Raw genomic sequence first — 54,440 nt, 5'->3', positions numbered from 1 at the left:
GACAGCCTGTGGTCGGTATGTTCGGCGTGGGCCGAAGGGCGCGGCGGCCCGGACCGCGCCCCCTCGGTGAGGAGGCGCAGCCGGGCCGCCGCGTAGCCGCCGGGTCCCGAGTCCTCTGCTTCTTTCGTCACGTCCGTACTCGTCACCCGGCGACTCCTGTTCTGGTTTCCCGCCTCAGAGGGCGTCCGGACCGCGTTCGCCGGTCCGCACCCGTACGGCCGTGTCGACCGGGACGGACCACACCTTGCCGTCACCGATCTTGCCGGTGCGGGCCGCCTTGACCACGACCTCGATCAGCTGATCGGCGTCGTCGTCCTCGACCAGCACCTCGATGCGGATCTTGGGCACCAGGTCGACCGTGTACTCGGCGCCCCGGTAGACCTCGGTGTGGCCGCGCTGGCGGCCGTAGCCGCTGGCCTCGGTGACGGTCAGGCCGTGGACCCCGAAGGCCTGGAGGGCCTCCTTGATCTCGTCGAGCCGGTGCGGCTTGACGACGGCGGTGATGAGCTTCATGCGTCCACCTTCTTGCTCGCGGTCTGCGTGGCCGTCGGGGCGGCCGTGGCGGCGGTCGTCCGGGCGGCACCGCCGCCGGCACCGCTGAAGTCGTATGCGGTCTCGGCGTGCTCGGCCTGGTCGATGCCGGTCACCTCGTCGTCCTCCGGTACCCGCATGCCGATGGTCTTGTGCAGGATCAGGGCGAGGATGGCAGAGACGACCAGGGAGTAGGCGAGCACCCCGAAGACACCGGCGCACTGCTTCCAGAACTGGTCCAGGCCGCCGCCGTAGAAGAGGCCCTCGACGTCGGACTGGCCCTTGCCGGAGGCGAAGAAGCCGACGAGGAGGGAGCCGAGGATGCCGCCGACGAGGTGGACGCCGACCACGTCGAGCGAGTCGTCGTAGCCGAACCGGTACTTCAGGCCGACCGCCATGGCGCAGAGCACACCGGCGATGACGCCGATGGCGATCGCGCCGAGCGGGGAGACCGCGCCGCCCGCCGGGGTGATGGCGACCAGACCGGAGACGGCGCCGGAGGCCGCGCCCAGGGTGGTGAAGGCGCCGTGCCGGATCTTCTCGTAGGCGAGCCAGCCGAGGACGGCGGCACCGGTGGCGACCTGCGTGTTGACGAACATCAGCGCGCCCACGCCGTCGTCGTTGCCGAGCCAGGAGCCGGCGTTGAAGCCGAACCAGCCGAACCACAGCAGGCCGGCGCCGAGCATGACCAGCGGCAGGCTGTGCGGGCGCATCGGGTCCTTCTTGAACCCGACCCGCTTGCCGATCACCAGGATCACGCCGAGGGCCGCGGCGCCGGCGTTGATGTGCACGGCCGTACCGCCGGCGAAGTCGATCACGCCCAGCTCGAAGGCCCAGCCGCCGGCGCCCCAGACCCAGTGCGCGACCGGGAAGTAGACAACCGTGGCCCACAGGGCGATGAACAGCGCCCAGGCGGTGAACTTCACCCGGTCCGCGAGGGCGCCGCTGATCAGGGCGGGTGTGAGCACCGCGAACATCAGCTGGAAGACCAGGAAGACGAAGACGGGGATGGTGTAGCCGTCCCACAGCTCGGTCAGGCCGATGCTGCTGAGGCCGACCCAGTCGGAGTTCCAGCCGACGATGCCACCGGTGTCGGTGCCGAACGCCATGGAGAAGCCGTACAGCACCCACAGGACGGTGACGATGCCTAGGCTGATGAAGCTCATCATCAGCATGTTCAGGGTGCTCTTGACGCGGACCATGCCTCCGTAGAAGAAGGCCAGGGCCGGCGTCATGAGCATCACCAGGGCGGAGCAGATGAGCATGAAGCCTGTGTTGGCGGCAGAGAGCTCCGTCTCTGCGGCAAGCGTGATGGCTGGAGCCATCGGCGTCTCCTCGTCGTTGGTACGGCCCCGTGCGGGCGAAGCCTGGGCGGGACTGAGGGGGCGGGCCGGTTATGCGCCACGACATTGGCGCAGCGCCGTTTCGGTCGGTGCCCCCCGTTGTTTCGCCGCCGTGACGAAGGCGCCGGGTGTGTTACGCGTGAGTGAACTGCCGGATGCGGGTCCAAGCGATCGTTATGGTGGCGCAACGTCCCGCACCGGGGCATGAGCCGGCCGCGGCGGCCTCCGAATGACCTGGCATGGGGGAGCCGAGTCGGGCAGTTCGGGAGGGCCGGCCGCGGCCGGGGTCGGTGGGTGTCAGACCGCTTCGGCGGTCTCCGGAAGCTCGACGGCGAGCCGCTCGGTGAGGTCGACGATCTCGCCGAGGTCGCCGAAATCGCGTACGGCCGTGTCGACGGTTTTGCGGATGCGGGTGTTGACTCGTTCGGAGCGGACCTTCTTGGCGATGCGCATGGCCTCGACGGCCACGACGGTGCTCTCCTCGGGTTCGCGGCGCAGCAGGTGCACGGTGGCCATGCCGATCAGGTTCAGCGCGTAGGAGCGCTGGTGCTCGTCGTCCTCGGCGAACAGCTCCACGGCCCGGCGCATCAGGGGATCGGCCAGGGAGGCGTAGGCGGGGCTGCGGCCGGCCACGTAGGCGAGGTCGCGGAAGGAGTGGCTGTTCTCGCCGTAGAGCTCGGCCTCGGAGAAGAAGCGGATCCAGTCGGGGTCGGGCTCGTCCCACTCGGCGGCCTCGGCGAAGGTGTCCTCGGCCATGCGCACCGCGCGCTTGCAGCGGCCGGGCTGTCCCATGTTGGCGTAGGCGCGGGCCTCCATCGCGTACAGCATCGACTGGGTACGGGGGCTGGCGCAGTCCCGGCTGCCGTACTGGGCGAGGTGGACCAGCTCCAGGGCGTCGTCGGGCCGGCCGAGGTGGATCATCTGGCGGCTCATGCTGGAGAGGATGTACGAGCCGAGCGGCCGGTCCCCCGCCTCCTTGGCGGCGTGCAGGGCGAGCACGAAGTACTTCTGCGCGGTGGGCTGGAGCCCGACGTCGTACGACATCCAGCCGGCCAGCTCGGCCAGCTCGGCGGCGACCTTGAACAGCTTGGCGCGGGTGGTCTCGGTCTGGGGTTCCTGGAGCAGGTCGGTCACCTCGTGCAGCTGGCCGACCACCGCCTTGCGGCGCAGGCCGCCGCCGCACTGGGCGTCCCAGCGGCGGAACATGACGGCGGTGGACTCCAGCAGCTCCAGCTCCGGGCGGGAGAGCCTCCCGCGCGCGCGGGAGGCCGGAGCGGGCTCGCGCCCGGCGGACGGGGCGGCCGGGGGCGAGGGGACGAGCCAGCGCTGCATGGGCTCGATGAGGGACGGGCCCGCGGAGAGGGCCAGCGAGCTGCCGAGGAAGCCGCGCCGCGCCAGCATGAGGTCGCTGCGCGAGAACTCGCTGAGCAGGGCCACGGTCTGCGGGCCCGTCCAGGGCAGGTCGACCCCGGTCGCGGAGGGCGTGGGGCGGGTGGAGCGCAGGCCCAGGTCCTCGACGGAGACGACGACACCGAAGCGCTCGGAGAACAGCTCGGACAGGATCCGCGGGATCGGCTCGCGCGGATTCTCGCCGTCCAGCCAGCGGCGCACCCGGGAGGTGTCGGTGGAGATGTGGCCGGCGCCCAGCTGACGGGCCCGGCGGTTGACCTGGCGGGCCAGTTCGCCCTTGGACCAGCCGCTGCGGGCGAACCACGAAGTGAGCAGCTCGTTCGGGCGCTTGTCAGCGTGCGACGCGCTTCCCGCGCTCGTACCGCTTCCGCCGTTGCCGCTCACTGGAACGCCCCCATCCCTGAGACCACCTGTCGCCGAGTGCGCCAAGCCCTATCAGAATGCCGGTGGTTGGGGCCCTCCGTCCGGCGGTTGCCACCCTTCGAACGGAAAGCCGAGTTGCCTCCGGCATACCCACAAGTGCATGTGCCCCACGGCTCCATGCACACAAAGTAGTCCTACGATCACTCGTCCAGCCATGGCGATTGCGGAATCGCCACCATTCGCCACCCCTTCGAATGAACTCCCCCCGGCCGGGACGCGATTCACTTGACATAGGCCAACCGGGAGTAGGTGCAAGGGTGCACACCGGGGCGTGCGTCGTCGGGCACACCACCCCGGAGTGCTTCCGGACGCTGTCTGAACCGCGTCGCACTGGGGAGTTGGAAGCAGAGAGTCACGTTTCACGTCCGCTGCGTAACCGCCGCTGTGTCGGACCCGTTGGAGGGGGCATGGGCTTCACGATCGGCATCGGCAGCAGTCGGGGCATGCGCGAGATCCGGTCCGGCGCGCGCCGCCGCGGCCGCGCCGCCGAGTGCACCGTCGTGGCCGAGTTCACCGGGCTCTGGGGCTGGGACGTGGTGCCGGGCGCCCGGACCGCGGCGGGTGCCTGCTCGTGCGGGCGGTCCGACTGCCCGGCGCCGGGCGCGCATCCGCTGGACTTCGCCCCCCGGGTGCCGGCCGGGGCGACCCTGGACGGAGCGAGCGAGGCCTGGGCCCAGTTCCCGGGTGCCGCGGTGATGCTGCCGGTCGGGCGGACCTTCGACGTGATCGAGGTCGCCGAGGCCGCCGGGCTGCGGGCGCTGACCCGGCTGGAGCGCATGGGCCTCCCGCTCGGTCCGGTCGCGGCGACCCCCGACGGCCGCGCCCACTTCCTCGTCGCCCCGGGCGCCGCCGCCGAACTGCCCCGGCTGCTCTACCGGCTGGGCTGGGACGACCCATCCGCCCTCGACCTGCGCGGCCTCGGTTCCGGTACGTACATCACGGCCCCGCCCTCCGACCGCGGCGGCCGGGGCCCGGTGCGCTGGCTGCGCCACCCGGACCTCGACTCGGCCACCAAGCCGCCCGCGGCCCGTCTGCTGCTGGGCACGCTGGCGTACGTCGCCCACCGCTCGCGGGCGTAGGAGGCCGGCCAGGCCGGCCGCTCCGGCGCGGAGGCCGTACGGCGATCCTGCGCGAAGGCCCGTACAGCGACACTGCACGGAGGCCCGTACAGCGACACTGCACTAGGGCCCTTACGGCGACATGACCGGCCCGCCCGCCACGGCGTGCCCCGCCCGCCTACGACGGCGCGAGCGCGCCCCCTACGGCGACGAGCCCACGCCCCCTACGACGAAGCGCCCGCTCCCCGGCGTGATTCCGGGGGGCGGGCGCTCATGTATGCGTCGGAGTCCGCTCTGGTTCGTCGCGTCTCGGCGGGTCACTCTCCGATGAGGGCGTCCACGAAGGCCGCGGGCTCGAACGGCGCCAGGTCGTCCGCGCCCTCGCCGAGCCCGATCAGCTTGACCGGCACGCCCAGCTCGCGCTGTACGGCGACCACGATGCCGCCCTTGGCGGTGCCGTCCAGCTTGGTGAGCACGATGCCGGTGATGTCGACGACCTCGGCGAAGACCCGGGCCTGGATCAGGCCGTTCTGACCGGTGGTGGCGTCGAGCACGAGCAGCACCTCGTCCAGGGGGGCGTGCTTCTCCACGACGCGCTTGACCTTGCCCAGCTCGTCCATGAGGCCGGTCTTGGTGTGCAGGCGGCCGGCGGTGTCGATGAGCACGACGTCCGAGCCCATCTCCTTGCCCTCCTTGACCGCGTCGAAGGCGACGGAGGCCGGGTCGCCGGCCTCCGGGCCGCGCACGGTGTGCGCGCCGACCCGCTCGCCCCAGGTCTGGAGCTGGTCCGCGGCGGCGGCACGGAAGGTGTCGGCGGCGCCGAGGACGACGGTGCGGCCGTCGGCGACCAGGACGCGGGCGAGCTTGCCGGTGGTGGTGGTCTTGCCGGTGCCGTTGACGCCGACGACCATCACGATGCCGGGCTTGCTGTTCGGCGGCTCGGTCTTGACCTCGCGGTCCATGTCGGGGCCGACGAGGTTGATCAGCTCCTCGCGCAGCAGGGCGCGCAGCTCGTCGGGGGTGCGGGTGCCGAGCACCTTCACCCGCTCGCGCAGCCGCTCGACCAGCTCCTGGGTGGGCTGCACGCCCACGTCGGCGGTGAGCAGGGTGTCCTCGATCTCCTCCCAGGTGTCGTCGTCGAGGTGCTCCCGCGAGAGCAGGGTGAGCAGGCCCTTGCCGAGGGCGTTCTGCGAGCGGGAGAGGCGGGCACGGAGCCGGACCAGTCGGCCGGCGGTGGGCTCGGGAACCTCGATCTGCGGGATCTCGAGCTCTTCGACGACGGGCGGCTCCTCGACGGTGGCGGTGCCGCCGTCCGGGAGGTCGACCTCCTCTATCGTCCGGCGCGTTTCGTCGCGCGGCGTCTCGGCCTCGTCGCCGACGTGCGGTTCGGCCGGAGGGGCGGTGATGTCGGGCGTGGTGGGCGGCGGCGGAGGCAGCTGCTTCTTGCGACGCGAGCCCACGAGCAGCCCGCCGAGCGCGCCGATCACGACCACGGCGATGACTACAGCAAGGATGACGATTTCCATAACGCGTCCAGTATCAGCCATGGACCCCGAGGACACCCCCCTCGTCGCTTCCTCCAAAGGACAAAGGCCCCTGGAGGGCAGGAGTCGGATCAAAGTACGATGGAGGAGGCTGCGTCAACGCGCGTAGAGTCCCGACCGCCCCCTCTTCTCCCACGATCGAGGCACGGACCCCCCACATGAGCAAGACCGCCGAGAACGAAGGCGCCCTGGAAACCCGTGGCATCGAGCAGGTGCCCGACCACGAGCGCACCGCCCGGACCCGTGAGCTGTTCCCGACCTGGGTCGGCGCCAACATCAGCGTGCTGCTGCTCACGATGGGCGCGAGCCTCGTCGTGGCGTACCGGCTCAACTTCTGGCAGGCGCTGGTCGTCGCGGCCGCCGCGCCGGTCGTGTCGTACGGCCTGGTCGGGCTGATCGGCATCGCCGGGAAGCGCGGCGGGGCTCCGGGGATGGCGCTGTCGCGGGCCGTGTTCGGCCAGCGGGGCAATCTGCTGCCGGGTTCGCTGATCTGGGTCGCCCGCTGGGGCTGGGAGACGATCAACGCGGTGACCGGGGCGTACGCGGTGCTCACCGTGCTGGACATCGTGTTCGGCGTGCGGGCCAACAGCGTGCTGGACATGGTGACGCTGCTCGCCTTCGTCGTGGCGACGTTCGCGATCTCGGGGCTGGGGATCAACGCGGTCCAGAAGTGCAACAAGTACGCGACGTACCTCTTCGGCGCCTTCTCGGTGCTGGTCCTCGGCTACCTGGTCGTCGACACCGACTGGTCCGCGGTCTTCGACCGGTCCGCCGGTTCGGTGGCCGCGATGATCACCGGCGTCGGTCTGATCGCGGCCGGCGGCGTCAGCTGGATCCCGTCCGCCCCGGACTTCACGCGCTACCTGCCGCGCACGGCGTCCTCGAAGGGGATCGTGGGCGTGACCATCGGCGGCGCCGGCATCGTCGTGCTGCCCATGGTGCTGATGGGCATGATCATGGCCGTCTCCACGCCGGACCTGGCCAAGGCCGCCGACCCGGTCTCCTTCCTCGGCGAGATCCTGCCGACCTGGATCGCGGTGCCGTACCTGATCATCGCGCTGATCGGCATGCTGCTGATCAACTCGATGTCCATGTACTCGGCCGGCTTCACGGCCCAGACCCTGGGCTTCACCGTCCCGCGCCACTGGGCGGTCTCGGTCAACGCGGTGATCTCGCTGATCTTCGGCGGTGTGCTGATGCTGGTGGCGACCAGCTTCATGGGCTCCTTCATCGCCTTCCTGTCGCTGCTGGCGGTCGCCTTCTCCGCGTGGGTCGGCGTCTTCGGCGCGGACATGCTGCGCCGCAAGGAGTACGACGGCGAGGCCCTGGCCGACACCGGCCGGACCAGCGCCTACTGGTACCGCGGCGGCTTCTCCCCCGCGGCCGTCGCCGCGTGGGCGGTGGGCCTGGCCGCGGGCCTGATGTTCACCACCTCCGACTGGTTCACCGGCCCCCTCGCCGCGAACAACGTCATCGGCGAGTACGGCCTGGGCTGGGTCGCCACGGTCGTCATCTCCGGCCTGCTGTACGTCGTCCTGCCGAAGCCACCGGTGGTCGTCCCGGCGACGGCGGCCGACCGTGCCGCCGAGCAGCCGGAGTCGGTGACCGTCTGACGCCACCCGCGGACGAACCCACGCGCCCCCTGCACCCTGCGGTGCGGGGGGCGCCGGCGTTTCCGCGCCCCATGCCGGCCGACGCCATGCGCAGGGCGCCTGGTCTCAGCCACGCCCGGGCTCGCATGGCGTAGGGGCCGCCGACGTCTCCCCCGCCGGTGCCTGCGGGCGCCACACCCAAGGAGCCCTTGGCCAGCCCCCTCCACCCGGACCGCGCACGGCGCAGAGTGCGCCGACACCGAGGGCCGTACCGGCCCCGGGAGCCCGCTCGTCGCCGACGGCCAACGGGACACGACAGACCGCCGCCCCCGGTCCGGGCGGATGCGCGGGCCGGGGGCGGCGGACAGTACGGGGAGAGGGGCAGCGGGGACTTGGCCCTTCTCCCCGGGTTCGGGGCGGGGCGGTCAGCCCATCTCCTCCAGGGCCTTGCCCTTCGTCTCCTTCACGAACTTCAGGACGAACGGGATGGAGAGCGCGGCGAAGATCGTGTAGATCACGTACGTGCCGGACAGGTTCCACTCGGCCAGCGACGGGAAGCTCGCCGTGATGGCCCAGTTGGCGATCCACTGCGCGGAGGCGGCGACGCCCAGCGCGGCGGCGCGGATGCGGTTCGGGAACATCTCGCCGAGGAAGACCCAGACGACCACACCCCAGGACAGGGCGAAGAAGAGCACGAACAGGTGGGCGGCGATCAGGGCGATCCAGCCCTGCGTGGCCGGGAGCGTGCCGTCGACCAGGTCGGAGGAGAAGGCCCAGGCCTCCAGCGCCAGCGCGATCACCATGCCGACCGAGCCGATGAGGGCGAGCGGCTTGCGGCCGACGCGGTCCACGAAGATCATCGCGATCACGGTGCCGACGATGTTGATGATCGAGGTCGTGAACGAGTAGAAGAACGACTGCGTCGGGTCGACGCCGACCGACTGCCACAGCGTCGACGAGTAGTAGAAGGCGACGTTGATGCCGACGAACTGCTGGAAGACCGACAGGCCGATACCGATCCAGACGATCGGCTTGAAGAAGAAGCCGCCGCCGAGCAGGTCCTTGAAGGAGGACTTCTCCTCGCGGTGCATCGCGTGCTCGATCTCGGCGACGCGGGCGTCGAAGTCCACGTCCTTGCCCTCGACCTCTTCGAGGATCTCCTTGGCGCGCTCGTGCTTGCCGACGGAGACCAGGAACCGCGGGGACTCCGGGATGGCGAAGGAGAGCAGGCCGTAGACGATCGCCGGGACGACCATGATGCCGAGCATGACCTGCCAGGCCTCCAGGCCCATCAGCTCACCGCGCTGGTCGCCACCGGCGGCGTTCAGCAGACCCCAGTTGACCAGCTGCGAGACCGCGATGCCGAAGACGATCGCGGCCTGCTGGAAGGAGGCGAGGCGGCCGCGGTAGGCAGGCGGGGAGACCTCGGCGATGTAGGCCGGGCCGATCACGGAGGCCATGCCGATGGCGAAGCCGCCGATGACGCGCCACATGGCGAGGTCCCACAGCGCGAAGGGCAGCGCGGAGCCGACGGCGCTGACGGTGAAGAGGACCGCCGCGATCTGCATGCAGCGGATACGGCCGATCCGGTCCGCGATCCGGCCGGCGGTGGCGGCGCCGATCGCACAGCCGATCAGCGCGACGGCGATGACCTGGGCCAGCATGGCGGAGCCGACGTCGTAACGGTCGCGGATGGCCTCGACGGCACCGTTGATCACGGAACTGTCGTAGCCGAAGAGGAAACCGCCCATCGCGGCCGCCGCCGCGATGAAGATGACGTGCCCGAGATGCTCGGGATGAGCCGTCCTGGCTCCTGAACTGGCTGCCTGCGCTGTGCGGGACACGTGTACTCCTCGGGCTACCGGCAACGCCGCCGGGGTGGATCGCCTTCGGGCACCCCGAAAGGAACCTGAAGGTAAAAGCAACGTTGCAGAGACTATGCCTTCAAGTATCGAAGTCAATAGGCCGAGTGCTGTGAGTTTATAGATGCCTCAGTGAGCTATGTGTTCAAGAGTTGAAGTAATTGAGGTCAGGACTGGCGCAGCCGCTGACTGATGACCTTCGACACACCGTCGCCCTGCATGGACACGCCATACAGCGCGTCGGCGACCTCCATCGTCCGCTTCTGGTGCGTGATGACGATGAGCTGCGAGGCCTCCTGCAGCTCCTGCATGATCCGGATCAGCCGCTGGAGGTTGGTGTCGTCGAGCGCCGCCTCGACCTCGTCCATGACGTAGAACGGGCTGGGCCGCGCCTTGAAGATCGACACCAGCATCGCCACCGCGGTCAGCGAACGCTCCCCGCCGGAGAGCAGCGAGAGCCGCTTGACCTTCTTCCCCGGCGGCCGTGCCTCGACGTCCACGCCCGTGGTGAGCATGTTGTCGGGGTCGGTCAGGATCAACCGCCCGTCACCGCCCGGGAAGAGCCTGCTGAAGACGCCCTCGAATTCCCGGGCCGTGTCCCGGAACGCCTCGGTGAAGACCTGCTCGACGCGCTCGTCGACCTCCTTGACGACCTGGAGCAGGTCGGCGCGGGTCTTCTTCAGATCCTCCAGCTGCTCGCTGAGGAACTGGTGCCGCTCCTCCAGCGCCGCGAACTCCTCCAGGGCCAGCGGGTTGACCTTGCCCAGTTGCTGGTAGGCGCGTTCGGCTGCCTTCAGGCGCTTCTCCTGCTCGGAACGGACGAAGGGGCGTGGGCGGTTGCGCGGGTGCTCGGGGTCCTCCGGGAGTTCCTCGCCCTCGGCGGGGGGCGAGGGCGGCACCGGCTGATGGGGGCCGTACTCGGCCGCCAGCCCCGCCGGTTCCACACCGAGTTCCTCCAGCGCCTTGGTCTCCAGCTGCTCGATGCGCAGCCGCTTCTCGGCGCCGAGTACCTCCCCCCGGTGAACCGAATCCGTCAGCTTGTCCAGCTCCGCCTTGAGGTCGCGCCCCGCGGTGCGCTCGGCGGTCAGTTCCTGCTCGCGCCGGGCCTTGGCCGCCTCGGCGAGGGTGCGCTCCTCGTCGGCGCGGGTCAGCGAGACCTCGACGTGGGCGAGCAGTTGCCGGGCGCCGGCGGCGACCGCCTCGGCGACGGCCGCCTCGTGCCGCAGCCGGGCCCGGCGCTGTTCGGCACGCGCGCGTGCCTCGCGTTCGGCGCGGGCGGCCCGGTCCAGGGAGTCGGCCCGTCCGGCGAGGCCCTTGACCCGCTCCTCGTGGGTACGGACCTGGAGGCGCGCCTCCATCTCGGTCTGGCGGGCGTTGGCGCCGTCGGCGGCGAGCCGGTCGCGCGCGGAGGTGTCGGGCTCCTCCTCGACCGGCATCTCCTCGGCCACGGCCAGCCTCTCGGCCAGTTCCTCCACGTCCATCAGCGCCTTGTCCAGCGCCTCCTGCGCCCGCGCCGCCGCCGCGGTGGACCGTTCCGCCTCCCCGGCGGCGCCCCGCGCCTGACCCGCGAGCCGGCCCAGCTGCTGCGCGACGGACGACTTCTCCCGGTCGGCGGCCCGGCGCCGCTCCCCCAACTCCTCGACGAGCCCCGCGCACTCCCGGCGCCGGGCGACGGCCGCCTCCTGGGCCCCGGCCAGCTCCTCGCACCGCACGGCCAGCTCCTCCAGCTCGGCGGCGGCCCGGTCCACGGACGCCTGCACCTCCAGGAGACTGGGCGCCCCGGCGGACCCGCCCTGGGCGAAGTACGCGCCGAGCAGGTCGCCGTCGGCGGTCACGGCGGTCAGCCCGGGCCGGGCGTAGACCAGGTCCTCGGCGTCCTCCAGGGTGGCGACGACGACGATCCCGCGCAGCAGCCGCCGCACGGCGGGCATCAGGTCGGACGGGCCCCGGACGAGGTCGGCGGCGTACGGCGCCCCGTCGGCGCGCGGTTGGTCCGGTACGTCGTCGGGGCCGCCGGCGAGCAGCAGGGCGGCCCGGCCCGCGTCCTGCTTGCGCAGCAGGCGGATGGCGTCGGCGGCGGCCGCCGGGGAGGTGACCGCGAGGGCGTCGGCGGCGGCACCGAAGGCGGCGGCCAGGGCGACCTCGTGACCGGGCGTCACGGTGAGCAGTTCGGCGGCCGGGCCCAGCAGACCGGTGAGCCGGTCCTTGGCGGCGAGCACCGCCCCGGTGCCGTCCTTGCGGCGCAGACCGAGGGCCAGGGCCTCGTGGCGGGCCCGCGTGGCCGCGCGCTCGCGCTCCGCCACGGTGGCCGCCTCACGGGCGGCACCGAGCGCGGCCTCCGCCTCGGCCAGCCCGCGCTTGGCGGCGTCGTGCCGCTCGGCGAGTTCCTGGTCGTCGGCGTCGAGGCCGTCGACCTCGGCCTGGAGCGTCTCGTACTCCTCCTGGGCGGCGGCGGCGCGTTCCCGGGACTCGTCCCTGGCCTCGGCCAGCCGCTCGATCTCGGCCTGGGCCGAGGCGGCGCGCGACCGGGCGGCGCCGACCTGGCCGCTGAGCCGGGCCAGCCCCTCACGGCGGTCGGCGATCGCCCGTGCGGCGTCCTTGAGGCGGCGCTCCTCCTGGGCCAGCTCGCGTTCGAGGTCCGCGCGGTGGGCGACGGTGTCCTCCAGGGCGTGCTCGGCCGCCTCCAGGGCCGCTTCGAGTTCCGCCTCCTGCTCGCGGACCCGGGCGGCCTCGCGCTCCAGCTCCTCCGGGTCGCGGCCGCGGCGCTCCTCGGGAGGCGCGGAGGTGGCGCTCTTCACCCGCGCCTCGGCCAGCGAGACGGTGCCGCGCACCCGCTCGGCGAGCTGGGACAGCTCGTACCAGGTCTGCTGGGCGCGCTGGAGGCGCGGGGTCAGCCGGCGGACCTCGTCCTCCAGGTCGGCCTCGCGGCGCAGCGCCTTGCCCAGTTCCCGTTCGGCGGCCTCCTTGCGCTCCTTGAGCGCGGCCTCGTCGGCGATCTCGGCCTGGAGCGCCTCGCGCAGCCGTACCAGGTCGTCGGCGAGGAGCCTGAGGCGCGCGTCGCGCAGGTCGGCCTGGATGACGGCGGCCCGTCGCGCCACCGCGGCCTGCCGGCCCAGCGGCTTGAGCTGGCGCCGCAGCTCGTCGGTGAGGTCCTGCACGCGCGCGAGGTTGGCCTGCATCGCGTCCAGTTTCCTGAGCGCCTTCTCCTTGCGCTTGCGGTGCTTGAGGACGCCCGCGGCCTCCTCGATGAAGGCTCGGCGGCCCATCGGGTCGGCGTGCAGGACGGAGTCGAGCTGGCCCTGGCCGACGATGACGTGCATCTCGCGGCCGATGCCGGAGTCGGACAGGAGTTCCTGGATGTCGAGGAGGCGGCAGGTGTCGCCGTTGATCTGGTACTCGCTGCCGCCGTTGCGGAACATGATCCGCGTGATGGTGACCTCGGCGTACTCGATGGGCAGCGCCCCGTCGGAGTTGTCGATGGTCAGCGACACCTCGGCCCGGCCGAGCGGCGGGCGGCCGGTGGTGCCGGTGGTGCCGGCGAAGATGACGTCCTCCATCTTGCCGCCGCGCAGCGACTTGGCGCCCTGTTCGCCCATGACCCAGCTGAGCGCGTCGACGACGTTGGACTTGCCCGAGCCGTTCGGTCCGACGACGCAGGTGATGCCGGGCTCGAACCGGAGCGTGGTCGCCGAGGCGAACGATTTGAACCCGCGCAGGGTCAGGGCCTTCAGGTGCACGCCGCCGGACTCTACCTTTCGGGGGTGTCTCACTCCATGAACCGGTGAACCGCCGCGGTTTCACCGGTGAACGTGCAGGGCACATCAGACGTTGAAGAGGGTGAAAGGATGCGCGGGGCAGGGAAGTCCGGTCGGACGCGGGCGCTGAGACGGGGGCAGGAAAGAAAGAAGGGACGCCGAAGCGTCCCTTGCAGACTCTGACACCTAGCGGTTGTACGGGCGGGCCCGACCACTGCGTGCCGTGCGTGGAGCGATGCAGTGATCAGGTGAGCGCAGGCTCCGCCTGGTGTGCGTCAACGCTCTCCATGCTCTCCATGATCCTGTCGTGAGAAGCGGCAGCCGCCAGCACGTCGTTCTCCGCCTGGATTCGTCCGAGCTCGGATTCCAGGTCCTGGACGCGCTGCTGGAGCCGTCGCATCTCGGCGAGGAGTCGAGGGTCGGAGCCGCCGACGTAACCGAGAAGCGCCTTTGCCATGATGGATGGTCCTCCACAATGAGTGACCGACCGAAGCGGTGTGGGTCGTGAGGGATTCGCACCCGCGGTGCTTGGCACTTTGGAGTTTTTACTGCCGTTCAACCATGCCAAACAGCTAAGGTGCGCGGGGCTTTCAGCGTCTCACCAAAAAGTTTGACGGTCAACACGATCACGCCCCGTATCGACGGGCGTCCGGGGGCATGCGGCCGGGAAACGGCGACGCTGCGACTCCTGCGGGCCCCTCGGGGCGTGGCGATCTTTCTGGTTGCGGAGCCTCCCACGACGGGCCGTCCTTGGCAACCACCTGCCCGTTTTCGCTCCGGTCACCCCTGTGGGGCGGGTCGGACCGGGTGCCGGGGAGGGCTCGGGCGGCGCGGTGTCAGCGGATGGCGAAGCCGTCGTAGCCGCCGCGAGGTGTGTCCCAGATCTCGGTGACGCCGTCCACGTGTCCGGGCGTGTCGTCGCCGTGCAGCCAGTCGAGGAGCCCTTCGCAGCGTTCCCGCGGGCCCTCGGCGACGACCTGGACGCGGCCGTCGGCCAGATTGAGAGCAAAACCACTCATGCCGCCGAGTTCCAGCGCCCTGGCCCGCGTGAACCAGCGGAAACCGACACCCTGGACCTGTCCGCGCACCCACGCGACCAGTCGTACATCCTCGCTCATGACTGCAACCTAACCAGTCAATGTCCCGCCGGACACTTCACCCCCTGGCGCCATGCGGTACCGTCCCGGTCCAATGAATCTCATCTGAAACTCACTCGAAGGTGTGAGTTCGGTGTTGATCGTGAGGACGCGTCGCCCGAGACGACGAGGACGAGGAAGGCCAGGACATGGGACGCCACCGACGCTCCGCCGCCGGCCGCGCCGCCACGGGCCGCGCCACGGGGGACCATCAGCCGGACGGTACGGCGGGACGGGGCCGCGACGGGCGGACGCCGGACGCGGGCGACCGCCCGACGATGGGGATCGCGCCTTACCTGAACCCCGAGGCGTACGCCGAGGTCCGCGCCAAGAGCGACGCCTACCTGTACGCGGACGACCCCGACGGCGAGGGCCCGCAGGCCGGCCGCACGGTCGCCTTCCCCAGTGACGGATACGCCCCCGAGGACGGCCCGCAGCCCGCGGGAGGGCACCGCAGGCGCCGGAAGAAGGCCGCCACCCCGGTCCGCACCGGGCTGCTCGGTGTCTCCGCCGCGGTCGCCATAGGCACCGTGGCGGTGGCCACGGGCGCGGTGCCCGGCCTCGACAACTACCGGATCGGCGGCGGCAGCGGCGGGGGCGACCGGGTGCAGGCCCAGGACACCCCGACGAACAGCCCGAGCGAGCAGGGCGGCACCTCCGGCAGCGCCGACCCCGGCCGCGGCGGCGACGCCTCCACGAGCCGCGGCACCGACCGGTCCTCGTCGCCGTCGTCGCCCTCCGGGTCCGCGTCGTCCGAGGACACCCCGTCCCCCGCACCGTCCTCGACCTCCCCCTCGGCCTCGAAGCCGGCGGCCCCGGCCGAGACCCCGTCGAAGACGAAGAAGCCGAAGACGCCCCCGAGCGCCAAGCCGAAGCCCACGCCCTCGCGTCCGGCCGCCGAGGAGCCCGCGCGGCCCAGCGCGCCGGCCGCCGTGTCGGAGGAGTCCGTCGCCCAGGCCCAGGTGCTCAAGCTGGTCAACGACGAGCGGGCCAAGGTGGGCTGCAGCCCGGTGGCCGCGAACAGCGCCCTGCGCGAACTGGCGGAGGACTTCAGCAAGGCCATGGCCACGGGGGGCTTCTTCGACCACACCGATCCGGGCGGCGCGACCCCGTGGGACCGGGCGGCGGCGGCCGGCATCAGCAACCTCGGCGGCGAGAACATAGCCCGCGGCCAGACCGACGCCCAGGCCGTGATGGATGCCTGGATGGACAGCCCCGGCCACCGCGCCAACATCCTGAACTGCGACTTCCAGACCCTCGGCGTGGGAGTCCACTTCGGCTCCGGCGGGCCGTGGTGGACGCAGAACTTCGGCTACTGACCCGCCACCGCCTCACTGTCTCCCACGCAGCGCACTCTGCGGGACAGCGCTGTGCTCACGTACGCTTGGTGCATGTCGACCACGCAGGAGCGCGCGGCGGAGCAGGAGCTGCCGTACGACGTGTTCGCCCGGGGCTGTCCCTCGCGCGGCACGCTGGAGCACGTCACCGGGCGCTGGGGCGCGCTGACGCTCGGCGCGCTGTACGAGGGTTCGTTCCGGTTCAACGAGCTGCGCCGCCGTGTCGACGGCGTCAGCGAGAAGATGCTGGCCCAGACCCTGCACGCGCTGGAGCGCGACGGTCTGGTGCACCGCGAGGCCCAGCACACCAACCCGCCCCGCGTGGACTACGAACTCACGGCGTCGGGCCGCGAGGTGGCGGGGCGGCTGATCGCGCTCATCCAGTGCCTGGAGGGGCGGATGGACGAGGTGCTGGCGTCGCGGGAGCGCTACGACACGCAGCGGATGCCTACGGCGTGACCCTGGGCGGGCGCTGGCACTTCGGGCAGAAGTAGCTGGAGCGGTTCATCCAGGGCCGGCGGCGCATCGGTGTGGCGCAGCGGCGGCAGGGCAGGCCCTCGCGGCCGTACGCGTCGAGCGAGCGGTCGAAGTAGCCGGACTCGCCGTTGACGTTGACGTACAGGCTGTCGAAGCTGGTGCCGCCCACCGCGAGGGCCGCGTTCATCACGTCCCGGACGTGACCGAGGAGTTCCGCGGTGCGGGGGCGGGTGAAGGCGGCCGTGGGGCGTTCGTAGTGCAGCCGGGAGCGCCACAGCGCCTCGTCGGCGTAGATGTTGCCGACGCCGCTGATCAGGGACTGGTCGAGCAGGGCCCGTTTGATCGTGGTGCGCTTGCGGCGCAGGGCGAGGTGGAAGGCCTCGTCGTCGAAGAGGGGGTCCAGCGGGTCGCGGGCGATGTGCGCGATGACGTCGGGCAGGCCGTCGGGGGACGTGTCGTGCAGGGACAGGCCACCGAAGGTGCGCTGGTCGACGAAGCGGAGTTCGGTGGCGAGGTCGTCGGCGAAGCGGACGCGGATGCGCAGGTGCTTCTCGGCCGGTGCCTCGTGCGGCTGGACCAGCAGCTGGCCGCTCATGCCGAGGTGGGCCAGGACCGCCTGACCGGTGTCCGCCAGCGGCAGCCACAGGTACTTGCCGCGCCGGGCGGCGGTGCCGAAGCGGTGCCCCTTGAGCCGGTGGGCGAAGTCGTCGGGGCCGGCGATGTGCCGGCGTACGGCGCGCGGGTGCAGTACCTCGGCGTCGGCGACGGTGCGGTGGGCGACCCAGCGCTCCAGGCCGCGCCGGACGACCTCCACCTCGGGCAACTCGGGCATGGCATCCCCTCGGGCGGGCCGGCGGACCGGGCCGGTGGTCGGACGACGAGCCGAACGCCCGCCCCGGAGGCGGGGCGGGCGTTCGGGCCGTGCGGTGGATGGTCAGGCGGAGGCGGACGCCTCGTCGGGGTCCACGTCGACGGCGTTCGCCGTCGCCTTGGCACGCTCGTCCGCCGCGGCCCGGATGGACCGCCACGCGGATTCTGCGGCCTGCTGCTCCGCCTCCTTCTTGCTGCGGCCGGTGCCGGTGCCGTACGAGACGCCTCCGACGCGGGCGGCAGCAGTGAAGGTCTTCTCGTGGTCCGGGCCGGTCTCCGTGACCAGGTACTCGGGGACACCGAGTCCTTCGGTCGCGGTGAGTTCCTGGAGGCTGGTCTTCCAGTCCAGGCCGGCACCGAGGTTGGAGGACTTCTCGATCAGCGGGTCGAACAGGCGGTGCACCAGTTCGGAGGCCGCGTCGAGGCCCTGGTCGAGATAGACCGCGCCGATCACCGCTTCGAGGGTGTCGGCGAGGATGGACGCCTTGTCCCGGCCGCCCGTGCCCTCTTCACCGCGGCCGAGCCGGATGAAGGAGCCCAGTTCGAGCCCGCGGCCCACCTCCGCCAGCGCACGCGAGTTGACCACCGCGGCCCGCAGCTTGGCCAGCTGGCCTTCGGGCAGGTCGGGGTGGGTGCGGTACAGCGTGTCCGTGACGACGAGGCCGAGGACGGAGTCACCGAGGAACTCCAGCCGCTCGTTCGTCGGCAGACCGCCGTTCTCGTACGCGTAGGAACGGTGGGTCAGTGCACGCACCAGAAGGGCGGACTCGAGCTGGTAGCCGAGCCGCCCTTCCAGAAGCGTGTGGGACGAGGCCTGGGTGTCCGCCTTCTTCTTGGCGGGTGGGTCCGCCTTGGCGTCTTCCGCCTTCTTGGGGACTGACACAGTGCCTCTCACCAGCCGCTCAGACCTCGAGGACCTGGCGCTTGTTGTAAGTGCCGCAAGACGGGCACGCGATGTGCTGCTGCTTGGGCTCGTGGCAGCGCTCGCACGCAACCAGGGTGGGGACCGCAGCCTTCCACTGCGACCGGCGGTGGCGCGTGTTGCTGCGCGACATCTTCCGCTTCGGAACAGCCACGGCTACTTCTCCTGCTTCTCGGCGGCGTCCGCGGATCCTGGCGCGTCGCCGCTCATCTCGTCCTTCTCGCCGTCTTCGAGTGAACCGGCGAGTCCCTGCAAAGCCGCCCAACGGATGTCGACGGCGTCATGGTGGTGGTCCGGGTCGTCCGCCAGGCGTGCTCCGCACTCGGAGCACAGACCCGGGCAGTCTTCCCGGCACACCGGCTGCATCGGCAGTGCGAGCACCACCGCGTCGCGCAGCACGGGTTCGAGGCCGATCAGACCGTCCTCGATGAAGAGCCTGTCCTCGTCGTCCTCGGCGTCGTCGCCCGGTTCCGCCACAGGGCGGCCCCGGTCGTCGGCGTCAGGGTACGAGAACAACTCCTGGAAGTCCGCTACGAGCTGCTGCTCAAGCGGCTCCAGACACCTTACGCACTCCCCCTCGGCCGTGGCACGGGCGGTGCCTGTGACGAGCACCCCTTCCATGACCGACTCGAGTCGGAGATCGAGTTCCACCGGGGCACCTTCCGGCACTCCGATGACTCCCTGGACACCGAAGTCCTTGGGAGCGTCGACCGTGCGGGTCAGGCGCTGGAGCGCACCGGGCCGCCGTCCCAGCTCGTGTGTGTCGAACACGAGGGGGTCGCGGTGGTCGAGGCGCGCGTTCAGAACCATTCCTGCTTTCGGTCTTCGTAGCTCGGGGATGCCGCCCTCCGATGTTCCCAGGGCAGCGGCGATCGCGGACGTACGCGCGACCGAAGAGCCAGGATACTGGACCATTCGCTCACGGCCCAATCCGGACCTGCGGGGCCCGTGGGACGCCCCTAGACTCCGCGGCCCTGCTCGTAGGCCCGCAGCTGTTCGGCGCTGATCATGCCGGTGTCGAAGAGGCTGGTCTCGTCGAGCGCCTGCGGCTGGACCTGCGGGGGCTGCTGAGGCTGCGGAGGCTGCTGCGGTTGCTGGTGCTGGGCGTAGCCGTGCTGGGCGTCGTAGGCCTGCTGCTGGGCGTCGTAGCCCTGGTAGGCGTAGGGGTCGCCGGGCTGCTGCTGCGCGTAGCCGTACGGGTCCTGACCGGCGCCGTAGGCCTGCTGGTAGGCGGCGTACGGATCGGGCTGCTGCTGCGCGTAGCCGTACGCCGGCTCCTGCGTGGGCATGTCCGGCACGGCCTGGGCCGGGATCTGGGCCGCGGCCGGCTGCGGCTCGGCGTACCCGGGCTGCCGGGGCTGCTCGGCGGGGGCGTCCGAGAGGGCCGCGAGGCCGGCCAGGTAGTCGGCGTCGCTGGAGTGCTGGACGGTGGTGGAGTCGTCGGCGAGGGCGCCGAGGTCGTCGCTGGCGATCCGGCCGTGCAGCTTCTGGCGGCCCCGGCCGACCGCGTCCAGGGTCTTGGCCAGCACCGCCTCGAAGGCGCCGAGCTTGGTGTCGACGTAGGCGTCGGCGTCGCGGCGCAGGGTCTCCGGGTCGTGGCTGCGCTCGGGGGCGTCCTCGTCCTCGTAGCCGTTCTCGTCGAGGCCGGGTCCGGTGCCGAGCAGCTTCTCGCGGCCGCGGCCCACCGAGCCGAGCGTCTTGGTGAGGACGACCTCGAAGTTGGCGAGCTTGGAGTCGACGTAGTCGTCGGCCTCGGCGCGGACCTCCTCGGCCTCCTGACGGGCCTCGGTGAGGATCCGGTCGGCCTCGGCCTGGGAGCGGCGGGCGACCTCGGTGTCGGCGATCAGGGAGCCCCGCTCGGCGTGCGCGGTCTCGATGATCCGGTCGGCCTCCTGGCGGGCCTGCGCGACCATCTGCTCCCGGCCGCCGAGCAGTTCCTGGGCCTGGGCGAGCGAGCCGGGCAGCTCGGCGCGCAGCTCCTCCAGCGTGGCGAGCAGTTCCGCGCGGTTGACCACGCACGAGGCCGACATGGGCATGGCGCGGGCCCCGGAGACCATCGCGGTGATCTCGTCGAGCTTCTTCTGGACGTCCACCGTGTGCTCGCCACTCTCTACAGCTGTGTTGGAGACGGACGGGACGACTGTACGACCCTGGGGTGTCCGGGGGACACCGGGTGACGGATTGTCAGTCTCCGGAGGCGGTACGGCGGGCGGTTCAGTGCTTCTTGAGGCGCTCGGAGAGGACGTCGAGGACCAGCGGCGGCACCAGGTGGGACACGTCGCCGCCCCAGGTCGCGACCTCCTTGACCAGGGAGGACGACAGGAAGCTGTAGGTCGGGTTGGTGGGGATGAAGAGGGTCTCCACGCCCGAGAGGCCGTTGTTCATCTGGGCCATCTGCAGCTCGTAGTCGAAGTCGCTGACCGCGCGCAGGCCCTTGACGATGGCGGGGATGTCGCGCTGCTTGCAGAAGTCGACGAGGAGGCCGTGGAAGGACTCCACGCGCACGTTGCCGTACTCGGCGGTGACCTGGCGGATGAGGTCGATCCGCTCCTCGATCTCGAACAGGCCCTTCTTCGCCTGGTTGATCATCACGGCGACGTAGACCTCGTCGTAGAGGCTGGAGGCCCGGGCGATGATGTCGAGGTGTCCGTTGGTGATCGGGTCGAACGACCCGGGACAGACGGCACGGCGCACTTGAATTCCCTCGCTCTCCGGTCCGGTCATCGTGCGTCTTCGCACGTTGAGGCGGCGCGACCGTACCAAAACGTTCCCTCGCCGTAGCGGCGGGCACGGATCGCCTCGAAGCCGTCCGGCCAGCCGAATTCCCCGCCTCTGGTGCTGCGCTCCACGGTGACGAGCGCTTCCCCGGCGAGCCAGCCTTCCGTACGGAGTGTGAGCAGGATCTCCCGAAGATCGTCGTCGGAGACGGCGTACGGCGGGTCCAGGAAGACGATGTCGTACGGCTCCCCGGGGGCGGGGGTGCGGATGGTCTGCTCCGCCTTGCCCGCCCGGACCTCGGCGCCGGGCAGGCCGAGCGCCTTGACGTTCTCCCGGACGGTGCGGACGGCGCGGGCGTCGGCCTCGACGAGCAGGACGTGTCCCGCGCCCCGGGACAGCGCCTCCAGGCCGACGGCGCCGGAACCGGCGTACAGGTCGAGGACGCGCTCGCCGTCCAGCGGGCCGCCGAGCAGCGACTGCCACGAGGAGAAGAGTCCCTCGCGCGCGCGGTCGGAGGTGGGGCGGGTGCCGGTCCCCTGTGGGACGGCCAGGCGGCGTCCGCCGGCTTTGCCGGCGATCACTCGGGTCATCTGGGGTCCTTGGTCGTGAGCGTCTTTGTGTTCAGTGTGGCTGGTCGCGCCGGCTCAGCCCTTTTCCAGGTACTGCTCCCTCTGCTCGTCCAGGAGAGCCTCCAGCGCCGTCTTCAATCCGGGCAGGCCGGTCAGCTCCGGGTCGGTGGCCACCAGGGCCGCGGCCTCCTGCCTCGCCTCCGCGATGATCTCCTCGTCCTCGATGACGGCGAGGACCCGCAGGGAGGTGCGGGCACCGGACTGGGCCTGGCCGAGGACGTCACCCTCCCGGCGCTGTTCGAGGTCGATGCGGGAGAGCTCGAAGCCGTCGAGGGTGCCGGCGACCGCGTTCAGCCGCTGGCGGGCCGCGCTGGCCTCGGGCATCTCGGAGACCAGCAGGCACAGACCGGCGGCGGAGCCGCGACCGACCCGGCCGCGCAGCTGATGCAGCTGGGAGACGCCGAAGCGGTCCGCGTCCATGATCACCATCGCGGTGGCGTTGGGGACGTTGACGCCGACCTCGATGACGGTCGTGGCGACCAGGACGTCGGACTCCCCGGCGGCGAAGCGGCGCATGACCGCGTCCTTGTCGTCGGGCTGCATACGGCCGTGCAGGATCTCGACCTTGAGGCCCTGCAGGGCGCCCTTCGCCAGCTGCTCGGCGACGTCGAGGACGGCGAGCGGCGGCCGCTTCTCGGCGTCGTCCTCGGGCGACTTCCGCGGGGCGCCCTTCTTGCCGGGGTCGTCCTCCTCGTCGCCGATGCGCGGGCAGACGACGTACGCCTGATGGCCGTTGGACACCTCCTCCCGGACCCGTTCCCACGCCCGGGAGAGGAAGTGGGGCTTGTCGGCGGCCGGGACGACGTGGCTGGCGATCGGGGACCGGCCGGCCGGGAGCTGGTCCAGGACCGAGGTCTCCAGGTCGCCGAAGACGGTCATGGCGACGGTGCGCGGGATCGGGGTGGCGGTCATGACGAGCAGGTGCGGGGGCTGCTTCCCCTTGCCGCGCAGGGCGTCGCGCTGCTCGACCCCGAAGCGGTGCTGTTCGTCGACGACGACCAGGCCGAGGTCGTGGAACCGCACCTTGTCCTCGATCAGCGCGTGCGTGCCGATGACGATGCCGGCCTCGCCGGTGGCCAGGTCGAGCAGGGCGTGCCGACGGGCGGCGGCGCCCATGGACCCGGTGAGCAGCACCACCTTGGTGGCATGCTCGGCACCGCCCAGCATGCCTCCCTCGGCCAGCTCCCCCATCATCTCGACGACAGACCGGTGGTGCTGCTGCGCGAGCACCTCGGTCGGCGCGAGCATCACGGCCTGCCCACCCGCGTCGACGACGGCGAGCATGGCGCGCAGGGCCACCATCGTCTTCCCGCTGCCGACCTCCCCCTGGAGCAGCCGGTGCATCGGGTGGTCGGTGGCGAGGTCGTCGAAGATTTCGCGGGAGACCTTCTGCTGGCCGTCGGTGAGGGTGAAGGGGAGGCGGTCGTCGAAGGCGGTGAGCAGGCCGTCCGGGGCGGGTTTGCGGGGGACGGCGGGGAGTTGGGTCTCGGCGTGGCGGCGGCGGGCCAGGGCGACCTGGAGGACGAAGGCCTCGTCCCACTTCAGGCGGGCGCGGGCGTCCTCGATGTCGGCCTTGGTGTGCGGGCGGTGGATCTTGAGGAGGGCCTCGGGCAGGGGGACCAGGCCCCGGCCCTCGCGCAGGGAGCCGGGGAGCGGGTCGACGGCCTCCTGGGCGCTCGGCAGCACCGTCTGGATCGCCTTGCCGATCTTCCAGGACTCCAGTTTGGCGGTGGCCGGGTAGAGGGGGATGAGGGCGCCGGCCCAGGACTCGACGCTCTCGCTCGCTTCGTCGTCATCGTCGGCGCGCAGCAACTCGTACGCCGGATGCGCCAGTTGCAGGCGGCGGTTGAAGACGGAGACCTTGCCCGCGAACATCGCGCGGGTGCCCGGCAGGAGTTCCTTGTGGGGCTTGTGGACGCCGTTGCCGAAGAAGACCAGTTGGAGGCGGCCGCTGCCGTCCGTGATGGTCACCTCGAGCCGCTGTCCCTTGCCGCGCGGGGCCCTGGACGAGGCGAAGGTGTGCAGCCGGGCGTCGGCGACCTGGGCCACCACCGTGACGTGCTCGTCCATGGGCAGGTCGGCGAGGTGGGTGAGCTGGCCGCGCTCCTCGTATCTGCGGGGGTAGTGGTGGAGGAGGTCGCCGACGGTGTGCAGGCCGAGGTGCTCGGCCATCACCTTCGCGGTGGCGGGGCCGAGGACCTTCTTCAGGGGTTCTCGCAGTGCGGGCACGAGATCCATTGCACACCACGCCACTGACAACGGTCGCGGGAAGCGCCGTACTACTCCACGCCGACCAGCAGCAGCGCCCCCTGCCGGCCGCCCCGGTGGACCACGGTGTCGACCGCGAGGTACGCCTCACGTACCCGGGCCTGGAGGTGCTCGGTGACGGTCCCGGGCGCCTCGTCGCCGAGGACGAGGGTGACCAGCTCGCCGCCGGCCGAGAGCATCCGGTCCAGGACGGTCGCCGCGACCTCCGTGACGTCCGCGCCGATCACCGCCACGTCGCCGTCGATGAGGCCGAGCACGTCACCGGCCTGGCAGATGCCCGCCGTGGTCCAGGACCGGTGTTCGGCGACGGTGACCTCGGCGTAGCGGGTGGCGCCGGCCGCGGAGGTCATCGCCACCACGTCCTCGTCGAAGCGCCGCTCTGGCTCGTGCACGGCGAGCGCGGCGATGCCCTGGACCGCGGAGCGGGTGGGGATGAGGGCGACCCTGACGCCTTCGGCGCGGGCCTGCTCGGCCGCCGCGGCGGCGGTGTGGCGCAGCTCGGCGTCGTTGGGCAGCAGGACGACCTCGTGCGCGTGCGCCCGCCGTACGGCCTGGACCAGCTCCCCGCTGGCGGGCGGCTCCCCGGGGCGGGCGAGCACGGTGGTCGCGCCGGCCTCGGCGTACAGCCCGGCCAGCCCCTCCCCCGGCACGACGGCCACCACGGCCCGGCGGCTGCGTTCCCGGGGCGGGCGCCCGGTCCCGGCGGTGTGGGCGTCGCCGTGCCCGAAGTGGGTGATGCGGATCCGGTGGGGCCGCCCGGCCTCGACGCCCGCCTCTACGGCGGCGCCCGCGTCGTCGACGTGCACGTGGACGTTCCACAGGCCGTCGCCGCCGACCACGACGAGCGAGTCCCCGAGCGCGTCGAGCCGCTGCCGCAGCCGCGTGACGGCCGCGTCCTCGGCCTCCAGGAGGTAGATCACCTCGAAGGCGGGGTCGTCGCGGTCACCCTCCGTCGCCGCGCACTCGCCCGCGAGGGCCTCGTCGCCCGGCGCCGGGGACGTGTCCGGCGCGACGCCCGCGTGCGGCTCCACGCGCGCGTGCGTGACGGTGGCCACTCCCGGGCCGGGTGCCCGCCCGGTGAACGTCTCCACCAGGGCCCCGAGGACCGTCACCAGCCCGTGTCCGCCGGCGTCGACCACTCCGGCGCGCTCCAGGACCGGCAGCTGGGCCGGGGTGGCGGCGAGCGCCGCGCGGGCGCCCTCGTAGGCCGCGCGGGCCACCTCCGCGCAGTCGCCCTCCGCGCCCTCGGCCGCGTCGGCGGCGGCGGAGGCGACGGTGAGGACTGTGCCCTCGACCGGGTGGGCCACGGCCTGCCGGGCGGACTCGGCCGCGTTCCGCAGGGCCAGCCGCAGGCCGGGGCCCTCGGTGTGCGCGGACTCACCCCGCTGGGTGAGCACCTGGGCCATACCGCGCAGCAGCTGCGCGAGGATCGTCCCGGAGTTGCCCCGCGCCCCGATCAGCGCCCCGTGCGCCATCGCGCCCACGGCCTCCGCCAGCGAGGGGCCACCGGTGGCCTCCGGCGCCCCGTCGTCCAGCTCGTGCGCCGCGAACACGGCCTCCACGGCGGCGACGGCCGATTCGACGGTCAGATAGAGGTTCGTGCCGGTGTCCCCGTCCGCGACGGGATAGACGTTGATCGCGTCGATCTCCTCGCGCGCCATTCCCAGCGCGCGCAGCGACAGACCGCACCAGGTACGCACCGCCAGAGCGTCGAAGAACCTCTGCGGCACCTGCGCCACCTGTGCCTCCCTGAGCTGCCGGCCGTGGCTGGCAGCGTAGACCTTGGGCGGGTGCCCGGCGGAAGAGGGCCGGGGCGGGCCCCTGAGCTGCCGTGGTAGTTTCGTTGTACGGGAGCAGCCGTTGTATGCTGCTCCGGTTGCCCGATCCCGATCGGGCCATCCCCCTGGCACCGCCACTCAGATCCCGGACCGTCGAGTCCGAGAACTTGATCCCGGCATGCCGGGATCAACCGTAAGTGCATCTGAAGTCTTTGGAGTGACCCGTGGCTGCCAACTGCGACGTCTGCGGCAAGGGGCCGGGCTTCGGCAACAACATCTCGCACTCGCACCGCCGTACGTCCCGTCGCTGGAACCCGAACATCCAGCGCGTGCGTACCGTGGTCGGCGGGACGCCGAAGCGCGTGAACGCTTGCACCTCGTGCATCAAGGCCGGCAAGGTCTCGCGCTGACGCGTCAGCTGAGCGCGCGGCCACTGCCTGGTCCGCTGTAGGGAGCCGGTCCACCTCGGGTGGACCGGCTTTTTGCCGTGCTCACAGGCCGTGCTCGTAGGCCACGCTCGCAGGTCACGTGCGGCTCAGGCGATGCCCCGCCCGAGCGCCCACCCGTGATCCACCGGCCCGATCCCGTCGCCGAGCGCGAACCCGGCCCCGATCGCCCCGGTGACGTACTCCTTCGCCTCGGTCACCGCCTCCGGCACCGACCGCCCCTTCGCCAGCCCGCACGCGATGGCCGACGCGAGGGTGCAGCCCGTGCCGTGCGTGTGCCGGTTGTCGAGGCGCGGGGCGCGCAGCCAGTGCTCCTCGGAGCCGTCGGTGAGCAGGTCCACGGCCTCGCCGCGCAGATGGCCGCCCTTGATCAGCGCCCAGCGCGGCCCGTACTCCAGCAGGGCGGCGGCCGCCCGGCGCAGGTCGCTCTCCGACTCGACGCGTACGCCGGTCAGTTGCGCGACCTCGTCGAGGTTCGGGGTGGCGACGGTGGCCACCGGCAGCAGCTTGGTGCGGACCGAGTCCAGGGCGGAGGCGGCGAGCAGCGCGTCCCCGTGCTTGGAGACGCCGACCGGGTCCACGACGGCGGGGGCGTCCGTGCCGCCGAGCAATTCGGCGACCGTCTCGACCAGTTCCGCGGAGGAGAGCATCCCGGTCTTGACCGCCTGGACGCCGATGTCGTCGACGACGCTGCGGTACTGGGCCCGCACCGCGTCCACGGGCAGCTGCCAGGCGCCCTGCACGCCGAGGGAGTTCTGCGCGGTGACCGCGGTGAGCACGCTCATGCCGTGCGTGCCGAGGGCGAGCATGGTCTTCAGGTCGGCCTGGATGCCGGCGCCGCCGCCGGAGTCGGAGCCGGCCACGGTGAGGACCAGGGGCGGCCTCATGCCTCGACCTCCCCGCCGAAGTGGTCCCAGCCGCCCTTGCTGGTCCAGGGCGCCCCGTCGACGGTCACCTGGGGCAGCGCGGAGGGGTTGAGGACCTCGCCGATGACCTTCCAGCGGGCGGGCAGCTTCACGTCCGGCGGGAAGGTCGCCACGATCGCGTGGTCCTCTCCCCCGGTGAGCACCCACTGCATGGGGTCGACGCCGACGGCCTGCCCGATGTCGTTCATCTGGGACGGGATGTCGATCTGGCCGGAGCGGACGTCGATCCTGACCTTGCTGGCCTCGGCGATGTGACCCAGGTCGGCGATGAGCCCGTCGCTCACGTCGCACATGGCGGTGGCGCCGAGCCCGGCCGCGGCCGGACCCGCGTGGTACGGGGGCTCGGGGCGCCGGTGGGCCTCGACGAAGGCGCGCGGCGAGCGGAAACCGCGGGACAGCACGGCGAACCCGGCGGCGGACCAGCCCAGCCAGCCGGTCACCGCGACGAGGTCGCCGGGCTGGGCGCCGCCCCGGGTGACGGGCTCCTGGTTGCGCAGGTCGCCCAGCGCGGTGATGGAGACGGTGATGGTGTCGCCGCGCACCACGTCGCCGCCGACCACGGAGGCGCCGGCCACCTGGCACTCGTCGCGCAGTCCGTCCATCAGCTCGGTCGGCCAGGTCACCGGCAGTTCGGCGGGGACGACCAGGCCGAGCAGCAGCGCGGTCGGCACGGCTCCCATGGCGGCGATGTCCGCCAGGTTCTGCGCCGCCGCCTTGCGGCCCACGTCGTACGCGGTCGACCAGTCCCGGCGGAAGTGCCGCCCCTCCACGAGAATGTCGGTGCTGGCCACCACCCGGCGGTCGGGCGCGGCCACCACCGCGGCGTCGTCGCCGGGGCCCACCCGGACCGCCGGGGTGGTGGTGAGACGGGAGGTGAGCTCCCTGATGAGCCCGAACTCCCCCAGCTCACCAACAGTGCCCTTCATCGCCTTGGCTCCCCTTCTGTCCCTGTCCGTGCCCGGTCGCGCGTCATCTCTGTCCTCGTTACGGTCGAAATGACCGTCGCCACGGTCGGCGTGATCGTCAACTCGTGTCATTCCGGCACCCCGGCGCGCGGGGCCCGCGGCCCACGGGTCTCCCCGCGGAGAGCGGCTACGCGATACCGTGGCGTTCCTTTTCCCCACATGATCCTCGTGGCCGCTCTGGAGGTTCCGTGGTACAGGCGTACATCCTGATCCAGACGGAGGTCGGCAAGGCGTCGACCGTCGCCGAGACGATCAGCAAGATCCCCGGGGTGATCACGGCCGAGGACGTGACAGGACCCTACGACGTCATCGTGCGCGCCCAGTCCGACACCGTCGACGAACTCGGTCGCATGGTGGTCGCCAAGGTCCAGCAGGTGGACGGCATCACACGCACCCTGACCTGCCCCGTGGTTCATCTCTGACCCCCCTTCCGCCCGCTCGCTCTCGTACTGTTGATCGCCGCCGCCGGCTGCTCCTCAGCAGACGACAGCGGGTCGGCGGCGGTTCCCGGCCCGGGGCCCGGTCACGAAGCTGTGGCGGAACCCGGACAACACGCTGCCGCCTGCGGGCCGGGGAAACCCGCTGATCATACTGCGAGAAGGCGACCCCCGAGGGGGTCGCCTTCTGGCCTTGCGCGGGGCGGCGGACGTCAGCGCAGCCCCGTCGGGCGCCGCAGCGCCGCCTGGACCAGCCGGTCCACCAGCTCCGGGTAGCTGACCCCGCTCGCCTGCCACATCTGCGGGTACATGGAGATCGGCGTGAATCCGGGCATGGTGTTGATCTCGTTGATCACGAACTCGCCGTCCTCGGTGAGGAAGAAGTCCGCGCGCACCAGCCCCTCGCAGGAGGCCGCGTCGAACGCCGCGACGGCGAGGCGCTGGACGTCGGCGGTCTCCTCGGGCGTGAGCGGGGCGGGCACGATGCCGGGGGTGGAGTCGATGTACTTGGCCTCGAAGTCGTAGTACGCGTGCTCCGAGGGCGGCGGGATCTCGGCGGGGACGGAGGCCCGGGGGCCGTCCTCGAACTCCAGCACCCCGCACTCGATCTCCCGGCCGCGCAGGGCCGCCTCGACCAGGATCTTCGGGTCGTGGCGCCGGGCCTCCTCGATCGCCTCGTCGAGTCCGGCGAGGTCGCCGACCTTGGTGATGCCGATCGAGGAACCCGCGCGGGCGGGCTTCACGAACAGCGGCCAGCCGTGCTCGCCGGCGAAGTCGACGATCTTCTTGCGGGCGCCGGAACGGTCCTGCTCCCACTGGCGGGGCCGGATCACCACGTACGGGCCGACCTTCAGCCCGTAGGAGGCGAACACCGCCTTCATGTACTCCTTGTCCTGGCCCACGGCCGAGGCGAGCACGCCCGCGCCGACGTAGGGCACACCGGACAGCTCCAGGAGTCCCTGGAGGGTGCCGTCCTCGCCGTACGGGCCGTGCAGCACGGGGAAGACGACGTCGACCTCGCCCAGCGCCTTGGGCACCGCGCCGGGTTCGCTGTAGACGACTTCGCGGTTGGCGGGGTCGACGGGCAGCACCACGGCGCCCTCGGCCGACTCGGCCAGTTCCTCGACGTCGGGCGTACGGCGCTCGGTGATCGCCATGCGTTCCGGTTCGTCGGCGGTGAGGGCCCAGCGGCCGTCCCTGGTGATGCCGATCGGCAGGACGTCGTACTTGGTCCGGTCGATGGCGGCGAGGACGGCGCCGGCGGTGACCACGGAGATCCCGTGTTCGGAGCTGCGCCCGCCGAACACGACGGCCACACGCGGCTTGCGAGGCGGCTGCTCGGGGCTCTGGGGGAGGTTCTCGGTGCTCATATCGCGTTGAGAGTACCCGCCCGTAGGGCCACGAGACAGCGTCGGCGGGGCCGCGTGGCGCGGGTGGCGCCCGGGGTGCGGTCCGGTGTCGCTCAGCGTCGTTCGGGCTTCGCGCTGCGCGACATCAGCTCCTTGACCGCGACGACCGGGGGCTTGCCCTCGTGCACGATGGCGACCACGGTCTCGGTGATCGGCATGTCGACGCCGTGCCTGCGGGCCAGATCCAGCACCGACTCGCAGGACTTGACGCCCTCGGCGGTCTGCTTGGTGACCGCGATGGTCTCCTGGAGGGTCATGCCCTTGCCCAGGTTGGTGCCGAAGGTGTGGTTGCGGGAGAGCGGGGACGAGCAGGTCGCCACCAGGTCGCCGAGCCCGGCCAGTCCGGAGAAGGTCAGCGGGTCGGCGCCGAGGGCGACCCCGAGGCGGGTGGTCTCGGCGAGGCCGCGGGTGATCAGGGAGCCCTTGGCGTTGTCGCCCAGGCCCATGCCGTCCGCGATGCCGACGGCCAGCCCGATCACGTTCTTCACGGCGCCGCCCAGTTCGCAGCCGACGACGTCGGTGTTGGTGTACGGGCGGAAGTACGGCGTGTGGCAGGCGGTCTGGAGGCGCTGGGCGACGGATTCGTCGGGGCAGGCGACCACGGCGGCGGCCGGCATCCGGGCGGCGATCTCGCGGGCCAGGTTGGGCCCGGTGACCACGGCGATGCGCTCGGCGCCGACCTTGGCGACGTCCTCGATGACCTCGCTCATCCGCATCGCGGAGCCGAGTTCGACGCCCTTCATCAGCGACACCAGGACCGTGCCGGGCGCCAGCAGCGGCGTCCAGTCGGCGAGGTTGGCGCGCAGCGTCTGGGAGGGGACGGCGAGGACCGTGAAGTCGGCGTCGCGCGCGGCCTCGGCGGCGTCGGTGGTGGCCCGCAGGCCGGCGGGGAGTTCCACGCCGGGCAGGTAGTCCGGGTTGGTCCGGGTGGAGTTGACGGCGTCGGCGAGGTCGGCGCGGCGCCCCCACAGGGTGACGTCGCACCCCGCGTCGGCGAGGACCGTGCCGAAGGCGGTGCCCCAGGATCCGGTGCCGAAGACGGCCGCCTTGACCGGCTTGCTCACGTGCTCTGCCCTTCTGCCTGCGTTCCCCGCGTCCGTGCCGGCGTCGGCTGCGACTGCGACGGTGTCTGCGACTGCGTACGGCGCCGCTGCTCGATCCGCTCGCGGCGCGGGTCGTAGGGGGTTCGGGGTGCCTTCTCGCCCCGGATCTCCTCCAGGTGGGCGGTGACGGCGGCCATGATGACCTCGGTGGCCTCCTTCAGCAGCTCCGCGGTCATCTCCCGGTCGTAGAACCGCGAGAGGTCGACCGGCGGCCCCGCCAGTACGCGGTGGGTCTTGCGCGGGAGGAGGCTCGGCTTCTTGGTGTAGGGCGGCAGCAGTTCGTTGCAGCCCCACTGGGCGACCGGGATCACCGGGCACCTGGTCTGCAGGGCGACGCGCGCGGCACCGGTCTTGGCGGTCATCGGCCAGCCGCCGGGGTCGCGGGTGAGGGTGCCCTCGGGGTAGAAGGCGACGCACTCGCCGCGCTCCACGGCCTCGATCGCGGCCCGGAAGGCACTGAGGGCGTCCGTGCTCTCGCGGTAGACGGGGATCTGTCCGGTGCCCCGCATCGCGGCGCCGACGAAGCCCTTCTTGAAAAGGCCGCTCTTCGCCAGGAATCGGGGGACGCGCCCGGTGTTGTACTGGTAGTGCGCGTACGCGAAGGGGTCCACGTGCGAATTGTGGTTCACGGCGGTGATAAATCCGCCGTCGGCCGGAATGTTCTCCATTCCCCGCCAGTCCCGCTTGATCAGAACCATGAGCGGCGGTTTGCAGATCACCGCGGCCAGGCGGTACCAGAAGCCGATTCTGCGGCGGGGCACGCTGACACCTTTCCTCCAGGGCCTGGGGCCGGACAAGTGTCGCCCCGGGCCGCCCGTCTGTCGAGAACACCGTACGCCCCGGCGAGTGAACCGCCAGATCTCCCAGGTGACAATGACGGCGACGAGAGAAGGACGGAACGCTCGTGCAGTGGACCTTGGTCGTACCCGTGAAGCCCCTCGCCCGGGCCAAGAGCAGGCTGTCGGACACCGCGGACGACGGGGTCCGGCCGGATCTCGCGCTGGCGTTCGCCCAGGACGCCGTGGCAGCCGCGCTGGCCTGCCCGGCGGTCGCGGATGTGGCAGTCGTCACGGACGACGCACGGGCCGGGCGGGAGCTGGCGGCGCTAGGCGCGACCCTCGTCACGGACGAACCCCGCGGCGGTCTGAACGCGGCGCTGGCGCACGGCGCCGCGGCGGTCCGCACTGCACGTCCCGGAACTCCGGTGGCGGCACTCAACGCCGATCTCCCCGCGCTGCGGCCGGCGGAATTGGCGCGGGTCCTGGCGGCGGCCGGGCAATTCCCGCGCGCTTTTCTCCCGGACGCGGCCGGAATCGGCACGACCTTGCTGACCGCGGCTCCGGGCGTCGAATTGTCCCCGGCATTCGGTCCGGATTCCCGGGCCCGCCACCGTGCGTCCGGCGCGGTGGAACTGTCGCTCGGCGCGGTGGATTCCGTACGGCAGGACGTCGACACCGGCGGTGATCTGCGCTCCGCCCTGGCACTGGGGGTGGGGCCCCGGACGGCGGCGGTGGCGGCGCGGCTGCTGATCGCCGGGCAGTAGGCTGCCGCCATGCAGGCGACCGCGTACACGTACGACCCCGAAAGCCGCAGCGGGCAGGTGCTGCTCGACGACGGCACGCCCGTGCCCTTCGACGCGGCGGCGTTCGACGCGGGGGGCCTGCGGCTGCTGCGGCCTGGGCAGCGGGTGCGGATCGAGACGGAGGGGGCGGGCGCGGACCGCCGGATCACGCTGGTGACGCTCCAGACCCTCTGAACGACCTGGGAAAACGCCGCGGGCCGGACTCCGAGAGGGAGTCCGGCCCGGCGCGTGAGAGCCCTGTTCGCCTGCTGCCGCCGCTACCGCCGGCTGCTACTTCTTGCGGGCGGTGGCCTTCTTGGCGGTGGTCTTGCGGGCGGTCGACTTCTTGGCCGGGGCCTTCTTGGCCGTCGCCTTCTTGGCGGGAGCCTTCTTCGCCGCGGTCTTCTTGGCCGTCGCGGTGGTCTTGGCGGCGGACTTCTTGGCGGTGGTCTTCTTCGCCGTCGTCTTCTTCGCCGCTCCGGTGGCCTTCTTGGCCGCGGTCTTCTTCGCCGCGGTGGTCTTCTTGGCCGCGCCCGTGGCCTTCTTCGCCGCGGTCTTCTTGGCGGCGGCCTTCTTGCCCGCGGCCTTGGAGATCGTGGCCGACGGGCCGGACAGGCTGCCCTTGGGGGCCTTCTTGACCGCGATGTCGTTCTTCGGGAGCTTCTTCGAGCCGCTCACCAGGTCCTTGAAGCCCTGACCCGCGCGGAAGCGCGGCACCGAGGTCTTCTTGACCCGAACCCGCTCGCCCGTCTGGGGGTTGCGGGCGTAGCGGGCGGGACGGTCGACCTTCTCGAAGGAACCGAAGCCGGTGACCGAGACCCGGTCGCCCGAGACCACGGCACGGACGAGGGCGTCCAGGACCGCGTCGACGGCGTCGGCGGCCTGCTGCCTGCCGCCCACCTTGTCGGCAATCGCTTCTACGAGCTGCGCCTTGTTCACGTCTTCCCCTTCGGAGACATCGCCAGAACGAATGTGTTCAAGCTTTTTCGCACGTTAGGCAGATATATACCGCAAATCAAACACGAAACGGGCTAATCACCCTTGTGCCGCAACGGACTCGGGCCGCCCCGGCCTGTTCAGCCGTCCTCTTCGGGGAATCGACCCTCGTCGAGGTCGGCGGTGAACCGATCCAGGCGCCTTGCCGCACCGGCGAGATCGTGTTTGGCCGCGGCCGTAATGACCAGCAGCTTCCGGGTCAGCGCCATCCGTACGCCCTCCGGGACTTGCAGTGCGCGCACTCTTGTGTGCGCTTCCTTGAGCCGGACCGCGACCGCCGCATAGAGCTCGAGTTGGCCGTCGTGGTCCATGCACAGATTGTGCCATCTGGGGCGAGTTGTCGCCTGCGCAGGGGGCAACTGCCGCCCCGAACGGCCTTCCGGGCACTCCCGGAACCCGCGCCTCCAGGACTTCTTTACCCCGGCAACCATGCCTCTAACGTGGGAAGTTGTGCGCCCCACCGCTGACGGGCGCCCGCCGCCCGACCCGAAAACGGCCGTACCCCCGATCGGGCTGATCGGGGGTACGGCGGGGGTGTTGGGTGGCCGAAACTCGACCTTGTCGGAGCCTCTGCGGGCCCGGGGGTCAGACCCGGATGGTCTGCGGCTTGTGCGAAGGGCGCTTCGCCTCGTACGTGGCGATGTCCGCCTCGTTCTGGAGGGTGATCGAGATGTCGTCCAGGCCGTTCAGCAGCCGCCAGCGGGAGTTCTCGTCCAGCTCGAAGGGGGCCGTGACGCCCTCCGCGCGGACCTCGCGGGCCTCCAGGTCGACGGTGACCTCCGCCTGCGGGTCCTGCTCCGTGAGCGCCCACAGCGCGTCCACGATCTTCTGGTCGAGGACCACGGTGAGCAGGCCGTTCTTCAGCGAGTTGCCCCGGAAGATGTCGGCGAAGCGGGAGGAGATCACGGCCTTGAAGCCGTAGTTCTGCAGCGCCCAGACGGCGTGCTCACGGGAGGAGCCGGTGCCGAAGTCGGGGCCGGCCACCAGGACCGTGGCCCCCTGGCGCTCGGGCTGGTTGAGGACGAAGGACCCGTCCTTGCGCCAGGCCTCGAACAGCCCGTCCTCGAACCCGTCCCGGGTCACCTTCTTGAGCCAGTGGGCGGGGATGATCTGGTCGGTGTCGACGTTGCTGCGGCGCAGCGGGACGGCCCGGCCGGTGTGCGTGGTGAATGCTTCCATGACTCTCAGACTCCAGCGGGCGTGGGGACGTCGGCGGCGGACAGGTCGGCCGGGGAGGCCAGGTGGCCCAGGACCGCCGTCGCGGCCGCGACCTGCGGCGACACCAGGTGGGTACGGCCGCCCTTGCCCTGGCGCCCCTCGAAGTTGCGGTTGGAGGTGGAGGCGGAGCGCTCGCCGGGGGCCAGCTGGTCCGGGTTCATGCCCAGGCACATCGAGCAGCCCGCGTGCCGCCATTCGGCGCCGGCCTCCTTGAAGACCACGTCCAGGCCCTCGGAGACGGCCTGCAGACCCACCCGCGCGGAGCCCGGGACGACCAGCATCCGTACGCCGTCGGCGACTTTGCGGTCCTTGACGATCTCGGCGGCGGCGCGCAGGTCCTCGATGCGGCCGTTGGTGCAGGAACCTACGAAGACGGTGTCCACGTTGATGGAGCGCAGCGGCTGACCGGCCTCCAACCCCATGTACTCCAGGGCCTTTTCGGCGGCGAACCGCTCCGAAGCGTCTTCGTACGAAGCCGGGTCGGGGACGGCGGCGGAAAGCGGCGCGCCCTGCCCCGGGTTGGTGCCCCAGGTGACGAACGGGGACAGCTCGGCGGCCTCGATGACGACCTCGGCGTCGAACTCGGCGTCGTCGTCCGTGCGCAGCGTCTTCCAGTACGCGACCGCCGCGTCCCAGTCCGCGCCCTCGGGGGCGTGCGGGCGGCCCTGGAGGTAGTCGAAGGTGGTGGCGTCGGGGGCGATCATGCCCGCGCGGGCGCCGGCCTCGATCGACATGTTGCAGATGGTCATCCGGGCCTCCATCGAGAGCTTCTCGATGGCCTCGCCCCGGTACTCCAGGACGTAGCCCTGGCCGCCGCCGGTGCCGATCTTCGCGATGATCGCGAGGATCAGGTCCTTGGCGGTGACGCCGTCGGGCAGTTCGCCGTTGACCGTGATGGCCATGGTCTTCGGACGGGCCAGGGGCAGCGTCTGGGTGGCCAGCACGTGCTCGACCTGGGAGGTGCCGATGCCGAAGGCCAGCGCGCCGAAAGCGCCGTGCGTCGAGGTGTGCGAGTCGCCGCAGACCACGGTGGTGCCGGGCTGGGTCAGACCCAGCTGCGGGCCGACCACGTGTACGACGCCCTGCTCGACGTCGCCCAGCGGGTGCAGCCGGACGCCGAACTCCGCGCAGTTCTTGCGCAGCGTCTCCAGCTGGGCCCGGGAGACCGGGTCCGCGATGGGCTTGTCGATGTCGAGTGTCGGGGTGTTGTGGTCCTCAGTGGCGATGGTCAGGTCGAGCCGCCGCACCGGGCGGCCGCTCTTGCGGAGGCCGTCGAAGGCCTGCGGGCTGGTCACCTCGTGCAGCAGGTGCAGATCGATGAAGAGGAGGTCGGGCTCGCCCTCGGCGCGCCGGACGACGTGGTCGTCCCAGACCTTCTCCGCGAGTGTCCTACCCATCGCTTTCCCTCCGGCCGGCGACGAAGCGTCGGCCCAACTAGAGATCTTTGGGGAAGCGGCGCCCGCACCCCTGTGTTTCCGGGCAACCGCCACCAGGCCCTTACGTCACGGGCCGTTGTGACTTCGTGCCATCCAGGGTGGCGCGTTCCATGGAAAATTGAACTTGCGTTTCACAGAGTGAGACGGGAGTATCGTTTCATGGACAACAGTAGCGGCGTCGGCGTTCTGGACAAGGCGGCCCTCGTCCTGAGCGCTCTGGAGTCCGGCCCGGCCACCCTCGCGGGATTGGTCGCTGCGACCGGACTGGCACGACCCACGGCCCACCGCCTGGCCGTGGCACTGGAACACCACCGCATGGTGGCGCGCGACATGCAGGGCCGTTTCATTCTCGGCCCGCGCCTGGCCGAGCTGGCCGCGGCGGCCGGCGAGGACCGGCTGCTGGCCACCGCGGGCCCGGTGCTCACCCACCTCCGCGATGTCACGGGCGAGAGCGCTCAGCTCTACCGCCGCCAGGGCGACATGCGCATCTGCGTGGCCGCGGCCGAGCGCCTGTCGGGCCTCCGGGACACGGTCCCGGTCGGCTCCACGCTCACCATGAAGGCCGGCTCCTCGGCGCAGATCCTGATGGCCTGGGAGGAGCCCGAGCGCCTGCACCGCGGCCTCCAGGGCGCCCGCTTCACGGCGACGGCGCTGTCCGGCGTGCGGCGGCGCGGCTGGGCCCAGTCCATCGGCGAGCGGGAGCCGGGCGTCGCGTCCGTCTCGGCGCCGGTGCGCGGCCCCTCCAACCGCGTGGTGGCTGCCGTGTCCGTCTCCGGCCCCATCGAGCGCCTGACCCGCCACCCGGGCCGGATGCACGCCCAGGCGATCATCGACGCCGCCGGCCGCCTCTCGGAGGCGCTGCGCCGCACGGGCTGACCGGCGTCTCCCCCCGCGTGACCGGGGACGGGCCCGCCTCAACGCCGCGGCGGGCCCTCCCCCGTTCTCACGCCCTCTCGGGCGCCTCTCGGCCGGTCTCCGCCCGCCGCCCCGACCGGTGCGCGAACCGGTCCTTCGCCCGCTTCCCCCGCCGCTCCAGCGGCACCTGCCCGTGGGCGGCCGCGAGCCCGAAGGCCGGCATGTCCGCGTAGATCGACTCGTACGAGCCCTCGGGCACGATGTACGACTCGTGCCACAGCCCCACGTGCCCGCGCACCTTCCCCGCCCGCTCCTCGCGGTTGACGAGGGTCCACGCCCGGTGGTGGAAGAGGTCGGACGCGTGGGCGTACCGGTAGAGCTTCTCCTTGGACGCCCAGTACTGGACGACGTAGTACGTCCGGGGCGACGCCGTCAGCAGGACGTGGCCGAGGAGTCCGCGCTCCGGGTTCCTGGCCAGTTCGCGGAGCATGCGCGGCATGGCGAGCAGGACCGGCAGCCAGTGGTGCACCGCCCAGAAGTGGTTGATCCGCATGCCGATCAGCAGCACGACCACGTCGCCCTCGGCCGCGGCGGTGGTGCGCACCGCGGTGCCCGTGCCGGATTTGCCCGTCATCCGATCCTCCCCCTGTTGGTGAGCGGGACTCTCCAACCGTCCCGTGCTTGGATAGTGCCGGTATCCGAGGAAGGGTGCAAGGGATGCGACTGGCCGAGCTGAGCGAGCGCAGCGGTGTCTCCACCGCGACGATCAAGTACTACCTGCGCGAGCGCCTGTTGCCGCCCGGCCGGCAGATCAACGCGACCACGGCCGAGTACGACGAGGACCATCTGCGCCGGCTGCGGCTGGTGCGGGCGCTGATCCAGGTGGGCCGGGTGCCGGTGGCGACGGCCCGGGAGGTGCTGGGTCATGTGGACGACGACTCGCTGGGCCGGACCATCCGGCTCGGCGCCGCCCTGTGGGCGCTGCCGCAGGGCCCGGAGCCGGACGATGACGACCCGGCGGTGGTCGCCGCCCGGGCCGAGGTGGACCGGCTGCTGGAGCTGCTGGGCTGGGCAACGGCCCGGGAGTTGGCCACCCTGTCGCCCGTGCACCGTTCGCTGGTGGCGGCGGTGGCGACGCTGAGGCGGCTGGACCACCCCTGGGACGCCGAACAGATGGCGCCGTACGCGGAGTTGATGCACCAGGTGGCGCGGCGGGAGCTGGACCACATGGAGACCCTGACCTCGGACACCGAGCAGGTGGAGGCGGCGGTGGCGTCGACGGTGCTCTTCCAACCCGTGCTGCGGGCGTTGCACCGGCTGGCGCAGGAGGAGGAGTCCGCGCGGCGGTACGGCATCGAGTGAGAAACCGGAAGGGGCTCCCGCCGAAGCGGAAGCCCCTTCCTCTGTCTGTACCCCCGACCGGATTCGAACCGGCGCTACCGCCTTGAGAGGGCGGCGTGCTAGGCCGCTACACAACGGGGGCGTGGATCTTGCAGGCGTCTCATGCTACATCGCCGCAGATCCGAGCTGGTCTACCAGGACTCGAACCTAGACTAACTGAACCAGAATCAGTCGTGCTGCCAATTACACCATAGACCAATGTGGTTTAGACCAGTTCGTACCCCCGACCGGATTCGAACCGGCGCTACCGCCTTGAGAGGGCGGCGTGCTAGGCCGCTACACAACGGGGGCCCTAGCGATCATCTCGTGAGAGATCACCGTACCCCCGACCGGATTCGAACCGGCGCTACCGCCTTGAGAGGGCGGCGTGCTAGGCCGCTACACAACGGGGGCATTGCAGATATAGCTCTGCGAGCTGGCCTACCTGGACTCGAACCAAGACTAAGTGAACCAGAATCACTCGTGCTGCCAATTACACCATAGGCCACTGGAACGCAAGCCCCTGATGGGGTTTCGCTCTAGCGTCGCGCTTCCGGTTCCCGGCCCTTTCGGCCCGCTCCTCGGCGGCGCAGGAAGAACATTACCCGAAGGTGGACGGGGCTCCAAAACGGGTATCGGCGCCGAGCAGCGCCGGGAGTTCGGCGAGGGAGGCGATACGGCGCGGCCCCTCCGGCGGGTCCACGGTCGCGTAGACGCCGCCCCGGTCGATCCACACGGAGAGCAGCCCGGCGTCGGCGGCGCCGCGTCCGTCGATCTCCGGGTGGTCGCCGACGTAGGCGACCTCGGAGGGGGTGAGAGCCAGGGCGTCGCAGGCCGCGAGGAAGGCGGCGGGCTCGGGCTTGGAGACGCCCAGCTCGGCGGCGCACAGGATGGCCTCGAAGCGGTCGTGCACGCCGAGGACGCGCAGCTTGCGGTCCTGGACGGTGAGGCTGGAGTTGGAGAGCACCGCGTGCCGGTGGCTGCCGGCGAGGGCGTCGAGGACGGGCAGCACGTCCGGGAAGAGGGACCAGGCGGCCTCGTAGTGCGTGACGTAGCGCTGGAACCACGCGTCGGCCTCGGCCTCGGTCAGCTCCGGCCGGCCCAGGAACTCGCGGATGCGGTCGCGCCGCTGTGTGACGAAGTCCACCTCGCCGGCCGAGAAGCGCGCCCACTGCCGGTCGGTGATCTGCCGCCAGCGCACGAGGGCCTCCTCGGCCGACCCGTACCCGGCGAGGAGCCCTTCGGCCACCAGGTGCGCGCGCATGCCCTCGCGGTCGGCGGTGGTGTAGTCGAAGAGGGTGTCGTCGACGTCCCAGACGACGGCTTTGATCGGCATGGGACCCAGCCTAGACAGCGAGAGCGGTGGGCCGGGCCGTTTCAGCACCGGCTACTGGGCGGCGAGGCCCTCGATCTCGATGAGCATCCGCGGGTCGGACAGAGCCCTGACCTCGGCCAGCAGACTGGCCGGGCGGCAGTCGGCCTCGTCCAGCAAGCTCAGCACCGCGTCGTAGTTGGCCGTCACCGCCTCGATGTCGACGGTGAGAATCCTGATCTGCACGAGATCGCTCAGGGCGAAGCCCGCCTTGCGCAGCGTCTCGTCCAGGCGCCGGAACGTCAGCCGGATCTGGCCGCGGATGTCGCCCACGGCGGCGATGCCGCCCTCGTCGTCCCGGGCCTCGTGACCGGCGACCACGAGCCAGCGCTGCGGCTGTTCGACGAGAACCGCCCGGTTGTAGGCGAGCCGCTTCCCGAAGTAGCGGGGGTCGATGTCCTCACGGCGCATGCCGTCAGTCTGCGCGGCCGGCGGCGGCCGCGCCCGTCGAACGGACCTGGCCGGGGTACGGCAAGGGCGGCACCCGTGTGGGTGCCGCCCCTGACGCACTCGTGCGTTACGCGGCCGCGAGGCGGGCCAGCGTCGCGTCGATCCTGGCCAGGGACTTCTCCTTGCCCAGGACCTCCAGGGACTCGAAGAGGGGCAGGCCGACGGTGCGGCCGGTGATGGCGACGCGGACCGGGGCCTGGGCCTTGCCGAGCTTGAGGCCGTGCGCCTCGCCGGCGGCCAGGACGGCCTCCTTGAGGGACTCGGGGGACGTCCAGTCGGCCGCGTCCAGCTTCTCGCGGGCCGTGACGAGCAGGGCGTCCGAGCCCTCCTTCATCGCCTTCGTCCAGCTCGCCTCGTCGAGGACCGGCTCCGGCAGGAACAGGAAGTCGACGTTGTCCGTGATCTCGGAGAGGACCTTGAGGCGGGTCTGCGCGTGCGGCGCGATGGCCTGCCACTTGGTCTCGTCGAAGTCCTCGGGCGCCCAGGGGGCGACCGGGGCCGTCAGCCACGGGCGGCAGCGCTCGGTGAAGTCCTTCACGGGCAGCAGCCGGATGTGGTCGCCGTTGATCGCCTCGCACTTCTTCAGGTCGAAGCGCGCCGGGTTGGGCTGCACGTCGGAGACGTCGAAGGCCGCCACCATCTCGTCGATGGTGAAGATGTCCTGGTCGGCGGAGAGCGACCAGCCGAGCAGGGAGAGGTAGTTGAGCAGGCCCTCGGGGAGGAAGCCGCGCTCGCGGTAGAGGTTCAGGCTCGACTGGGGGTCGCGCTTGGAGAGCTTCTTGTTGCCCTCGCCCATGACGTACGGGAGGTGGCCGAAGGCCGGGATCTCCTTGGCGATGTCCAGCTCGGTGAGCGCCTTGTACAGGGCGATCTGGCGCGGGGTGGAGGAGAGCAGGTCCTCGCCGCGCAGGACGTGGGTGATCTCCATCAGGGCGTCGTCGACCGGGTTGACCAGCGTGTAGAGGGGGGCGCCGTTGGCGCGGACGATGCCGTAGTCCGGGACGTTCTCGGGGAGGTAGGTGATCTCGCCGCGGACCAGGTCCGTGAAGGTGATCGCCTCGTCGGGCATCCGGAAGCGGACGATGGGCGCGCGGCCCTCGGCCCGGTACCCCTCGACCTCGGCGTCGCTCAGGTCGCGGCAGTGGCCGTCGTACCCGGAGGGCCGGCCGGCCGCGCGGGCGGCCTCGCGGCGGCTGTCCAGCTCCTCCTGGGAGCAGTAGCAGCGGTAGGCGTGGCCGGTGGCGAGCAGCTTCTCGGCGACGTCCTGGTAGATGTCCATGCGCTGCGACTGGCGGTACGGCGCGTGCGGGCCGCCGACCTCGGGGCCCTCGTCCCAGTCGAAGCCCAGCCAGCGCATCGCGTCGAGCAGCTGGGTGTACGACTCCTCGGAGTCGCGGGCCGCGTCGGTGTCCTCGATGCGGAAGACCAGCGTGCCCTGGTGGTGCCGGGCGAACGCCCAGTTGAACAGGGCGGTGCGCACCAGACCCACGTGGGGGTTGCCGGTGGGGGACGGACAGAAACGTACGCGTACGGGTGAGCCGGGTGCGCTAGCCACGCTTGACAACCTTGTTGGTGAGAGTGCCGATGCCTTCGATGGTGACGGCGACCTCGTCGCCGACGTTGAGGGGGCCGACGCCGGCCGGGGTCCCCGTGAGGATCACGTCGCCGGGGAGCAGCGTCATGGCCTCGGAGATGTTGACGATCAGGTCCTCGATGGAGTGGATCATCTCGCTGGTGCGGCCGAGCTGCCGCTGGGCGCCGTTGACCGTGAGCTGGATGGTCAGGTCGGCCGCGGCGGCGAGGTCGATGTCCGTCTCCACCCAGGGCCCCAGCGGGCAGGCGGAGTCGAAGCCCTTGGCCCGGGCCCACTGCTTCTCGCGGCGCTGCACGTCGCGGGCGGTGACGTCGTTGGCGCAGGTGTAGCCGAAGATCACGTCCTGCACGCGGTCGCGCGGGACCTCGCGGCACATGCGGCCGATGACGACGGCGAGTTCGGCCTCGTGGTGCAGTTCCTCGGAGAAGGAGGGGTACTGGATGGCGTCGCCGGGGCCGATCACCGAGGTGGACGGCTTGAAGAAGGCGAACGGGGCGTCGGGCACCTCGTTGCCGAGTTCGCGGGCGTGTTCGGCGTAGTTGCGGCCGAAGGCGACGACCTTGTTCGGGAGCACCGGCGGCAGCAGCCGCACCTTGCTCAGGGGCACCTTGGTGCCGGAGAGCTCGTAGTCCCCGAACGGGATGCCCTTGATGATGTCGAGGACGAGCTGGTCCGGCTGGTCGCCCTCGACCGCGCCGAAGGCGACGTTCCCGTCGATGGAGAACCTGGCGATGCGCACGGGTTGCTTGGCCCCTTGACTGAGCTGGCTGGAGTCTGACGCCCCAGGCTAACGCGGCGCGCCCGTCCGGCATGATCCGCCGGACGGGCGCGTGGTGCTTCGGGGGCCGCCTGAACGGGCGGCGCCGGGGTGACGTACTACTCTGCGACGGCGGCCCCGACCGGTACCTCCATGAGGACGGTGCGCCGGGGGTTGGCGGTCTGGGCGGGGAGCTCGACGGCGTGCTCCGGCTGCTCCTGCGTGCGCAGGTCGTCGGCGTCGTCGAGGTGCGCCAGCGTCGTGCGCCGCGGGTTGGCGATCTGGTGGAACATCATCGTCGTCTTCACGGTTGTACGAGGCCCTGTCGTGTCCGGGCGCCCGAGGGGCTTCGATGACCCCTGCGAGGGCGCGGGTTGTCGGTTTTGCCTTCTCTGTAAAGCGTCAGGCTAAACATGCAATTCCCCGGCAACTCAGGGAGGGCCCGCGATCTGCGTGTGAGTTTGCTCACTTATCAAGGGTCAAACCGGTCAATTGCGACTCCAGCGACACCGGGACCAATGAGACATTCCCCCGCTGAAGCCCGCATTCCGCTCCTGATCATGGCGACTGGGACACCCTCCGCACCTCGACAACTCGCGGGCATATGTCCCTTTTGCGGGTGATCATCTTCTACGTCAGGTGACTCGGCCCTCACGTGCTGTCACGTATCTCACGGCGTACCCCACGGGCCTTGTTGGAGATCCTGCACTGTGCTGGAATTCCACGGACCGCCGCAGGATCGAGCCGGCGCGCAGGGGGCGCAAAGCAGCGCCGGGCGGCGGCGAGAAGGGGGAACCAGCGCCGGTCACTCACGACCACCACGGGGGCGTATTCAGGGCGCCCCCATGACGCCGACACCGTGTCCCGCCGTTCACGCGGAGGGGCGCCTGGTCCAGAGGTTGCGACGCTAGTGCAGGGACGTTTCAAGAGGGATGGCAGCGCTTCGGCGGAGCCGGAGCCGCACGGCGGGACCGGCCCCAAGGCCGTCGGCTCCTCGCCCCAGCACGCCCAGAACCAGGGCCAGACCCCGTCCGGCGACAGTGGAGAGCGCGCCGGTCAGACGGCCGGTTCGGCCGCCCCCGGCCAGCAGCCGTCCGCCAAGCCGGCCAAGGGCCCGGGCGGCCCCGGCCCGCGAATAGCCCTGCGCAACTGGCGGATCTCCACCCGTCTGGTGTCGCTGCTCGCGCTCCCGGTGGTCGCGGCCACCTCGCTGGGCGCGATGCGCATCAGCCAGTCGATGGACGACATCCAGCAGCTCGACAACATGAAGCTGCTGACCGAGATGACCAAGCAGGCCACCGAACTGGCCGCCGCGCTCCAGGAGGAGCGCGACCAGTCCGCCGGCCCCCTGGCGCACGGCTCCGCGTCCAGCGCCATCGCCGTCAAGGGCGACCGCGAGAAGACCGACCGGGCCCTGAAGAACTTCCTCGACAACTCGGAGGAGATCGACGCCGCCAGCAAGGACGGCAACCTCGTCGGCGTCCGCGACAGCCTCGTCGGGCTCGCGAGCGACCTGAACGACCTGAACAAGATCCGCGGCACGGCGTACCAGGCCAAGCAGAACTCGACCCAGACCGTCGAGGCCTACCACCGCCTGATCAACCACCTGCTCGACCTCTCGCAGGACATGGCGGAGGCGACCAGCAACCCCGACATGATTCAGCGCACGCGCGCCCTGTCGGCCTTCTCCTCGGCCAAGGAGTACGCGTCCATCCAGCGCGCGGTCCTGGCGGCGGCGCTCCCCGCGAACAACACCAGCAAGGGCAAGCTCTCCGAGAACGACCGGCTCTACGCCCAGTCGGCGCTGCAGAGCCAGACGTCCGAGGTCCGCAGCTTCACCAGCATCTACGGCGACGGCGCCGAGGAACTCCTCAAGCCGATCTCCGAGGGCAACCCGGTCATCGAGGCGTCCGACCAGTACGCCGGCCGCGCCCTCAGCGGCGTCAACGGCCTGGGCGACCTCAAGCCCCGGTCGTACCAGGACTGGCTGGACGAGAGCTCCACCAAGATCCAGCAGATGAAGAACATCGAGCTGAAGCTGCTGGAGGACATGGAGCAGCAGGCCCGCGAGCTGCGCAACGAGTCCGAGCGCGAGGCCATCATCTCCGGTGTCCTCATCCTGCTCGTGCTCGGCGTCTCGCTGGTCGGCGCCTTCGTCGTGGCGCGGTCCATGATCCGCTCGCTGCGCCGCCTGGAGGACACCGCGACCAAGGTCGCCCAGGACCGCCTGCCCGAGCTGGTCAAGCAGCTCTCCGAGACCGACCCGCAGGACGTCGACACCTCGGTGGAGTCGGTCGGTGTGCACTCCCGGGACGAGATCGGCCGAGTGGCCGCGGCCTTCGACGACGTGCACCGCGAGGCGGTCCGCCTCGCCGCCGAGCAGGCCCTGCTGCGGGGCAACGTCAACGCGATGTTCACCAACCTCTCGCGCCGCTCCCAGGGCCTCATCCAGCGTCAGCTCTCGCTCATCTCCGAACTGGAGTCCCGCGAGGCCGACCCGGACCAGCTCTCCTCGCTCTTCAAGCTCGACCACCTCGCGACGCGCATGCGCCGTAACGGTGAGAACCTCCTCGTCCTCGCCGGTGAGGAGCCCGGGCGCCGCTGGACCCGGCCGGTCCCGCTGGTCGACGTGCTCCGTGCCGCCGCCTCCGAGGTGGAGCAGTACGAGCGCATCGAGCTGGCCTCCGTGCCGACCACCGAGGTGGCCGGCCGCGTGGTCAACGACCTCGTGCACCTGCTCGCCGAGCTGCTGGAGAACGCGACCTCGTTCTCCTCGCCGCAGACCAAGGTCAAGGTCACCGGTCACGCGCTGCCCGACGGGCGGGTGCTGATCGAGATCCACGACACCGGTATCGGCCTCTCCCCCGAGGACCTCGCCGCGATCAACGAGCGGCTCGCCTCGCCGCCCACCGTGGACGTCTCCGTCTCCCGCCGCATGGGTCTGTTCGTGGTCGGCCGCCTCTCGCAGCGCCACGGCATCCGCATCCAGCTGCGGCCGTCCGACTCCGGTGGCACGACCGCGCTGGTCATGCTGCCCGTGGACGTCGCCCAGGGCGGTCGCAAGCCGCAGCCGAAGCCAGGGCAGTCCGCCTCCGGCAACGGCGGTCCGGCGGCCGCGCAGGCCGCCGCCGGTGTCGCCGCGGCCCGCCGTGGCGGCCAGGGCGGCGGCGCCCTCGCCGGCGGTGCCTTCGGCGGCGGCGGTGCGCTCGGCGGTGGCGGTGCTCCGGGCGGCCGGCTCGGTGCCGCCCAGGGTCCGCGGGCCGCGCTCCCCGGACGGGACACGGACGGTCGCCCGGGCACGCCCGGCGGTCCGCGCGGTCCCCAGTCCCCGGCCGGTCCCGGCCAGCAGAACCGCCCGGCCCCGGCCGGTGCAGGTGCCGGTGCCGGTCAGGCGCCCGGTGCCCCGCAGGGTCTGCAGGCCGCGGGCATGAACGCGCCGCAGGGCAACGCCCCGCAGGGCCAGGACGTCTTCGGCGGTGGCCGCGGTCCCGCCGCGCCCCCGCAACGCGGCAAGCGCGGGAACAACGGCGACGCCGGACAGGGCCGTCGTCCGCAGCTGCCGCCGCGCGGTGGTCCGCGGGCCGAGCTGCCCGGCGGCAACCCGCAGCCCCGCACGCCCAGCTGGAGCGACGAGAACGCGCAGCCGCCCGTGGGGCGCGCCTCGCTGGACGCCCCGCGCGGCCACGAGGAGCCGGACAGCTCCCGCACCCGCCGCACCCCGGACTTCGACGACCGGCAGGGCCCGGGCTCCACGGCGGAGATGCCGGCCGTGCCGCGGTTCGGCGAGCCCCAGTCCCCCGCCGCCACGGCCGAGTTCGCCCGCCCCGACTTCGACGCCCCGGCCCCTCGCCAGGACGCCCCGCAGAACACGGGCCAGTTCACGCGGCCGGACCAGAACCGGCCGGACCAGAACCAGAACCAGTACGACCAGGGCGCGTACCCGCAGAACCAGTACGGCCGGGACCAGTACGGTCAGGGCGGCTCCACGGAGACCCCGCAGAACGACCAGTTCGCGCGGCCCGAGCAGAACGGCCCGCAGCAGGGCAACGGAGCCTTCGTCCGCTCGGACGTCTTCGGCGGGCAGCCCCGTCAGACCGGCCCGAACGGCCCCGCCCAGTCCGACCGGTTCGCCGGCGCCCACGGCGCCCAGGGGTACGACAACGGCTCCACCGGGCAGCACGGCCTGCCGAGCCGCGCGAACCCGGCCGCCCCCGGCCCGTTCGAGCGCCCGCAGGTCAACGGCGCGCAGGGCGGCAACGACTTCGGCGCACCGCGCCCGCCGGCCCCGGCCCCGCAGCGCCCCGTCCACCAGGAGCCCGCGGGCGGCAGCACCAACGGGACCCCCGCGCAGCGGCCCCAGGACGGCTGGGCCCTGCCCCCGGCCACCGGCCCCGGTGACGGGCGCACGCCGCTGTACGACACGCTGGAGACCAACTGGTTCCACGGCGACCGCGAGGCGAGGGCGCAGCACCAGGCCCAGCCCGCGGCCCCGGAGCCGCAGGCCGCCCAGCCCCAGACCCCGGCGGCCCCGCAGCGGCCCGCCACCTCCGCCTGGCGCAGTTCGCCGAACGACGACCTCGTCCGGCAGGCGGAACGCGTACGGCAGCCGGCGGCGGGCGGGGTCACCACCTCCGGCCTCCCGCGCCGGGTCCCCCGGGCCAACCTCGTCCCGGGGACGGCTCAGCAGCAGTCGCACCAGAACGGTCCGCAGATCTCGCGCGCGCCGGACGACGTGCGCGGCCGGCTGACCAATCTCCGTCGGGGAATCGCACAGGGCCGTCAGGCCGGTACCAACCAGACCGGCAGCTACCCGCGGCCCACTCACCAGCAGGAGCGTTAGTTGAGCCCGATGAGCCAGGCGGCACAGAACCTCAACTGGTTGATCACGAATTTCGTGGACAACACCCCAGGGGTGTCCCACACCGTCGTCGTGTCCGCCGACGGACTCCTTCTGGCGATGTCGGAAGGATTCCCTCGCGACCGCGCCGACCAGCTCGCGGCCGTCGCCTCGGGGCTGACCTCGCTGACGGCCGGGGCGTCCCGGATCTTCGAGGGCGGCGACGTGGCCCAGACGGTCGTGGAGATGGAACGTGGGTTCCTCTTCCTCATGTCCGTCTCCGACGGCTCGTCGCTGGCCGTCCTCGCGCACCCGGAGTGCGACATCGGCCTCGTCGGCTACGAGATGGCGCTCCTGGTCGACCGCGCGGGCGCGGTCCTCACACCCGACCTGCGCGCTGAACTACAAGGAAGTCTGCTCCACTGATCCGCCCCGGCACCACCCGTGTTACCAAATCACCGTCCGGCCGCCACAATCCCCCCACCGGCCTCGTCAGACGGCTTGACTGACCGACTTGCTGTCCCGCCCGGAGGATTCATGACCCCGCCCACCGCCTCTCATGATCCGTACGCGGAGCCGTACGAGGACGAGGGCGACCAGCCGCTGGTACGTCCTTACGCGATGACCGGTGGCCGGACCAGGCCGCGCTACCAGCTCGCCATCGAAGCGCTGATCAGCACGACGGCCGACCCGGCAGCGCTCATGGGGCTGCTCCCGGAGCACCAGCGGATCTGCCATTTGTGCCGCGAGGTGAAATCGGTGGCCGAGGTGTCGGCCCTGCTGGCGATGCCGCTCGGCGTGGCCAGGATCCTGGTCGCGGACCTCGCGGAGGCCGGGCTCGTCGCCATCCACCAGCCCGGCGGGGACGAGAACAACGGCGGTGCACCGGACGTGACACTGCTCGAAAGGGTGCTCAGTGGACTTCGAAAGCTCTGACGGAGGCCGGGCGACCACCTCCGCGAAGATCGTGGTCGCCGGCGGCTTCGGCGTCGGCAAGACCACGTTCGTGGGCGCCGTCTCCGAGATCAACCCGCTGCGCACCGAGGCCGTGATGACCTCTGCCAGCGCCGGGATCGACGACCTCACACACGCCGGTGACAAGACGACCACCACGGTCGCGATGGACTTCGGCCGCATCACGCTCGACCAGGACCTGATCCTGTACCTCTTCGGTACGCCGGGCCAGGACCGGTTCTGGTTCATGTGGGACGACCTGGTGCGCGGCGCCATCGGCGCGGTCGTGCTCTGCGACACCCGCCGGCTGGCCGACTGCTTCCCGGCCGTCGACTACTTCGAGAACAGCGGTCTGCCGTTCGTCGTCGCGCTCAACGGCTTCGACGGGCAGCAGCCGTACTCGCCGGACGAGGTGCGCGAGGCGCTCCAGATCGGCCCGGACACCCCGATCATCACGACGGACGCCCGGCATCGCGCCGACGCCAAGTCGGCCCTGATCACGCTGGTGGAACACGCGCTGATGGCACGCCTGCGGTAGGGCCGGACAGGCCTGCGGACGGTCGCAGCCAAGTCGGCAGGGTCCTACGGCACTTGTCGTAGACAGGACGGAGCCGACTGTGTCCTTTGACACGGTCGGCTCCGCTGTTCATAACGTTTCGGCAGAGGAATCGGGTGGTACCGACACGCGACGCGGTCAACTGCTCTCGCTGCGCGCACGAACGCCCCGTCTTTTGACGGGCCTCGCTCTTTATGACCGTTTTACGCGGGGCTTACATCACGTGTAACCCCCGCGTTCCACTGTTTGGAAGAGCGCTGGTCGCCGTGCTGGAATGCCAGAACCGCCCAGTGGTCAATCACGCTCGAGACGTACTCAGCAGTAGCACGTACTCGTCGACGGACTGGGCTCTGAGACACAGCGGCACGACGTAGGTGCCGACCGCCGAGAGGTTGTTGGTCGAGTGAGGCGAAGCACGAACAGTCCCGAGCCATCGGCCCGGGGCAACTTCACCCCGCCGCCGCGCACAGCGGCGCCCGCCCCCGCGTCTGCTGCGGAACCCCAGGACGAGCCCGCCGCCGCCGGTGGCCGTTTCTCGCCGCGCAACTGGCGGGTGACCACCCGGCTGAACGCGATCCTGCTCATACCCGTGCTGGTCGGCCTGGTCATGGGCGGCTTCCAGGTGAAGAGCTCGATCGACACCTGGGGCGACGCCGAGGACGCGGAGAGCACCGCGCGTCTGGTGCAGGCCTCCCTCGGCTACGCCAACGCCCTCTACAACGAGCGCGACATCACGGCCGCCCCGCTGCTGCAGGGCAAGGGCGAGAAGGACGCGACCGTCACCAGGGCCCGTCAGGCGACCGACGCCGCCGCCGACACCTTCGACGAGGCCGCGGCCGGCATGCCCGCCAAGCCGGGTCTGGAGCGCCGGCTGAAGGTCTTCCGCGAGCAGGAGCCCAAGCTCCAGACGCTGCGGGCGGCCGCGTACACCGCCAAGCTCAAGGGCGTGGAGACCGAGGAGGGCTACACCGGTGTGGCCCACCCCCTGATGGAGTTCGCCAACGAACTCGGTCTGGGCACCGGCAACATCACCTCCTACGGCCGTACCGTCTACGCGATCTCCCTGACCAAGGCGGCGCTCTCCCTGGAGCGCTCCATCGGCATGCACATGCTGGTCAAGCCCGGTCCGGACCCCAGCCACCTCGCCAGCCAGCGGGTCGCCCTCTCCTCGTACGCCTACCTGGAGCGCATCGCGATCGAGGAGTACATCGGCGGCGGTACCGAGGCGGACGCGCAGAAGCTCGAGGACGCCGAGGCGAAGCTCAAGACGGACGGCGCGGCCATGGCCAAGGAGGCCAGGGCCAAGGACCCGGACTATGTGCCGCCGCCCTCCAACCCGACCACGATGATCTCGGAGCTGGCCCAGCTGGACTCCACGGACACCGGTGCGCGGGCGGAGCTGGCCCAGCAGGGCATCACGCCGGAAAACTGGTGGGCGGTCAACACCCTCAAGTTCGACGCGTACCAGAAGATCGAGTCGGATCTGGCCGACAAGGCGGTCTCCGAGGCGTCCACGATCGCCGACGACGCCGAGCGGGACGCCTACATCACGGGTGCCGCGGTCGTGATCGCGCTGCTCGCCGCGTTCATCCTGGCCGGCATGGTGGCCCGCCAGATGAGCCGCTCCATGCGCCAACTGCGCAACGCCGCCTTCGGCATCGCCGAGCAGCGCCTGCCGATGCTGGTCGACCAGCTCTCCCGCACCGACCCCGGCCGGGTCGACACCCGGGTCCAGCCGATCCCGATCACCTCGACCGACGAGATCGGCGAAGTCGCCCGCGCCTTCGACCAGGTGCACCGCGAGGCTGTCCGGCTCGCCTCCGAGCAGGCCCTGCTGCGGGGCAACATCAACGCGATCTTCACCAACCTGTCGCGCCGCAACCAGTCGCTGATCGAGGGCCAGCTGAGCCTGATCACCGACCTGGAGAACAACGAGGCCGACCCCGACCAGCTGGAGAACCTCTTCCGGCTGGACCACCTCGCCACCCGTATGCGCCGCAACGGCGAGAACCTCCTGGTCCTCGCCGGCGAGGAGCCCGGCCGCCGCTGGGACCAGCCGGTCCCGCTGGTCGACGTGTTGCGCGCCGCCTCCTCCGAGGTGGAGCAGTACGAGCGCATCGAGCTGTCCGGCGTGCCGGAGGCCGAGATCCACGGCCGCGCCGTGACCGACCTCGTGCACCTGCTCGCCGAGCTGCTCGAGAACGCGACCACGTTCTCCTCCCCGCAGACCAAGGTCCGGGTCACCGCGACCCGGCTGCCGGACGGCCGCGTGATGGTGGAGATCCACGACAAGGGCATCGGCCTGACCGCCGAGGACTTCGCGGACATCAACCACAAGCTGGCCAACCCGCCGACCGTGGACGCCGCGATCTCCCAGCGCATGGGCCTGTTCGTGGTCGGGCGGCTGTCCGACCGGCACGGCATCCGGGTCCAGCTGCGCCCCTCCGGCGAGCAGGCGGGCACCACCTCGCTGGTCATGCTCCCGGACGCCATCACCCACGGTGGCGGCGGCGACCAGCAGCGCACCGAGTTCACCGTCTCGCAGATCATCCCGGAGCAGAACTTCCAGGGCGAGAACTTCTCCCAGGCCGGTCAGCCCATGCGCACCGCCGCCGAACTCGGCTTCGACGACAGCCGGTACTCCGAGGTCCCCGACGACATACGGGAGCTGGACCCCGTCGGCCGCTCGCTGATGCGCGAGGAGCGCAGGGCGGCCCTGGAGGCCCAGTCGCACCCCGAGCTGCCCGGCCCGGCGGGCCCCGACCACGCCGGAAACGGCGGGACGCCCGGATTCCAGGACCAGTTCACCGGTCAGCAGCCCCAGCACTCCCAGCAGCCGGGCTACGACGCCGGCCGCGAGGGCTACGCGGACCAGCAGGGCGGCGCCTACGACCAGCAGTCGGCCTACACCGACCAGCAGCAGGCGTACCAGGAGCCGCAGCAGGCGTCGTACGACGAGCGGTACTACGCGCCGAACGGCGGCCTGCAGCAGGGCGAGGGCTACCCGCAGGGCGGCGGCTACGGCGACCCGTCGTCGTACGCCGAGCAGGGCCACGGCGGGCAGCGGCAGGCCGGCGCCCCGGACGCCTACGCGCCCTTCGAACAGCGGCGCCACCAGGACGACTGGCCCCAGCAGGACGACTACCGGGGCGGCTATCCCGAGCAGTACTCCACGGGTGCGCCCGAGGCGCAATCCGTGCAGGCCGCTGACGTGAACGAGCCGGACCGCGTAGGCTTCGACCGTCCGGGCCCGGCCCCCTCCGCCGCCCACGAGATGACCGACGCCGGTCTTCCCCGCCGCGGATCCACCGCGAGCGGCGCGGGCGATGCGGGGCCCGTGGGTCACGAGACGCCGGCCGCCGCCGCTCCGGGGGCGAACGGCCGGGACAACTGGCGGTCGGCCAACGACGACCGCTGGCAGCAGGCCTCCTCGCTGCGCAAGCCCAAGGCGGGCGGGGTGACCTCATCGGGCCTGCCGCGGCGGGTACCCAAGGCCAACCTGGTCGAGGGCGCCGCCGAAACCACTCCACAGGGAGGCCCCCAGGTCTCCCGCGCTCCGGAGGACGTCCGGGGCAGGCTGAGCAACCTGCGGCGCGGTGTCGAGCGAGGCCGCAACGCAGGCAGTGAAACGAACGGCCAGGACACAAGGAATGAACACCGTGGTCCTGACAGCACCTACAACCAGGAGCGTTAGTGTGAGCCCGATGAGCCAGGCGGCGCAGAACCTCAACTGGTTGATCACCAACTTCGTGGACAACACCCCGGGGGTGTCCCACACGGTGGTGGTCTCCGCCGACGGACTCCTTCTGGCGATGTCCGAGGGGTTCCCGCGCGACCGTGCCGACCAGCTCGCGGCCGTCGCCTCCGGTCTGACCTCGCTGACCGCCGGTGCCTCGCGCATCTTCGAGGGCGGCAGCGTGAACCAGACGGTTGTGGAGATGGAGCGGGGATTCCTGTTCATCATGTCCATTTCCGACGGCTCGTCCCTCGCCGTTCTTGCACACCCCGAGGCGGACATCGGCCTCATTGGGTACGAGATGGCCCTTCTGGTGGACCGTGCGGGCACGGTTCTGACGCCCGATCTGCGGGCTGAGCTCCAAGGCAGCCTTCTCAACTAAAGGACAGACGGTGCGTTTTGGCGTCCCGTGGCCGTAAAGTTTCGGGACGCGGCTCCACAGCGATGGATGCCAGGCACAGTCGGAGGAGGAAAAAGTGGCAACACCCCCAGGCGGTCCGTCTTCGGGCAACTGGTCGTACGGCCCTGGTCAGGGCCAGAACGACGGCTCGGCGAACGGGTACGGCTACCCCTCCGTGCCGAGTCACCGGCAGCCGTACGCGCCGCAGGGCCCCGGCCCTTCGCCGTACGACCAGCCGCACGCTCCGCGCATCCAGCCCGTGCAGCCGCAGCGCCGCACCCCTGAGCCGGCGCCCGCGGGGGCGTCGAACAACCCCCTGGTGCGCCCGTACGCCATGACGGGCGGCCGCACCAGGCCGCGCTACCAGCTCGCCATCGAGGCACTGGTGCACACCACCGCGCAGCCGCACCAGATGCAGGGCCAGCTGCCCGAGCATCAGCGGATCTGCAACCTCTGCCGGGAGATCAAGTCGGTGGCCGAGATCTCGGCCCTCCTGACGATCCCTCTCGGCGTGGCCAGGATCCTCGTCGCCGACTTGGCGGAGGCGGGACTGGTCGCCATCCATCAGCCCGGCGGCGACGAGAACGCCGGCGGCCAGCCAGACGTGACACTGCTCGAAAGGGTGCTCAGTGGACTTCGCAAGCTCTAGCGGCGGTCCTTCCCGCTCCACCACTTCCGCGAAGATCGTGGTGGCGGGCGGCTTCGGCGTGGGCAAGACCACGTTCGTCGGCGCTGTCTCGGAGATCAACCCGCTGCGCACCGAGGCCGTCATGACATCCGCTTCGGCGGGTATCGACGACCTCACCCACACGGGGGACAAGACGACCACGACGGTCGCCATGGACTTCGGCCGTATCACGCTCGACCAGGACCTGATCCTGTACCTCTTCGGTACGCCTGGCCAGGACCGGTTCTGGTTCATGTGGGACGACCTGGTGCGCGGTGCCATCGGTGCGATCGTGCTGGTCGACACGAGGCGGCTCGCCGACTGCTTCCCCGCCGTCGACTACTTCGAGAACTCGGGGCTGCCGTTCGTCATCGCGCTGAACGGGTTCGACGGGCAGCAGCCGTACAACCCGGACGAAGTCCGGGAGGCGTTGCAGATCGGGCCCGATACGCCGATCATCACGACGGACGCGCGGCACCGTGCCGACGCGAAGTCGGCCCTGATCACGCTGGTCGAGCACGCGCTGATGGCTCGTCTGCGCTGAGCCTGCGGGCAGTCGTGCCGCTGGGGCGGCACGGGTGGGCGCAGGCGGCACCCCGCTGCGCCGGGTTGCGACACGCCCCCTGCGGCCACCGTGCTGCCGGGGGCTGTTTCGTTGCCGGGTGCGGGTAGTTGGTGGCTGGTCGCGCAGTTCCCCGCGCCCCTAAAAGCGAGCGAGGCCCCTCCTTGCGG

General features: G+C 71.4%; 50 protein-coding genes and 5 tRNA genes. 18 read left to right on the top strand and 37 right to left on the bottom strand.

The features are described 5' to 3' along the window. Positions 1-174: 174 nt before the first annotated feature. From ACFC1X_RS37560 to ACFC1X_RS37550, 3 genes are all read right to left on the bottom strand, one after another. On the bottom strand, positions 175-513 hold the full coding sequence (locus ACFC1X_RS37560; RefSeq protein WP_376363186.1) for a P-II family nitrogen regulator: 339 nt from the start codon (positions 511-513) through the stop codon (positions 175-177). After that, a complete protein-coding gene (locus tag ACFC1X_RS37555) occupies positions 510-1,856 on the bottom strand; it encodes an ammonium transporter (protein WP_376363183.1) in 1,347 nt (448 codons plus the stop codon). Before ACFC1X_RS37555 ends, ACFC1X_RS37560 begins: the two co-directional genes overlap by 4 nt. Positions 1,857-2,171: 315 nt before the next feature. After that, positions 2,172-3,668 (bottom strand): hypothetical protein, encoded by a 1,497-nt coding sequence (locus tag ACFC1X_RS37550; protein WP_376363180.1) that lies wholly within the window; start codon positions 3,666-3,668, stop codon positions 2,172-2,174. A gap of 446 nt (positions 3,669-4,114) precedes the next feature. Between ACFC1X_RS37550 and ACFC1X_RS37545 the strand changes: the two genes are divergently transcribed. After that, on the top strand, positions 4,115-4,786 hold the full coding sequence (locus tag ACFC1X_RS37545) for a bifunctional DNA primase/polymerase (RefSeq protein ID WP_376363177.1): 672 nt from the start codon (positions 4,115-4,117) through the stop codon (positions 4,784-4,786). A gap of 296 nt (positions 4,787-5,082) precedes the next feature. On the opposite strand, the gene ftsY is transcribed toward ACFC1X_RS37545, so the two are convergent. After that, positions 5,083-6,291 carry a signal recognition particle-docking protein FtsY gene (gene ftsY, locus ACFC1X_RS37540; protein WP_376363174.1) on the bottom strand — a complete coding sequence of 403 codons (1,209 nt, stop codon included), beginning with the start codon at positions 6,289-6,291 and terminating at the stop codon, positions 5,083-5,085. A gap of 176 nt (positions 6,292-6,467) precedes the next feature. On the opposite strand from ftsY, the gene ACFC1X_RS37535 reads away from it, so the two are divergent. Further along, a complete protein-coding gene (locus tag ACFC1X_RS37535) occupies positions 6,468-7,922 on the top strand; it encodes a cytosine permease (RefSeq protein WP_376363171.1) in 1,455 nt (484 codons plus the stop codon). Positions 7,923-8,326: 404 nt separating this feature from the next. Here the strand turns inward: ACFC1X_RS37535 and ACFC1X_RS37530 are convergent, their stop codons facing one another. The 4 genes from ACFC1X_RS37530 to ACFC1X_RS37515 all read right to left on the bottom strand — a co-directional run bounded on the left by ACFC1X_RS37530 (position 8,327) and on the right by ACFC1X_RS37515 (position 14,636). Further along, positions 8,327-9,745, bottom strand: a complete 1,419-nt coding sequence (locus tag ACFC1X_RS37530) for a sugar porter family MFS transporter (protein WP_376363168.1) — start codon at positions 9,743-9,745, stop codon at positions 8,327-8,329. Between the two features lie 185 nt (positions 9,746-9,930). Further along, complete coding sequence (gene smc, locus ACFC1X_RS37525) at positions 9,931-13,500, bottom strand: chromosome segregation protein SMC (protein ID WP_376363165.1); 3,570 nt, start codon at positions 13,498-13,500, stop codon at positions 9,931-9,933. Positions 13,501-13,762: 262 nt separating this feature from the next. Further along, on the bottom strand, positions 13,763-13,975 hold the full coding sequence (locus ACFC1X_RS37520) for a hypothetical protein (RefSeq protein ID WP_064730026.1): 213 nt from the start codon (positions 13,973-13,975) through the stop codon (positions 13,763-13,765). Between the two features lie 379 nt (positions 13,976-14,354). Beyond that, complete coding sequence (locus ACFC1X_RS37515; RefSeq protein ID WP_376363162.1) at positions 14,355-14,636, bottom strand: acylphosphatase; 282 nt, start codon at positions 14,634-14,636, stop codon at positions 14,355-14,357. A gap of 167 nt (positions 14,637-14,803) precedes the next feature. On the opposite strand from ACFC1X_RS37515, the gene ACFC1X_RS37510 reads away from it, so the two are divergent. Beyond that, complete coding sequence (locus ACFC1X_RS37510; RefSeq protein ID WP_376363159.1) at positions 14,804-15,973, top strand: CAP domain-containing protein; 1,170 nt, start codon at positions 14,804-14,806, stop codon at positions 15,971-15,973. Positions 15,974-16,045: 72 nt separating this feature from the next. Next, positions 16,046-16,450: a winged helix-turn-helix transcriptional regulator gene (locus ACFC1X_RS37505; RefSeq protein ID WP_376363156.1), complete on the top strand. Its 405-nt coding sequence runs from the start codon at positions 16,046-16,048 to the stop codon at positions 16,448-16,450. Here the strand turns inward: ACFC1X_RS37505 and mutM are convergent. The 9 genes from mutM to ACFC1X_RS37460 form a co-directional block, all read right to left on the bottom strand. Continuing rightward, positions 16,440-17,300: a bifunctional DNA-formamidopyrimidine glycosylase/DNA-(apurinic or apyrimidinic site) lyase gene (gene mutM / locus ACFC1X_RS37500; protein WP_376363153.1), complete on the bottom strand. Its 861-nt coding sequence runs from the start codon at positions 17,298-17,300 to the stop codon at positions 16,440-16,442. The two genes, ACFC1X_RS37505 and mutM, sit on opposite strands and share 11 nt — an antisense overlap. A gap of 102 nt (positions 17,301-17,402) precedes the next feature. Then, positions 17,403-18,233, bottom strand: coding sequence for a ribonuclease III (gene rnc, locus ACFC1X_RS37495; RefSeq protein WP_051783480.1), 831 nt, complete (start codon positions 18,231-18,233; stop codon positions 17,403-17,405). A 7-nt stretch (positions 18,234-18,240) separates the two neighbouring features. Beyond that, positions 18,241-18,414: a 50S ribosomal protein L32 gene (gene rpmF, locus ACFC1X_RS37490; RefSeq protein WP_003951102.1), complete on the bottom strand. Its 174-nt coding sequence runs from the start codon at positions 18,412-18,414 to the stop codon at positions 18,241-18,243. A 2-nt stretch (positions 18,415-18,416) separates the two neighbouring features. Next, on the bottom strand, positions 18,417-19,070 hold the full coding sequence (locus ACFC1X_RS37485; RefSeq protein WP_376363149.1) for a DUF177 domain-containing protein: 654 nt from the start codon (positions 19,068-19,070) through the stop codon (positions 18,417-18,419). 149 nt (positions 19,071-19,219) lie between these two features. Further along, entirely contained in the window at positions 19,220-20,353 is a 1,134-nt protein-coding gene (locus tag ACFC1X_RS37480) for a cell division initiation protein (protein WP_376363147.1), read from the bottom strand. 121 nt (positions 20,354-20,474) lie between these two features. Next, positions 20,475-20,954, bottom strand: coding sequence for a pantetheine-phosphate adenylyltransferase (gene coaD, locus ACFC1X_RS37475; protein ID WP_376363189.1), 480 nt, complete (start codon positions 20,952-20,954; stop codon positions 20,475-20,477). A gap of 26 nt (positions 20,955-20,980) precedes the next feature. After that, entirely contained in the window at positions 20,981-21,568 is a 588-nt protein-coding gene (gene rsmD, locus ACFC1X_RS37470; RefSeq protein WP_376363144.1) for a 16S rRNA (guanine(966)-N(2))-methyltransferase RsmD, read from the bottom strand. A gap of 54 nt (positions 21,569-21,622) precedes the next feature. Next, positions 21,623-23,845 (bottom strand): ATP-dependent DNA helicase RecG, encoded by a 2,223-nt coding sequence (gene recG, locus ACFC1X_RS37465; protein WP_376363141.1) that lies wholly within the window; start codon positions 23,843-23,845, stop codon positions 21,623-21,625. Positions 23,846-23,886: 41 nt separating this feature from the next. Further along, on the bottom strand, positions 23,887-25,614 hold the full coding sequence (locus ACFC1X_RS37460; protein WP_376363138.1) for a DAK2 domain-containing protein: 1,728 nt from the start codon (positions 25,612-25,614) through the stop codon (positions 23,887-23,889). Positions 25,615-25,877: 263 nt separating this feature from the next. Here ACFC1X_RS37460 and rpmB point away from each other — a divergent pair, with 263 nt between their 5' ends. Continuing rightward, complete coding sequence (gene rpmB / locus ACFC1X_RS37455; RefSeq protein ID WP_003993230.1) at positions 25,878-26,063, top strand: 50S ribosomal protein L28; 186 nt, start codon at positions 25,878-25,880, stop codon at positions 26,061-26,063. A 125-nt stretch (positions 26,064-26,188) separates the two neighbouring features. Here rpmB and thiD read toward each other — a convergent pair whose 3' ends face one another. Next, entirely contained in the window at positions 26,189-26,986 is a 798-nt protein-coding gene (gene thiD / locus ACFC1X_RS37450) for a bifunctional hydroxymethylpyrimidine kinase/phosphomethylpyrimidine kinase (RefSeq protein ID WP_376363135.1), read from the bottom strand. Then, positions 26,983-27,951 carry a thiamine-phosphate kinase gene (locus tag ACFC1X_RS37445; RefSeq protein ID WP_064730013.1) on the bottom strand — a complete coding sequence of 323 codons (969 nt, stop codon included), beginning with the start codon at positions 27,949-27,951 and terminating at the stop codon, positions 26,983-26,985. Before ACFC1X_RS37445 ends, thiD begins: the two co-directional genes overlap by 4 nt. Before the next feature lie 227 nt (positions 27,952-28,178). On the opposite strand from ACFC1X_RS37445, the gene ACFC1X_RS37440 reads away from it, so the two are divergent. Then, entirely contained in the window at positions 28,179-28,412 is a 234-nt protein-coding gene (locus ACFC1X_RS37440) for an Lrp/AsnC ligand binding domain-containing protein (protein WP_122617661.1), read from the top strand. 227 nt (positions 28,413-28,639) lie between these two features. Here ACFC1X_RS37440 and ACFC1X_RS37435 read toward each other — a convergent pair whose 3' ends face one another. The 3 genes from ACFC1X_RS37435 to ACFC1X_RS37425 all read right to left on the bottom strand — a co-directional run bounded on the left by ACFC1X_RS37435 (position 28,640) and on the right by ACFC1X_RS37425 (position 31,700). Next, positions 28,640-29,797, bottom strand: a complete 1,158-nt coding sequence (locus ACFC1X_RS37435) for a D-alanine--D-alanine ligase family protein (protein ID WP_376363132.1) — start codon at positions 29,795-29,797, stop codon at positions 28,640-28,642. Positions 29,798-29,889: 92 nt separating this feature from the next. Then, a complete protein-coding gene (locus ACFC1X_RS37430) occupies positions 29,890-30,900 on the bottom strand; it encodes an NAD(P)H-dependent glycerol-3-phosphate dehydrogenase (RefSeq protein WP_161326293.1) in 1,011 nt (336 codons plus the stop codon). After that, positions 30,897-31,700, bottom strand: a complete 804-nt coding sequence (locus ACFC1X_RS37425; RefSeq protein ID WP_376363128.1) for a lysophospholipid acyltransferase family protein — start codon at positions 31,698-31,700, stop codon at positions 30,897-30,899. Before ACFC1X_RS37425 ends, ACFC1X_RS37430 begins: the two co-directional genes overlap by 4 nt. Before the next feature lie 143 nt (positions 31,701-31,843). On the opposite strand from ACFC1X_RS37425, the gene cofC reads away from it, so the two are divergent. Further along, positions 31,844-32,482 (top strand): 2-phospho-L-lactate guanylyltransferase, encoded by a 639-nt coding sequence (cofC, locus tag ACFC1X_RS37420; RefSeq protein ID WP_376363126.1) that lies wholly within the window; start codon positions 31,844-31,846, stop codon positions 32,480-32,482. Positions 32,483-32,491: 9 nt separating this feature from the next. Further along, the gene (locus tag ACFC1X_RS37415) at positions 32,492-32,695 is read left to right on the top strand and encodes a hypothetical protein (protein ID WP_376363123.1); all 204 of its coding nucleotides are present in this window, start codon (positions 32,492-32,494) and stop codon (positions 32,693-32,695) included. A 96-nt stretch (positions 32,696-32,791) separates the two neighbouring features. Here the strand turns inward: ACFC1X_RS37415 and ACFC1X_RS37410 are convergent, their stop codons facing one another. The 4 genes from ACFC1X_RS37410 to leuC all read right to left on the bottom strand — a co-directional run bounded on the left by ACFC1X_RS37410 (position 32,792) and on the right by leuC (position 36,111). After that, on the bottom strand, positions 32,792-33,439 hold the full coding sequence (locus tag ACFC1X_RS37410; RefSeq protein WP_361365276.1) for an HU family DNA-binding protein: 648 nt from the start codon (positions 33,437-33,439) through the stop codon (positions 32,792-32,794). 137 nt (positions 33,440-33,576) lie between these two features. Next, entirely contained in the window at positions 33,577-33,807 is a 231-nt protein-coding gene (locus ACFC1X_RS37405) for a hypothetical protein (protein ID WP_122617654.1), read from the bottom strand. Positions 33,808-34,081: 274 nt separating this feature from the next. Then, positions 34,082-34,675: a 3-isopropylmalate dehydratase small subunit gene (gene leuD, locus ACFC1X_RS37400; RefSeq protein WP_376363120.1), complete on the bottom strand. Its 594-nt coding sequence runs from the start codon at positions 34,673-34,675 to the stop codon at positions 34,082-34,084. 5 nt (positions 34,676-34,680) lie between these two features. Next, positions 34,681-36,111, bottom strand: coding sequence for a 3-isopropylmalate dehydratase large subunit (leuC, locus tag ACFC1X_RS37395; protein WP_122617652.1), 1,431 nt, complete (start codon positions 36,109-36,111; stop codon positions 34,681-34,683). A 198-nt stretch (positions 36,112-36,309) separates the two neighbouring features. Here leuC and ndgR point away from each other — a divergent pair, with 198 nt between their 5' ends. Next, on the top strand, positions 36,310-37,026 hold the full coding sequence (gene ndgR / locus ACFC1X_RS37390) for an IclR family transcriptional regulator NdgR (protein WP_053137572.1): 717 nt from the start codon (positions 36,310-36,312) through the stop codon (positions 37,024-37,026). 67 nt (positions 37,027-37,093) lie between these two features. On the opposite strand, the gene ACFC1X_RS37385 is transcribed toward ndgR, so the two are convergent. After that, a complete protein-coding gene (locus ACFC1X_RS37385) occupies positions 37,094-37,639 on the bottom strand; it encodes a DUF4188 domain-containing protein (protein WP_376363116.1) in 546 nt (181 codons plus the stop codon). An 83-nt stretch (positions 37,640-37,722) separates the two neighbouring features. Between ACFC1X_RS37385 and ACFC1X_RS37380 the strand changes: the two genes are divergently transcribed. Further along, on the top strand, positions 37,723-38,367 hold the full coding sequence (locus tag ACFC1X_RS37380; RefSeq protein WP_376363113.1) for a MerR family transcriptional regulator: 645 nt from the start codon (positions 37,723-37,725) through the stop codon (positions 38,365-38,367). 48 nt (positions 38,368-38,415) lie between these two features. Here ACFC1X_RS37380 and ACFC1X_RS37375 read toward each other — a convergent pair. From ACFC1X_RS37375 to ACFC1X_RS37330, 10 genes are all read right to left on the bottom strand, one after another. Continuing rightward, positions 38,416-38,488, bottom strand: a tRNA-Glu gene (locus ACFC1X_RS37375). A 44-nt stretch (positions 38,489-38,532) separates the two neighbouring features. Beyond that, positions 38,533-38,604: transfer RNA gene (locus ACFC1X_RS37370), tRNA-Gln, on the bottom strand. A gap of 20 nt (positions 38,605-38,624) precedes the next feature. Then, a tRNA-Glu gene (locus ACFC1X_RS37365) sits at positions 38,625-38,697 on the bottom strand. A 29-nt stretch (positions 38,698-38,726) separates the two neighbouring features. Beyond that, positions 38,727-38,799 (bottom strand) — tRNA-Glu (locus ACFC1X_RS37360). A 22-nt stretch (positions 38,800-38,821) separates the two neighbouring features. Continuing rightward, positions 38,822-38,893: transfer RNA gene (locus ACFC1X_RS37355), tRNA-Gln, on the bottom strand. A 93-nt stretch (positions 38,894-38,986) separates the two neighbouring features. Continuing rightward, on the bottom strand, positions 38,987-39,721 hold the full coding sequence (locus tag ACFC1X_RS37350; protein ID WP_376363110.1) for an HAD family hydrolase: 735 nt from the start codon (positions 39,719-39,721) through the stop codon (positions 38,987-38,989). Positions 39,722-39,772: 51 nt separating this feature from the next. Beyond that, positions 39,773-40,168, bottom strand: coding sequence for a Rid family hydrolase (locus ACFC1X_RS37345; RefSeq protein ID WP_376363107.1), 396 nt, complete (start codon positions 40,166-40,168; stop codon positions 39,773-39,775). A 106-nt stretch (positions 40,169-40,274) separates the two neighbouring features. Further along, positions 40,275-41,762, bottom strand: coding sequence for a glutamate--tRNA ligase (gltX, locus tag ACFC1X_RS37340; RefSeq protein ID WP_376363104.1), 1,488 nt, complete (start codon positions 41,760-41,762; stop codon positions 40,275-40,277). Continuing rightward, positions 41,755-42,540, bottom strand: coding sequence for a fumarylacetoacetate hydrolase family protein (locus ACFC1X_RS37335; protein ID WP_352154955.1), 786 nt, complete (start codon positions 42,538-42,540; stop codon positions 41,755-41,757). The genes gltX and ACFC1X_RS37335 overlap by 8 nt, the downstream gene beginning before the upstream one ends. Positions 42,541-42,677: 137 nt before the next feature. Then, a complete protein-coding gene (locus tag ACFC1X_RS37330; protein ID WP_064730001.1) occupies positions 42,678-42,866 on the bottom strand; it encodes a hypothetical protein in 189 nt (62 codons plus the stop codon). Between the two features lie 602 nt (positions 42,867-43,468). Between ACFC1X_RS37330 and ACFC1X_RS37325 the strand changes: the two genes are divergently transcribed. From ACFC1X_RS37325 to ACFC1X_RS37290, 8 genes are all read left to right on the top strand, one after another. After that, positions 43,469-47,398 carry a nitrate- and nitrite sensing domain-containing protein gene (locus tag ACFC1X_RS37325; protein ID WP_376363100.1) on the top strand — a complete coding sequence of 1,310 codons (3,930 nt, stop codon included), beginning with the start codon at positions 43,469-43,471 and terminating at the stop codon, positions 47,396-47,398. 9 nt (positions 47,399-47,407) lie between these two features. Further along, positions 47,408-47,821, top strand: a complete 414-nt coding sequence (locus tag ACFC1X_RS37320) for a roadblock/LC7 domain-containing protein (protein WP_005479910.1) — start codon at positions 47,408-47,410, stop codon at positions 47,819-47,821. Positions 47,822-47,932: 111 nt separating this feature from the next. Continuing rightward, complete coding sequence (locus tag ACFC1X_RS37315; protein ID WP_003973454.1) at positions 47,933-48,331, top strand: DUF742 domain-containing protein; 399 nt, start codon at positions 47,933-47,935, stop codon at positions 48,329-48,331. After that, positions 48,312-48,887 (top strand): ATP/GTP-binding protein, encoded by a 576-nt coding sequence (locus ACFC1X_RS37310; RefSeq protein WP_003973455.1) that lies wholly within the window; start codon positions 48,312-48,314, stop codon positions 48,885-48,887. Before ACFC1X_RS37315 ends, ACFC1X_RS37310 begins: the two co-directional genes overlap by 20 nt. 421 nt (positions 48,888-49,308) lie before the next feature. Beyond that, positions 49,309-52,599, top strand: a complete 3,291-nt coding sequence (locus tag ACFC1X_RS37305) for a nitrate- and nitrite sensing domain-containing protein (protein ID WP_376363095.1) — start codon at positions 49,309-49,311, stop codon at positions 52,597-52,599. A gap of 10 nt (positions 52,600-52,609) precedes the next feature. Beyond that, complete coding sequence (locus ACFC1X_RS37300) at positions 52,610-53,023, top strand: roadblock/LC7 domain-containing protein (RefSeq protein ID WP_004983065.1); 414 nt, start codon at positions 52,610-52,612, stop codon at positions 53,021-53,023. 94 nt (positions 53,024-53,117) lie between these two features. Beyond that, positions 53,118-53,690, top strand: coding sequence for a DUF742 domain-containing protein (locus tag ACFC1X_RS37295; protein WP_064729998.1), 573 nt, complete (start codon positions 53,118-53,120; stop codon positions 53,688-53,690). Beyond that, positions 53,671-54,252, top strand: coding sequence for an ATP/GTP-binding protein (locus ACFC1X_RS37290; RefSeq protein ID WP_009314218.1), 582 nt, complete (start codon positions 53,671-53,673; stop codon positions 54,250-54,252). The genes ACFC1X_RS37295 and ACFC1X_RS37290 overlap by 20 nt, the downstream gene beginning before the upstream one ends. Positions 54,253-54,440: the final 188 nt, after the last annotated feature.

Source organism: Streptomyces sp. NPDC056128 (assembly GCF_042263835.1).
Lineage (GTDB): Bacteria > Actinomycetota > Actinomycetes > Streptomycetales > Streptomycetaceae > Streptomyces.
The sequence above is the reverse complement of the archived record's forward strand: the minus strand, read 5'-3'. Positions and strand labels throughout refer to the sequence as shown.

Excerpts from the sequence above, each read along its gene's own strand:
- ACFC1X_RS37415 (WP_376363123.1), top strand. The coding sequence starts at position 32,492 with ATGCAGGCGACCGCGTACACGTACGACCCCGAAAGCCGCAGCGGGCAG.
- ACFC1X_RS37520 (WP_064730026.1), bottom strand. The coding sequence starts at position 13,975 with ATGGCAAAGGCGCTTCTCGGTTACGTCGGCGGCTCCGACCCTCGACTC.
- ACFC1X_RS37380 (WP_376363113.1), top strand. The coding sequence starts at position 37,723 with ATGCGACTGGCCGAGCTGAGCGAGCGCAGCGGTGTCTCCACCGCGACG.
- leuC (WP_122617652.1), bottom strand. The coding sequence starts at position 36,111 with ATGGGTAGGACACTCGCGGAGAAGGTCTGGGACGACCACGTCGTCCGG.
- ACFC1X_RS37545 (WP_376363177.1), top strand. The coding sequence starts at position 4,115 with ATGGGCTTCACGATCGGCATCGGCAGCAGTCGGGGCATGCGCGAGATC.
- ACFC1X_RS37350 (WP_376363110.1), bottom strand. The coding sequence starts at position 39,721 with ATGCCGATCAAAGCCGTCGTCTGGGACGTCGACGACACCCTCTTCGAC.
- ACFC1X_RS37510 (WP_376363159.1), top strand. The coding sequence starts at position 14,804 with ATGGGACGCCACCGACGCTCCGCCGCCGGCCGCGCCGCCACGGGCCGC.
- thiD (WP_376363135.1), bottom strand. The coding sequence starts at position 26,986 with ATGAGGCCGCCCCTGGTCCTCACCGTGGCCGGCTCCGACTCCGGCGGC.
- ACFC1X_RS37300 (WP_004983065.1), top strand. The coding sequence starts at position 52,610 with ATGAGCCAGGCGGCGCAGAACCTCAACTGGTTGATCACCAACTTCGTG.
- ACFC1X_RS37345 (WP_376363107.1), bottom strand. The coding sequence starts at position 40,168 with ATGCGCCGTGAGGACATCGACCCCCGCTACTTCGGGAAGCGGCTCGCC.
- ACFC1X_RS37435 (WP_376363132.1), bottom strand. The coding sequence starts at position 29,797 with ATGAGCACCGAGAACCTCCCCCAGAGCCCCGAGCAGCCGCCTCGCAAG.
- recG (WP_376363141.1), bottom strand. The coding sequence starts at position 23,845 with ATGGATCTCGTGCCCGCACTGCGAGAACCCCTGAAGAAGGTCCTCGGC.
- leuD (WP_376363120.1), bottom strand. The coding sequence starts at position 34,675 with ATGGAAGCATTCACCACGCACACCGGCCGGGCCGTCCCGCTGCGCCGC.
- ACFC1X_RS37405 (WP_122617654.1), bottom strand. The coding sequence starts at position 33,807 with ATGGACCACGACGGCCAACTCGAGCTCTATGCGGCGGTCGCGGTCCGG.
- ACFC1X_RS37560 (WP_376363186.1), bottom strand. The coding sequence starts at position 513 with ATGAAGCTCATCACCGCCGTCGTCAAGCCGCACCGGCTCGACGAGATC.
- ACFC1X_RS37505 (WP_376363156.1), top strand. The coding sequence starts at position 16,046 with ATGTCGACCACGCAGGAGCGCGCGGCGGAGCAGGAGCTGCCGTACGAC.
- rsmD (WP_376363144.1), bottom strand. The coding sequence starts at position 21,568 with ATGACCCGAGTGATCGCCGGCAAAGCCGGCGGACGCCGCCTGGCCGTC.
- ACFC1X_RS37535 (WP_376363171.1), top strand. The coding sequence starts at position 6,468 with ATGAGCAAGACCGCCGAGAACGAAGGCGCCCTGGAAACCCGTGGCATC.
- ndgR (WP_053137572.1), top strand. The coding sequence starts at position 36,310 with ATGGACAACAGTAGCGGCGTCGGCGTTCTGGACAAGGCGGCCCTCGTC.
- ftsY (WP_376363174.1), bottom strand. The coding sequence starts at position 6,291 with ATGGAAATCGTCATCCTTGCTGTAGTCATCGCCGTGGTCGTGATCGGC.
- ACFC1X_RS37555 (WP_376363183.1), bottom strand. The coding sequence starts at position 1,856 with ATGGCTCCAGCCATCACGCTTGCCGCAGAGACGGAGCTCTCTGCCGCC.
- mutM (WP_376363153.1), bottom strand. The coding sequence starts at position 17,300 with ATGCCCGAGTTGCCCGAGGTGGAGGTCGTCCGGCGCGGCCTGGAGCGC.
- ACFC1X_RS37485 (WP_376363149.1), bottom strand. The coding sequence starts at position 19,070 with ATGGTTCTGAACGCGCGCCTCGACCACCGCGACCCCCTCGTGTTCGAC.
- ACFC1X_RS37315 (WP_003973454.1), top strand. The coding sequence starts at position 47,933 with ATGACCCCGCCCACCGCCTCTCATGATCCGTACGCGGAGCCGTACGAG.
- ACFC1X_RS37385 (WP_376363116.1), bottom strand. The coding sequence starts at position 37,639 with ATGACGGGCAAATCCGGCACGGGCACCGCGGTGCGCACCACCGCCGCG.
- ACFC1X_RS37445 (WP_064730013.1), bottom strand. The coding sequence starts at position 27,951 with ATGAAGGGCACTGTTGGTGAGCTGGGGGAGTTCGGGCTCATCAGGGAG.
- ACFC1X_RS37320 (WP_005479910.1), top strand. The coding sequence starts at position 47,408 with ATGAGCCAGGCGGCACAGAACCTCAACTGGTTGATCACGAATTTCGTG.
- ACFC1X_RS37515 (WP_376363162.1), bottom strand. The coding sequence starts at position 14,636 with ATGAGCGAGGATGTACGACTGGTCGCGTGGGTGCGCGGACAGGTCCAG.